General features: G+C 39.7%; 44 protein-coding genes, 2 tRNA genes, 1 pseudogene and 1 other annotated feature (2 of these 48 cut by a window edge). Of the genes and pseudogenes, 8 read left to right on the top strand and 39 right to left on the bottom strand.

Going from position 1 to position 57,671, the window contains the following annotated elements:
• From B2V22_RS00600 to B2V22_RS00495, 22 genes and pseudogenes are all read right to left on the bottom strand, one after another.
• Nucleotides 1-137: the 5' end (the start) of a phosphatidate cytidylyltransferase gene (locus tag B2V22_RS00600; RefSeq protein WP_290489844.1), read on the bottom strand. 661 nt of this gene lie to the left of the window's left edge; the window shows 137 of its 798 coding nt (coding positions 1-137); the start codon lies at nt 135-137; the stop codon falls past the left edge of the window.
• Between the two features lie 14 nt (nt 138-151).
• A complete protein-coding gene (locus B2V22_RS00595; protein ID WP_290489843.1) occupies nt 152-898 on the bottom strand; it encodes an isoprenyl transferase in 747 nt (248 codons plus the stop codon).
• Nucleotides 899-1,150: 252 nt separating this feature from the next.
• Nucleotides 1,151-1,711 (bottom strand): ribosome recycling factor, encoded by a 561-nt coding sequence (gene frr, locus B2V22_RS00590; RefSeq protein WP_290489842.1) that lies wholly within the window; start codon nt 1,709-1,711, stop codon nt 1,151-1,153.
• 13 nt (nt 1,712-1,724) lie between these two features.
• Nucleotides 1,725-2,444 (bottom strand): UMP kinase, encoded by a 720-nt coding sequence (gene pyrH / locus B2V22_RS00585; protein WP_016897476.1) that lies wholly within the window; start codon nt 2,442-2,444, stop codon nt 1,725-1,727.
• A gap of 119 nt (nt 2,445-2,563) precedes the next feature.
• Nucleotides 2,564-3,442 carry a translation elongation factor Ts gene (gene tsf / locus B2V22_RS00580; RefSeq protein WP_290489841.1) on the bottom strand — a complete coding sequence of 293 codons (879 nt, stop codon included), beginning with the start codon at nt 3,440-3,442 and terminating at the stop codon, nt 2,564-2,566.
• 154 nt (nt 3,443-3,596) lie between these two features.
• Nucleotides 3,597-4,355: a 30S ribosomal protein S2 gene (rpsB, locus tag B2V22_RS00575; protein ID WP_039934631.1), complete on the bottom strand. Its 759-nt coding sequence runs from the start codon at nt 4,353-4,355 to the stop codon at nt 3,597-3,599.
• Between the two features lie 198 nt (nt 4,356-4,553).
• Nucleotides 4,554-7,754 (bottom strand): DEAD/DEAH box helicase, encoded by a 3,201-nt coding sequence (locus tag B2V22_RS00570; protein ID WP_290489840.1) that lies wholly within the window; start codon nt 7,752-7,754, stop codon nt 4,554-4,556.
• A gap of 327 nt (nt 7,755-8,081) precedes the next feature.
• The gene (locus B2V22_RS00565) at nt 8,082-8,573 is read right to left on the bottom strand and encodes an AI-2E family transporter (RefSeq protein WP_290489839.1); all 492 of its coding nucleotides are present in this window, start codon (nt 8,571-8,573) and stop codon (nt 8,082-8,084) included.
• Between the two features lie 61 nt (nt 8,574-8,634).
• Nucleotides 8,635-9,300 (bottom strand): lysophospholipid acyltransferase family protein, encoded by a 666-nt coding sequence (locus B2V22_RS00560; protein WP_039934635.1) that lies wholly within the window; start codon nt 9,298-9,300, stop codon nt 8,635-8,637.
• Nucleotides 9,290-11,101, bottom strand: coding sequence for an ABC transporter ATP-binding protein (locus tag B2V22_RS00555; protein WP_290489838.1), 1,812 nt, complete (start codon nt 11,099-11,101; stop codon nt 9,290-9,292). The genes B2V22_RS00560 and B2V22_RS00555 overlap by 11 nt, the downstream gene beginning before the upstream one ends.
• Entirely contained in the window at nt 11,088-12,857 is a 1,770-nt protein-coding gene (locus B2V22_RS00550) for an ABC transporter ATP-binding protein (protein WP_290489837.1), read from the bottom strand. Before B2V22_RS00550 ends, B2V22_RS00555 begins: the two co-directional genes overlap by 14 nt.
• Nucleotides 12,858-13,031: 174 nt before the next feature.
• Entirely contained in the window at nt 13,032-13,262 is a 231-nt protein-coding gene (locus tag B2V22_RS00545) for a YneF family protein (RefSeq protein ID WP_290489836.1), read from the bottom strand.
• A gap of 78 nt (nt 13,263-13,340) precedes the next feature.
• Entirely contained in the window at nt 13,341-14,294 is a 954-nt protein-coding gene (locus B2V22_RS00540) for an RluA family pseudouridine synthase (RefSeq protein ID WP_111856970.1), read from the bottom strand.
• Between the two features lie 11 nt (nt 14,295-14,305).
• Nucleotides 14,306-14,779, bottom strand: a complete 474-nt coding sequence (gene lspA / locus B2V22_RS00535) for a signal peptidase II (RefSeq protein WP_003141047.1) — start codon at nt 14,777-14,779, stop codon at nt 14,306-14,308.
• 58 nt (nt 14,780-14,837) lie between these two features.
• Complete coding sequence (locus B2V22_RS00530) at nt 14,838-15,500, bottom strand: ribonuclease H family protein (protein WP_290489835.1); 663 nt, start codon at nt 15,498-15,500, stop codon at nt 14,838-14,840.
• A 192-nt stretch (nt 15,501-15,692) separates the two neighbouring features.
• Nucleotides 15,693-15,763: transfer RNA gene (locus B2V22_RS00525), tRNA-Gly, on the bottom strand.
• 58 nt (nt 15,764-15,821) lie between these two features.
• A complete protein-coding gene (locus tag B2V22_RS00520; RefSeq protein ID WP_290489834.1) occupies nt 15,822-16,979 on the bottom strand; it encodes a PD-(D/E)XK nuclease family protein in 1,158 nt (385 codons plus the stop codon).
• A 9-nt stretch (nt 16,980-16,988) separates the two neighbouring features.
• Nucleotides 16,989-19,676, bottom strand: coding sequence for a helicase-exonuclease AddAB subunit AddA (addA, locus tag B2V22_RS00515; protein WP_290489833.1), 2,688 nt, complete (start codon nt 19,674-19,676; stop codon nt 16,989-16,991).
• Nucleotides 19,666-23,394, bottom strand: coding sequence for a PD-(D/E)XK nuclease family protein (locus tag B2V22_RS00510; protein ID WP_290489832.1), 3,729 nt, complete (start codon nt 23,392-23,394; stop codon nt 19,666-19,668). Before B2V22_RS00510 ends, addA begins: the two co-directional genes overlap by 11 nt.
• Before the next feature lie 129 nt (nt 23,395-23,523).
• Nucleotides 23,524-24,780, bottom strand: coding sequence for a peptidase T (pepT, locus tag B2V22_RS00505; protein ID WP_290489831.1), 1,257 nt, complete (start codon nt 24,778-24,780; stop codon nt 23,524-23,526).
• A 13-nt stretch (nt 24,781-24,793) separates the two neighbouring features.
• The gene (locus B2V22_RS00500) at nt 24,794-25,609 is read right to left on the bottom strand and encodes a Nif3-like dinuclear metal center hexameric protein (RefSeq protein ID WP_290489830.1); all 816 of its coding nucleotides are present in this window, start codon (nt 25,607-25,609) and stop codon (nt 24,794-24,796) included.
• Nucleotides 25,610-25,621: 12 nt separating this feature from the next.
• Nucleotides 25,622-26,322: pseudogene (locus B2V22_RS00495) on the bottom strand (tRNA (adenine(22)-N(1))-methyltransferase).
• 165 nt (nt 26,323-26,487) lie between these two features.
• On the opposite strand from B2V22_RS00495, the gene B2V22_RS00490 reads away from it, so the two are divergent.
• The 3 genes from B2V22_RS00490 to B2V22_RS00480 all read left to right on the top strand — a co-directional run bounded on the left by B2V22_RS00490 (nt 26,488) and on the right by B2V22_RS00480 (nt 28,327).
• Nucleotides 26,488-26,560: transfer RNA gene (locus tag B2V22_RS00490), tRNA-Thr, on the top strand.
• Between the two features lie 408 nt (nt 26,561-26,968).
• A complete protein-coding gene (locus B2V22_RS00485; RefSeq protein ID WP_290489829.1) occupies nt 26,969-27,520 on the top strand; it encodes a DUF924 family protein in 552 nt (183 codons plus the stop codon).
• 42 nt (nt 27,521-27,562) lie between these two features.
• Entirely contained in the window at nt 27,563-28,327 is a 765-nt protein-coding gene (locus B2V22_RS00480; RefSeq protein ID WP_290489828.1) for a sugar phosphate isomerase/epimerase family protein, read from the top strand.
• Between the two features lie 131 nt (nt 28,328-28,458).
• On the opposite strand, the gene B2V22_RS00475 is transcribed toward B2V22_RS00480, so the two are convergent.
• The 14 genes from B2V22_RS00475 to clpX all read right to left on the bottom strand — a co-directional run bounded on the left by B2V22_RS00475 (nt 28,459) and on the right by clpX (nt 48,176).
• Nucleotides 28,459-29,364, bottom strand: a complete 906-nt coding sequence (locus tag B2V22_RS00475; RefSeq protein WP_290489827.1) for a hypothetical protein — start codon at nt 29,362-29,364, stop codon at nt 28,459-28,461.
• 198 nt (nt 29,365-29,562) lie between these two features.
• Nucleotides 29,563-30,663, bottom strand: a complete 1,101-nt coding sequence (locus B2V22_RS00470) for an FUSC family protein (protein ID WP_290489826.1) — start codon at nt 30,661-30,663, stop codon at nt 29,563-29,565.
• Between the two features lie 101 nt (nt 30,664-30,764).
• Complete coding sequence (locus tag B2V22_RS00465) at nt 30,765-32,306, bottom strand: ATP-binding cassette domain-containing protein (protein ID WP_290489825.1); 1,542 nt, start codon at nt 32,304-32,306, stop codon at nt 30,765-30,767.
• A gap of 437 nt (nt 32,307-32,743) precedes the next feature.
• Nucleotides 32,744-33,940, bottom strand: coding sequence for an acetylornithine transaminase (locus B2V22_RS00460; RefSeq protein WP_290489824.1), 1,197 nt, complete (start codon nt 33,938-33,940; stop codon nt 32,744-32,746).
• 9 nt (nt 33,941-33,949) lie between these two features.
• Nucleotides 33,950-35,221: a bifunctional glutamate N-acetyltransferase/amino-acid acetyltransferase ArgJ gene (gene argJ, locus B2V22_RS00455; protein ID WP_290489823.1), complete on the bottom strand. Its 1,272-nt coding sequence runs from the start codon at nt 35,219-35,221 to the stop codon at nt 33,950-33,952.
• A 25-nt stretch (nt 35,222-35,246) separates the two neighbouring features.
• Complete coding sequence (gene argC / locus B2V22_RS00450) at nt 35,247-36,287, bottom strand: N-acetyl-gamma-glutamyl-phosphate reductase (RefSeq protein WP_290489822.1); 1,041 nt, start codon at nt 36,285-36,287, stop codon at nt 35,247-35,249.
• Entirely contained in the window at nt 36,288-37,313 is a 1,026-nt protein-coding gene (gene argF / locus B2V22_RS00445; RefSeq protein WP_290489821.1) for an ornithine carbamoyltransferase, read from the bottom strand.
• Between the two features lie 15 nt (nt 37,314-37,328).
• Nucleotides 37,329-38,192, bottom strand: coding sequence for an acetylglutamate kinase (gene argB, locus B2V22_RS00440; protein WP_290489820.1), 864 nt, complete (start codon nt 38,190-38,192; stop codon nt 37,329-37,331).
• Between the two features lie 338 nt (nt 38,193-38,530).
• Nucleotides 38,531-38,752: a binding site (T-box leader), on the bottom strand.
• A gap of 106 nt (nt 38,753-38,858) precedes the next feature.
• Nucleotides 38,859-42,038 (bottom strand): carbamoyl-phosphate synthase large subunit, encoded by a 3,180-nt coding sequence (gene carB, locus B2V22_RS00435; RefSeq protein ID WP_290489819.1) that lies wholly within the window; start codon nt 42,036-42,038, stop codon nt 38,859-38,861.
• A 14-nt stretch (nt 42,039-42,052) separates the two neighbouring features.
• Complete coding sequence (locus B2V22_RS00430; RefSeq protein ID WP_290489818.1) at nt 42,053-42,208, bottom strand: hypothetical protein; 156 nt, start codon at nt 42,206-42,208, stop codon at nt 42,053-42,055.
• 862 nt (nt 42,209-43,070) lie between these two features.
• A complete protein-coding gene (rpoD, locus tag B2V22_RS00425) occupies nt 43,071-44,195 on the bottom strand; it encodes an RNA polymerase sigma factor RpoD (RefSeq protein WP_290489817.1) in 1,125 nt (374 codons plus the stop codon).
• Nucleotides 44,196-44,232: 37 nt separating this feature from the next.
• Nucleotides 44,233-46,128: a DNA primase gene (gene dnaG / locus B2V22_RS00420; RefSeq protein ID WP_290489816.1), complete on the bottom strand. Its 1,896-nt coding sequence runs from the start codon at nt 46,126-46,128 to the stop codon at nt 44,233-44,235.
• A 100-nt stretch (nt 46,129-46,228) separates the two neighbouring features.
• Nucleotides 46,229-46,834 (bottom strand): ribosome biogenesis GTP-binding protein YihA/YsxC, encoded by a 606-nt coding sequence (gene yihA, locus B2V22_RS00415; RefSeq protein WP_290489815.1) that lies wholly within the window; start codon nt 46,832-46,834, stop codon nt 46,229-46,231.
• A gap of 85 nt (nt 46,835-46,919) precedes the next feature.
• Nucleotides 46,920-48,176, bottom strand: a complete 1,257-nt coding sequence (clpX, locus tag B2V22_RS00410) for an ATP-dependent Clp protease ATP-binding subunit ClpX (RefSeq protein ID WP_290489814.1) — start codon at nt 48,174-48,176, stop codon at nt 46,920-46,922.
• Between the two features lie 240 nt (nt 48,177-48,416).
• Between clpX and B2V22_RS00405 the strand changes: the two genes are divergently transcribed.
• Both B2V22_RS00405 and B2V22_RS00400 read left to right on the top strand, forming a co-directional pair.
• Nucleotides 48,417-49,616: a NupC/NupG family nucleoside CNT transporter gene (locus tag B2V22_RS00405; RefSeq protein WP_290489813.1), complete on the top strand. Its 1,200-nt coding sequence runs from the start codon at nt 48,417-48,419 to the stop codon at nt 49,614-49,616.
• 138 nt (nt 49,617-49,754) lie between these two features.
• Nucleotides 49,755-50,693: a nucleoside hydrolase gene (locus B2V22_RS00400; RefSeq protein WP_290489812.1), complete on the top strand. Its 939-nt coding sequence runs from the start codon at nt 49,755-49,757 to the stop codon at nt 50,691-50,693.
• A 125-nt stretch (nt 50,694-50,818) separates the two neighbouring features.
• Here B2V22_RS00400 and tig read toward each other — a convergent pair whose 3' ends face one another.
• Nucleotides 50,819-52,099, bottom strand: a complete 1,281-nt coding sequence (tig, locus tag B2V22_RS00395; protein WP_290489811.1) for a trigger factor — start codon at nt 52,097-52,099, stop codon at nt 50,819-50,821.
• A gap of 259 nt (nt 52,100-52,358) precedes the next feature.
• Between tig and recU the strand changes: the two genes are divergently transcribed.
• From recU to B2V22_RS00380, 3 genes are all read left to right on the top strand, one after another.
• On the top strand, nt 52,359-52,973 hold the full coding sequence (gene recU / locus B2V22_RS00390) for a Holliday junction resolvase RecU (RefSeq protein ID WP_290489810.1): 615 nt from the start codon (nt 52,359-52,361) through the stop codon (nt 52,971-52,973).
• A 24-nt stretch (nt 52,974-52,997) separates the two neighbouring features.
• Nucleotides 52,998-55,454: a transglycosylase domain-containing protein gene (locus B2V22_RS00385; protein WP_290489809.1), complete on the top strand. Its 2,457-nt coding sequence runs from the start codon at nt 52,998-53,000 to the stop codon at nt 55,452-55,454.
• A gap of 161 nt (nt 55,455-55,615) precedes the next feature.
• Nucleotides 55,616-56,563: an alpha/beta fold hydrolase gene (locus B2V22_RS00380; protein WP_290489808.1), complete on the top strand. Its 948-nt coding sequence runs from the start codon at nt 55,616-55,618 to the stop codon at nt 56,561-56,563.
• Between the two features lie 78 nt (nt 56,564-56,641).
• Here B2V22_RS00380 and nrdF read toward each other — a convergent pair whose 3' ends face one another.
• Both nrdF and nrdE read right to left on the bottom strand, forming a co-directional pair.
• On the bottom strand, nt 56,642-57,613 hold the full coding sequence (gene nrdF, locus B2V22_RS00375) for a class 1b ribonucleoside-diphosphate reductase subunit beta (RefSeq protein WP_290489807.1): 972 nt from the start codon (nt 57,611-57,613) through the stop codon (nt 56,642-56,644).
• A 32-nt stretch (nt 57,614-57,645) separates the two neighbouring features.
• Nucleotides 57,646-57,671: the end of a class 1b ribonucleoside-diphosphate reductase subunit alpha gene (gene nrdE, locus B2V22_RS00370; RefSeq protein ID WP_290489806.1), read on the bottom strand. The gene runs 2,158 nt beyond the window's last position; the window shows 26 of its 2,184 coding nt (coding positions 2,159-2,184); its start codon lies beyond the right edge, outside the window — the gene reads right to left on this strand; its stop codon occupies nt 57,646-57,648.

The raw sequence follows: 57,671 nt of genomic DNA, 5'->3' as shown, positions 1-57,671 counted from the left end.
TTTGCCATTTGTAAAATTTCATAGTAAGCAACTATTGCTATAATCGCTACCATCAAGTCGAAAGGACGACCACCCATAAATAAAAGTGGGATAAAAATGGCAAGAGCAACAACAGCGCTGATAACTCTTTGTGTCATGAGAACCCCTCTTTCTATTTGGTATCTATCGCTCCGAATCGACGGTTTCTACGTTGAAATTCGCCAACACACTCCTGCATAATAGCTTCATCAAAGTCTGGCCATTTCGTGTCAGTAAACACCATTTCACTATAGGCCAACTGCCACAATAGGTAATTCGATAAACGAACTTCCCCACTTGAACGAATCAATAAGTCTGGGTCAGCATATTCACCTAATTGAGCGGTATACAAGTTATCTGAAATGGTGTCTTCAGAAATATCTTTCACTTTCAATTCGCCATTTGCTACTGATGTGGCAATATTTTGAACGGCTTTGGTGATTTCATCACGTGAGCCATAGTTAAAGGCAATATTCAGAATTAAACCCGTGTTGGCTTTAGTACGATCAATGGCATTTTGAATATATTTCTTTGTCCCAAGTGGTACTTTATCGAAGTTCCCACTCATGCGAACTTGTACATTGTTGTCGATTAAATCAGGTAAGATTTCATCGTTTAATACTTTGGGTAAGCCCATTAAATAATTTACTTCGGTAATTGGTCGCTTCCAATTTTCAGTTGAGAAGGCATATGCTGTCAGTACCTTCACGCCCATTTTATGGGCTGCAATGACCACACGCTTTAGGGCTTTTAGTCCCTCTGAATGTCCGTCTGTTCGTTTTAATCCGCGAGCTTGTGCCCATCTACCGTTCCCGTCCATGATCACCGCGATGTGATTGGGTACTGGTAATTCTGGATTATAGTTTACTTCTGTCACCATATTGAACCTCCATTTGTAATTCTAAACAATTGTATCAAAAATTTGGAGAAAAACCTATACTTATCCCCTAGCTCAGCAGTTCTTTATCTCTTGACCTAGTCCATAAATTTGTTAGCAGTGAGACAAGTTCAATACCATTGAGATTTGGAAAAAGACAACCATCCTCAAAGCATACGGCAAATAAAAGCCAGCAGGTCATCTAATAGGATGCATGCTGGCTTTCTTTGTATGATTATCTGCACAGATACTAGATTAAACGTTCATGATTTCGTCTTCTTTATCAGAGGCGATTTTCTCAACATTTTTAATTGCAGCGTTTGTTAAGTCTTGGATGTCACTTTCGTATGAACGTAAGTCATCTTCAGTGATCTCTTTTGCCTTTTCAGCTTTTTTCGCTTCATCAATCGCGTCACGACGGATGTTACGGATAGCTACTTTAGCGTCTTCCAATTCTTTTCCAACTGTTTTACTTAACTCTTTACGACGTTCTTGTGTTAAAGCTGGGATGATCAAACGAATTACAGAACCATCATTTGTAGGTGGAATACCTAAGTCAGATTGTTGTAATGCACGGTCGATATCATTTAAAGAACTTTTATCGTATGGAGAGATTTGTAACATACGAGGCTCTGGAATAGTGATAGTTGCCAATTGACGTAAGTCAGTTGGTACACCGTAATATTCTACAGTAATGCCTTCTAATAAAGAAGCATTGGCAACTCCAGCACGGATGCGCGCTAGCGTACGTGTAAATGCTTCTTCAGATTTCACCATGCGGTCTTTTGTTTCTTTTAGTAAATTATCAATAGCCATAGAAATTTCTCCCTTACCCTTCTATTGTAGTACCAATTTCTTCACCAAGGATAACACGGCGGATATTGCCTTCTTCATTTAGGTTGAATACAACTAAAGGAATATTGTTGTCCATGCTTAATGATGAAGCTGTTGTGTCCATTACTTGTAGATTATTGCTGATGACTTCTAAATGCGATAATTTTTCGTATTTAACAGCAGCGTCGTTCTTACGAGGATCGTCAGAATACACACCGTCTACCCCGTTTTTAGCCATTAAAATAACATCTGCTTCAATTTCTGCAGCACGTAGAGAGGCCGTTGTATCTGTTGAGAAGTAAGGATTACCAGTACCCCCAGCAAAAATAACGACCCGTCCTTTTTCTAAGTGACGCTCCGCACGGCGGCGGATATATGGTTCCGCGATTTGACGCATGTCAATTGAAGTTTGTACGCGAGTTGGCACCCCAATGTTTTCTAAAACATCTTGTAAACCTAGGGCATTCATGATCGTTGCTAGCATACCCATGTAGTCGGCTTGTGCACGTTCCATACCCATTTCTTCCCCAGTTTTACCACGCCAAATGTTACCGCCACCTACGACGATTGAGATTTGTACACCTAAACGGTGAACTTCTTTGATTTCTTTAGCAATACCCTTCATTGTTTCTGGGTCAATACCGAAACCGTTGTTACCAGATAAAGCCTCACCTGAAAGTTTCAAAACTACACGTTTGTATTTAGGTTCTGTCATTCTATTCTCCTTACTAAAAAGGTTGAGAAAGAAACCTTTCCCAACCTATTTTAAATTCCCTCTTCATTACTTCTCTATTTTAAGCAAATTCAAAAAGTTTATATCGGGATGTTGTTAAATTATTTACCCATTTGAGCAGCAACTTCGCTAGCGAAATCGTCTTGGCGCTTTTCAATACCTTCGCCGACTTCAAAACGGAAGAAAGCTTTGATTTCAGCATTGTTTTCTTTTGCAACTTCTGCAACAGTTTTGCTGTCGTCTAACAAGTATTTTTGATCAACTAAGCAGATTTCTGCGAAGAATTTACGTAAACGACCAGTAATCATTTTTTCAACGATTTCTTTTGGTTTACCTTCGTTTAATGATTGTTCTGTAAGAACTGCTTTTTCGTGTTCGTAAACTTCAGCAGGTACAGATTCTTCGTTTAAGAATTGAGGTTTCATACCACCGATGTGCATAGATACCATGCTAGCAAATTCAGGGTTGTTTCCGTCAATTAATGTAAGAACAGAAATACGTCCACCTTGGTGAGAGTATAGACCAAATTCTTGGTCATCTGTTTTTGTTAAAGTTTCAAAGCGACGTAATGAGATTTTTTCTCCAATTACAGCAGCTTTTTCTTTAATGTATGTATCTAAGTCTTTACCTTCAACAGTCACATCAGTTAAAGCAGCTTCTACAGTAGCAGGTTTTTGCTCTAAGATAGCTAATGCAACAGTTTCTAGTAATTCAACGAATTGATCGTTACGTGCAACGAAGTCAGTTTCAGAGTTAACTTCTACAATTACAGCGTCGTTTCCTTTAGCTACAGCTTTAGTTAAACCTTCAGCAGCAACACGGTCAGCTTTCTTAGCAGCTTTAGCGATACCTTTTTCACGTAGGAAGTCGATAGCTTTGTCCATATCTCCGTCAACTTCAACTAAGGCTTTCTTAGCATCCATCATACCTACACCAGTGCGGTCGCGTAATTCTTTAACTTGTTTTGCAGTAATTGCCATTTAAAATTTTCCTCCTAATTGCATGCATTCTTTAAAAAAAAGGCTATCTTAACTAAGAAGGAAAGCCGAATATAGCTTAGACAAACTTAATCAGATAGCCATCTACTGTTTATATTTTACTACTAATTGAAGTAATCTTCAACTATAGCAAAGCTTACTCAGCAACCTCGTCTAAAACTTCGTCACCTTTGAAGTCTTCAACAGTTACATCTTGTTCAGCTTCTTCTTGAGCGCCTTGTTTAGCTTCAAGAATTGCTTCAGCCATACCACCAGTGATCAATTTGATAGCGCGGATAGCGTCATCGTTTGAAGGGATTACGTAATCTACTTCATCTGGATCACAGTTAGTATCAACCATGGCGATAACAGGGATGTTTAATTTGTGTGCTTCTTGAATCGCAATTTTTTCTTTACGAGGGTCAACAACAAACATAACATCTGGAATACGTGGCATATCTTCGATACCGCCTAAGAATTTTTCTAGACGTTCTTTTTCTTTCAATAAGCCAACAACTTCTTTTTTAGGAAGAACGTCAAAAGTACCGTCTACTTCCATTTCTTTAATGTTTTTTAAGTGTTTGATACGTTTTTGGATAGTTTCCCAGTTAGTTAAAGTACCACCTAACCAACGGTGATTTACGTAGTATTGACCTGCACGAGTCGCTTCGTCAGCGATTGAATCTTGTGCTTGTTTTTTAGTACCCACGAATAACGCGATACCATCGTTACCCACTAAATCACGCATAGCGTTGTAAGCTTGGTCTACTAACTTAACAGTTTTTTGTAAGTCAATGATGTAAATACCATTACGCTCAGTAAAGATGTATTTATCCATTTTAGGGTTCCAACGACGTGTTTGATGTCCAAAGTGAACACCAGCTTCTAATAATTGTTTCATGCTAATAACTGGCATGTTAAATTCCTCCATTTGGTTTTTATTTTTCCGCCCCTATTTCAAAGACTCGCCACTAGCAAATACTAGCACCACGCGATTCCATCCATAAGGTGTGAAATATATATCATTTGACACTCGAATATATTACCATAATCCACCACCCTTTTCAAGCCATTATTTGAAAAAGGGCGAAACAGTCATGGTTGGTATTTATACTTATAAGGCTTGGCTGACACCAAGGATAAATTTCAGATCGTCCAAGCTTAGATTTTGACTGCCCGCTTGGTCACCGTCATCAAATAATTGTTCGAATAGGTAGCGCTTCTCTTCTTGAAGTTCAGCAATACGTTGCTCAATTGTCCCTTCGGTAATAAAGCGAACCACTTCAACATCATTCTTCTGACCAATCCGGTGGGCACGGCCAATAGCTTGCTCCTCCACCGCTGGGTTCCACCATAAATCATATAAGAAGATGGTATCTGCACCAGTCAAGTTGATCCCTACCCCACCAGCACGTAATGATATCAAGAAGACTGATTTATCGCCGGTATTGAATTCGTCTACTTGTTCTTGACGGATTTTTTTATTGGTTTGACCAGTCATCATGTAGTAGTCAATACCCTCTTCAGCAAGGTACTCAGACATCACGTCTAACATGCTCGTAAATTGAGAGAATACCAGTACTTTACGACCTGATTCGATGGCACGTTTCAACATAATCTTGAAGTATTCAAACTTACCAGATTGACCCGTATAGTCATTTTTCACAAGGCGTGGGTGGCAACAAATTTGACGTAAGCGTGTAATACCCGCCAATAATTCCATATGCGTTTGCCCTGCATTCGATGAATCATTATTTAACTGGTCTTGAATTTTCTTCAGGTAAGCTAGGTAAATATTCTTCTGCTCAGGGTCCAACATGCTGAATCTATCGGTAACAGTTTTTGTTGGTAACTGTAGGGCTACGTCATTTTTGGTACGACGTAGAACGAATGGGCTGGCAATACGAGCTACTTCCCCTACTGACAGTTTTTGGAATTCGTGCTTATTCGGCAATAACCCAGGCACAATAATCTGCATCAAAGCCCAGAATTCATTCAAATTATTCTCCATTGGTGTACCCGATAAACCAATCCGCATAGCCGCTACTTGTTTCTTGACTGATCTATATAGAATCGTGTTGTCATTTTTGATAGCTTGGGCTTCATCTAAGACTAAAATGTCCAAATTCACTTTCTGGTAGGCTTCTTGGTCATTTCGATATGATTGGTATGAAGTCAACCAAACATCAATGGTATCGTCGTGGCGAATCGCTTCCCGTTCGTCAATCGTCCCATCTACCACGGCCACATTTAAGGTTGGTGTAAACCGCTTAAACTCATGGGCCCAGTTATATAGAACAGATGCTGGCGCCAAGACCATTGACTTTTCATGTGGGTTGTTTTCGATATAGTCAAGCACAAAGGAAATCGTTTGAACAGTTTTCCCTAGACCCATCTCATCCGCTAATAAGCCACCCAATTGGTATTTAGCTAGTCCTCTAAACCATTTCACTGACGTTTCTTGATAGTCAGATAAGGTTGCTTTCAGGTTAGCTGACGGCGTGTAGTCTTTTTCTTTAGCCCGTACAATATCATCGTAGAATTCTTCAAATACCTCATTTCCGTCCACCAATGTTTGGAATCGTAAGGTTTGGAAAATAGGGACCACGTCACCGTTCTGCCAGTCGTTATTGGCGGCAGAAATTTGTTGAAGCATACGCTTCTGTTCGTCATCCATGGTATTTTGCACGTCTATAATCCGACCATCACGCAAACGAATATAGGCTTCGTTTTCCATAATGGCATTTAAAATACGGTCAACTTCAACAGGCTCAACGTCGGATAATTCAAAATCAACAGATAGGAAACGACTACCATCACTCGGGGTCATTTTAACGGTAGCATTCACTTTGTTGTCGTAAACATTGCGCAAGAACTTGCCATATTTGATGTCCCATTGGTCGATAAACAAGCGTGCGAAGTTTTCGATATTGGTCATAACGTCGGTCAAGTTATCGAAATGTTGGACAAAGGCCCCCTTCTGCGAACTAAAGCCTAAAGCTTTTAAGGTATTTTCAACCGTCACTTCACCAGAGAAGTCACGGACTAAAACCACATCATCATCTGGTAGAACTTGGTTTTCCGCGTCATCAGAAACTAAGTATTTCCCGTATTGGTATTCAGGGGTGACATATAAATCAGATCCCTCAACATCCAAGGTTACATGAACTTGCAAGTCTTCTTGATATAAGTCAAACAATTCTTCTAATTGACCAATTTCGCTATACGCCATCAAAGTCCCACCGAATAAGCTGATAAAATAAATCATTTCTTCAGCTGGCAAGGAAATCTGATATTCGTTTTCTGCAAAGAAGCTCTGTAAAAATCGCAAGTCATCATAGAAATTGCTGTCTTGGGTTGTTTCGTATAAGGTTTCGTCTTGAATGAGTAATCCATATTGGGCCAACCAATTGACTGATTGATCCCAAGTTAATTGGTATAAATCATTGTCTGTTTGCAAGCTAAATACCAAAGCTTTTTCCTTAGAGAATGTTGGTTTAATAGCATTACCATCAAGTTTAAAGCGGATTGAAATCCGGTTATCTGCAAGATAAAGGTCCTTCAAGCGATTTAATTCTTCACTCATCAAATAGAAACGTTGGGTGTTCTTTTTATTTTCTGGTGTATTCATCACTAGTAGCAACCACTTATTACGCAATTGGTAGGCATTCGCTAGTTCGACCATTAGGTCATAAGTGTGTTGACCAAGGGTTGCCGGTGACAACCAAATTTCCTCACGGTCCCGATTAGGTAGAATGTATAAGGTATTTTGGACAACAGCTTGGAAGAATTTATCCATATCTGTTACATAATACAAGTTGTTGACACCCACGCGAATACGCAAGTAGGCGATATCCTCATAGGAAATGATATAAGGTCTCACTTCTTCGAATTGAACTTCTAAAGTCACTTTTACTCTACTAGACCGCGGTAAACGTTTCACAGGACTGGTTACTTGACGGTGGCTTAAATAACCTTCAATGACTTCATTCACTTGTAGTTCCACTTCATCATCTACTTCTGGATAACGTTTCAATTCCTCATTAAATTGGTGAACACGCGTCATGCCCATTTCTCTTAAGAACAGTTCTACTGCAACTGTATGTTCGCAATAGCCTTTTTTCTGGAAAACTTGGCACTGACAAACATCCTCTTCTTTAGCAGTTCCATCTAAGATCACGGTATACGTGTCATCATCGAGTACTTCTGCACGCCAAACAGTATTTTCTTCATCTGGTACTACTTTAAGCACCCGATTTTCCTTTACCAAAGCGCGTCCTTGCTCGATTATCTTACTTGGAATACTCCACTTCATATCATACACCCCAAAATTCTGAATCTGTCGCTCATTAATTAATTTATTATATCAAACTTCTTAAGAAATTCATATGCTAAGCCACAGGATGTGAGTCAGGGTATAAGGCGAGAAGTATTATTATAGTTAGTGAATAAGCGTTCTGCTATGCTTTTTCCTATCATTATCTTCGAGGCATTAGGCACGGAATTAGCTATGCTTTAATTTCGTGTCTGACTATTCATTCTTTTTTCTCCGCTAAGGCATGATAGGAAAATTCTCACATGTTGCTGAACGCCCTTTACAAATTAAAAAGAGACCTGCTTTTATACAGATCTCTCGTTTTGATTATTTGTTGTCATAGATTTCAGCGCGTTCGATTTCTTTTACTTGAAAATAGGCTGATATCAACGGAATGACTATCCCCGCGACCATGACCCCAAATAAGTTAAAGGCGACAGTACACATTAATGTTACGACTATCGGCAACCAAAAAGGTAGTTTTAAATCTTTACCGATGAGTAATGGCTGCAAGATTTCGGTCAATAATTCAACACCCAGGTAAATAGCAAATAGCCACCAACCTACTTGGGTATCCCCCTGCAACCATTCAATCAGTATCCAAGGAATAAAGACAACCCCTGCACCAATGACTGGTAGTAAGGCCACTAGACTAATCCCAATAGCCATTAACCAGGCCAATTGAATGTCTAAGACCCAAAATCCTACACCATAAATGATGACGGTTAAGAGTAATAATTTGGCTTCTGCGCCCACGTACAGTTTAATGTTTTGAATGGTGTGCAAGAAAACTTGTTTCCAAAAGGTGGCTCTTGTCATCTTATCATCCTTTCTTAGAAATCTTCCCGCCTATGTAGAACGCATCCCTTGACCGCTAAACTTATTTCTTAGCTTCTTTAGCTTCGCGTTTAGCGACTACACCGGCTAGATCGTAAGTATAATTTGGATCTAGAATACGGTCATTTTCGATGAAAGCATCTTTTATGGCTTGATTGATTGCCTTGTTGTCTTCATCGCTTAATCGTTTAACATCCGGTAATTGGATTGGTTTACCTACACGCACTTTGGCACGGTTGGTTGTTTTCCAAGTGAATAAATCACGAATACCAATTGGGCCTTGGTAGGTAACAGGCAAAATTTCTGCCTTGCCCATCTTAGCCATTGAAACGGCACCGTCTTTGATTTCATCTGAATAACGAGAGCCAGTTGGGAAAAGCCCAACATATTTCTCGCCTTCTTTGATGGTTCGAACGGCTTGTTTAATGGTTGAGGCGCTAGGATTTTCACGGTCAACTGGAATGATGTTGATGGTTGTGAAGAACCAGGCTAAAAATTTATTGGCTAATAATTCTTTCTTCGCCATAAAGGCTATTTGCTTAGGACGTAATGCCATGGCAATAAAGATTGGATCAAGGATTGAACGGTGAGGGCCAACTACTAGGTAATTGGCTTCTGGATCGAAGGCCTCATCAATATCAATCTTGGTTGGACCATTAATTAACTGGATAAACCAGGATATTAAAGTCAGTAAAATATTATAAATCATCGGTTTCCCCTTCATCTATATCTTGATGTGCATCCGAATAGGTCTGCAACTGATACATATTATAATATGTGCCACCTTGTGCAATCAAGTCGTCATGGTTTCCGTGCTCGATGATGTGGCCATTTTTAAGGACAATAATTTGGTCTGCATCTTTAATTGTTGATAAACGATGGGCGATGATAATGGTTGTCCGACCTAGCCGCATATTAGCTAAACCAGATTGGATTTTCTGCTCTGTTTCGGTATCGATATTGGCTGTCGCTTCGTCTAATACCAAGATTTTAGGTTCTCGTAAGATTGACCGGGCAAATGATAACAATTGTTTTTGCCCTGTCGAGAATGCTGCCCCGCCTTCAATTACTTTGGCGTGATAGCCGTCATCAAGGGACTCGATAAAGTCATCAGCTTTGACGAATTGGGCTGCGGCTTTGACCATATCATCAGAATAGTCTCCGTGCAGTCGGATATTTTCAGCGATATCCCCGTAGAACATGAAAGAGTCTTGTAAGACTAAGCCGATATCTTCTCTCAGTTGCGTTAGCGGGATATCTTTAATAGATTGACCATCAATTAAAATGTCCCCTTGGTTGAATTCATAGAACCGCATCAAGACATTGATAATCGACGATTTACCTGAACCAGTTTGGCCAACAAAGGCCACTGTTTGTCCCGGTTTAATATCGATATTGATATTATGTAAGACTTGTTTTTTCTCGTCATATGAAAATGACAAGTCTTTAATTTGAATATGCCCTTCAGTCACTTTACCATCTGCGCCTGGATTAGAAACTGGCGCCATTTCTGGATTGTCTAGCAAGGCCAATACCCGCGATCCAGATACCATACCATCTTGGAAGATTGATAGGGAATCCATCATTTGGCCCATCGGTTGGAAAAAGGATTTCGCGTAAGAAGTAAAGGCATATACGACCCCGACATTAATGGCTACCCCTTGCAAGTCTTGGAAACCAAAAATAAACAAGACAAGCACCAAGGCGATGGCTTCAAGTAAGTTGATTGCTGGCTGTAATAATAAGGCATTCATTTTGAACATACCTACACGAGCCCTTACATAAGTCTGGTTAACGTCATCGAATTCTTGCATGATACGTTTTTGTTGACCATAGTTTTGAATAATATTCATCCCAGAAATAGACTCGCTTAATTTCGCGTTCAAAGTAGATAAAGCTACCCGCATTCGGCCATAAATAAAAGTCGATTGACGTTGGTAGATATAAATCAAAATAAACATTACCGGTACAAAGCCCATAAATACAAGGGCCAAACCAGCATCTAGGGTAAACATGGCATAAGTAATAGCCACAATATTCAATAAACCGTCGAAGAATGACAGGAATACTTGCCAGAACTCTTTAATGGTTTCGGTATCATTTGTCACCCGTGATACCACTGAACCGTTTGGTGTTTGATCAAAATACCGCATACCCAAGTGCACTACTTTTTGATAAATCGTATTTCGCATATTGGCTACTGTTTTTTCTGCCGTCAATTTGAAGGTAAAGTCTCTAAAGTAATACACCGCTACTTTTAATAGGGTTAAGCCAAAATAAAAGGCTGCGACCTGTATCGTCACTTGTAGGGTTGCTGAATTGGTCCCCAACACTTCATCCAAATACCGTTGGATGATAATGGGTAGATAAGCTGAAATGGCTGCAACGATTGCTGTTGCCACAAGGGATAAGGCAAAGGGTAGCCAATGCGGTTTCCCAAAGCCGATAATGCCTTTGAAGATCCGCACTTGGTCAGCTAATGAAAACTTTGTTGGACTAGATTTCTCCATCAGAATCACCACCTTCACTAATTTTTCTTTGTAATTGTTGTTGGTTATAAGTATGGGCATACCATCCGTCTTCATGGACTAATTCGCTATGTTTACCGCGTTCAATAATCGTCCCTTTGTCCATGACAATGATTTCTTCTGCATGCATCACTGAAGACAGACGCTGAGCCGCAATAATTGTTGTTTTATTGGCTCGTTCTTGACGTAAATTGGTCAAGATATTTTCTTCTGTTTGCGCGTCTACCGCAGATAAGGAGTCGTCCATAATTAAGTATTCTGGGTCAACCGCTAAGGCACGAGCAATAGCAATCCGTTGTTTTTGCCCTCCTGATAAAGACACCCCACGTTCCCCGACTTCCGTTTGGTAGCCTTCAGGGAATTTCATGATGTCTTCGTGGATATCCGCTACTTTGGCATAGTGAATGACTTCTTCTTCAGATAGGTTTGGATTCCCAAAACGAATGTTTTCTAAAATCGTATTTGAAAACAGGAAATTCGTTTGCGGTACATATCCGATTGCTGAAGATAGTGTATTTAGACTGAAATCTTTGATATCTTTGCCGTCATAGGTAATTTGACCTTCGTATTGGTCATAATCACGCATCAACAACTTGAAGATTGTCGTTTTGCTAGACCCAGTACGACCAACTACACCAAGCATATTGCCCTCTTTCAGGTGAAAACGCGTATCCGATAATTTCGTCCGGCCATCATCTGGGTAGGCAAATTTCTGAACGTCAAAATGGATATCCCCTTGAATCGGCGTTGTAATAGCTTGATCAGCTTCAACGATAGCCGGCTGCTCGTTCAATAATTCAGACACCCGGTCCCACGATGCGTTACCACGCTCAAGCGTATTGACTAGGTGACCGACCGCAATTAAAGGCCAAGCCATCATAGACAAGTAAGAAATGTAGGCAATCAAGTCACCGACTGTTATCCGACCGTTTTGGATAAAGTAAGTCCCAAAGAAGATGGTCAATACATAAGTTAAACCAGTGATAATCTCAATCATTGGCGTGTAAGCCGCATCTGCTTGGTAAACTTTACGGTTCATTTCGACAACCTGGTCTGTTTTTTCAACGAAGTCTTGGTAGTAGTCTTCTTCTTCACCGAACGTTTTGATGACTTTCATCCCAGAAACATTTTCTTGGACTTCGTCATTTAAACTTGAAAAAGCTTCAAGCGATTTACGGAACCGCTTGTTAATGATTCGACCCAGAACACGGGCCACCACAATTAGAATAGGGAATGGCAGGATGGTCACTAGGGTTAATTGCCAGTCAATTAAGACAAACATAGAGAACAAGGTCACAACAGAAATGGAGATAGAATCCGTTAAGGTCAGAATTCCCCCACCAGCAACAAATCGCAAGGCCGCTAAGTCGTTTGTGGCATGGGCCATCAAGTCCCCCGTCCGATATTTATGGTAAAAAGTGGCATCCATTTTTGTAAAATGACTAAACAAACGATTACGCATAATCGATTCTAGTAAAGTCGAATTGCCAAAAATAACCGTCCGCCAACCGTAACGAAGTACATACATAATAATAGTCAATAATAAAATAAGGCCTGTTTGAGTGATTAATAATTGCCCAGTTAAAGAGCCTGTTGCTAATTGGTCTACCATATTCCCTACAATTCTAGGGGTCATAGCTGATAAAATAGCACAGGTAACCAATGCCGTTATCCCAAAGGCATAGCTCTTCCACCGCAATTTAAAAAACCAACCCAATTTTTTAAAAATTGAAAACATTTCTTCCCTCCTAAATAAATACTCACCTATTATCTACCAAATCTTGACCAATTGCGAAAATTAATACCCGCATATAGATAAAAAATTTGGTTAGACAACGAAACAGCCTCCGCATACCTTATTAGCTGCGGAGGCTACTGTTGATATTAAGCGCTTGGTGGCGCTTTAATCTCATTATTTCGATTTTTTGCTCGTTTTCCTCATAGATTGTGTGATTTGACGCACACGTTTTTCTGAAGGTTTTTGACCCATTGACATCATCATTGAACGAATCATGTCATCAGAAATTGGTGGATTTTCTTCAAAATAGTTCACCATATATTTACGGGCGATAAAGAATCCCCCAACAGCACCTAAAATAGCTGCGATAATTACGATTAAAATCCAAGCTCCTGTACTTAGCATAGTCTCTACACTCCTCTCATCTGTTTACAAGATAAAATTTTACTAAAGTATCTCCCCTTTTGCAAAGCTTTTCATTAATTATACACCCTTAAATGTCAACTGATGTAATACCTCCTGGAAATGATCAGGAATTGGCGCATCAAAGACCATGTGTTCACCTGTGACTGGATGTTCTAATTCTAAGCGGTGGGCATGTAATAATTGGCCATTATCACTGAAGAACCGCTCCTTATATTGTCTTGCATACAAGGGATCATCCACGATTGGGTGGTTGATAAAGTTAGCATGAACACGAATTTGATGGGTTCTACCTGTTTCCAATTGGAAGTTGACCAAGGTATACCCTACGTACCGGTGTTTTACCGTGAAATGCGTAACTGCGTGACGACCGGCTTCGTTGGTTTCAAATTTCAACCGGTCTTTTTCATGACGGCGGATTGGTGCATCAATGGTCCCGCCCGCTTCAAAGATTTCACCGTAGACTAAACCAGCGTAGATTCGTGTCATTTGGTGGTTGGCCACTTGTTTAGTTAGATTTTCAAGGGCTGCTTGTGATTTAGCGACCACTAGTAATCCGGTGGTGTCCTTGTCTAATCGATGGACGATACCTGGTCTAAAAGACTCGCGACCAACTGCTAGTTGCGACCCATTTTCCTGTACATGGTATAACAAACCATTCACTAAGGTATTAGTTGGGTGATTCACGGAAGGATGCACGACTAGGTTTGCCGGTTTATTTACCACCAAAATGTCGTCATCTTCAAATACGATATCTAAAGCCATCTTTTCGGCTACTGGTTTAAATTCTTCCGCTTCAGCAGGCGCCGGTTTCTCAACTCCGATTAAATCTCCATTAACCAAGGATTGTGACGCTTTAGCCACCTTGCCGTTTACTGTGACCAATTTGTCTTTGATCCATTTTTTGATTGTAGTCCGGCTTTCGTCTGTCAATTGGTTAGTGACGAATTGGTCTAAACGCAAGCCGTCCTCACCCGTATAAGTATAATTAAATACTGTCTTTTCTTCTGTCAAAATGACACTCCTCACTTGTTAGCGGTTCTTTTTTCCAATTGGTCTTCAGGTGTAATAATCATGTAGACAATCATCATAATGACACCAATGGTTAGCCAAACATCCGCTACATTAAATATTGGAAAATCCATAAATTCTAATCGAAACGTGTCGATCACGTATTTTAAATGCAGGCGGTCGATAAAGTTACCCAAGGCTCCTGCAATCATAAAGGAAAGGCCTATAGCCAGTAGCGGCGCGCCTTTAGCTTCCTTGTGGAGCATATAGACGAGGACTGCCACAACAGCAACAGTAATGATATAAAATAGCCACATTTGCCCTGAGAAAATTCCCCAAGCAGCGCCATCATTTTGGATATAAAAGAAGGAAAGAATGCCTGGTATGAAATCTTGCCCTTCATTGACAGCAAAATTGGCCACTGTCCAATACTTCACGATTTGGTCAATACCAACTAAAATTGCAATTAATAGATAATTCAGTAACATAAATCCTCCTGAGCCGCTCGGCCGATATTGTTTAAATATATTTTACCATTATTCTAGCTTATTTATTGGCTGATTTGGCTTGGCGAATCCCGTCTTTAGCTAATTGGTCAGCGTCCTCATTATATTGATTACCTGTGTGGGCTGCGATTTTCACAAATCCGATAGCTAGATTCTTGGCCTGCTCTTGCATATAGTCCTGATATTCCTTGGTATAATCATTTTTGGCCTGCCAAGATTTTAGGGCCCACTCAGCGATCCCCATATAATCATGGTAAATCACAAGATTTTTAACCCCTGATTTTTGTGCAATTTTAACCGCATGCATCGCCGCGATAATTTCACCGGCTACATTCCGCATTTTAGCTAATCCTTCCGTGTTACGACCACCCTTGTAAGTTTTGATCGTATCCTGAAATAAGACTACACCCCCGTAGCCAAAATAACCAGATTTTTTATCGAAAGAACCGTCTACATAAACGGACATGGTATCAGCATCAACCTGGCCGTTTTTACCGTCTTTTGTTAACCAGCGGATTTCTTCCCCTTGACTCGTTTTAGACACCGGTTGTGCCCCATTACCCATAAAGGCTTCTGCCTCTTCTAGGCTAGTAAATGACTTATAGACGGCACCCGAAAAGCCTTTAACTTGTTTCTGACAGTCAGGCCAGGTCTTGTAGATTCCTGGTGTTTTTCCTTTTTTCACTGCATAAAATTTTGCCATAGTTAGTCAACCGCTCGCTTTCTATTCTTGTAAAATGGTGATATTTTGATATCTATCTGAATTGATTATACTGATTTTTAGACTTATTTCCTCAATTTCTCTACTGAAATTTTAGCAAAAAAAAGTGAGACCTAAGCCCCACTTCCCTTCACTGGCTTTTGAGATCCCACCAGCGTTCATTGTTTTATTATAAGCGGGTGACGAGAATCGAACTCGCGACGATAGCTTGGAAGGCTATGGTTTTACCACTAAACTACACCCGCATGCAAAACTAATACAAGAGATAGTATACCACCTTCTGTATTACTTTTGCAAGTGTTTTTAGATAAAAAAAGTTTTTGATACGTCTAAAGATATAATCATTTTCTGTGTAACCGGCCGTCCCCAAATGGTTTCAAGTGCCTGGGCATATAGAGCCATTTGACCTTGGTAACGGTCAATCAAGGTTTGTTCTTGCTGGCTTTCATTTAGATAAGCAATCCGGTCAGTTTTAAAGTCATACAGGAAGATTTCGTCCTGAAATAAAATAAAACCGTCAATTGTCCCGTGGACCAATAAGTCATCATCTGTTGCCATATCCGTAAAGATTTCTGATCCAGCAACCATCAGAGAGAATGTTTCTTCTCTATATACGTGGTCAACTTGTTTCAAAATCAATTGCCCCACTGCCGTATCGAAGAAGGCTACTAGTTTATCCACTTGAATATGGGGCCAAAGTTGTTGGCTTAAAATGCCTACTTGGCATAGGTCATCAAAGAGGGCTTTAAAGGTCGCTTCACTTGGTTTAGCCCTTAAGTTCACCTTTTGCATTAACAAATGGGCCGCTGACCCAATAGCTGTTGGTGTGACAGCTTGTTCTCTGGCCAAGAAACTCGGTTGGTCATAGTCTTCTTCTATATAACGGAAGGTCTTAGTCAATTTATTTTGATTGTTAACTGACCAAGGTTGCAAGTCCTGGTCACTTGGATCTTGAAGCATCCGTTTCAATTCTGATACTGATTGGAAGGATGTTGTCTTGGTCGCCGATTGATAAGCATAATCGAAGTCGGCAGCTGGTAGCTGAATGACTTGTTTATTATCTTGATCATCGGTAGCCATTTTGTCATCTGAAAAAATGGCCGCTAAAAGTTCTGCTTGGTCAACTTGGTTGGATTCATCGACTTTCTGTACCCACTTATTGCGACCCGCAAGTGCATCTTCGCTAGAAACGACTGCAACCCGGAAATTGGTCTTGGTGTTGGCTAGATAGTCTGGAATATGGACTGAATGGTTGACCTTGTCAAAATCGTGGTGGCGCATCAGCGCTGGGCCAATCCAATCGAGTAAACTGTTGGCTTTAATCCGGCCTGAGGGCGATAATTGCTCGTCTTTCATCAAAAGCCCTTGCCACTTGCCAATCGTGGTATCGAAGTTTTTCACCATACCCACTAATACCAGTTGCTGTTCCGCTCGAGTTAAGGCCACGTATAATTTCCGCATTTCTTCAGCCTACATGTCTTTCTTTTCAAAGCGTTTAGCCATCATTTCAAACATATTTGGATAAGTGATGTGGCGTGTTCTATCAGACAATTTCACCCCGATACCGATAGCGTCATTATAAATCACCGGATTCCTTAGATCTTGAGTGTTAAAACGCTTGGAAATGTTATACACGTACACAAGCGGAAACTCTAAACCTTTTGAATGATGAATAGTATAGACATGAACTGCAGATTGAGCTTCGTCCCCGTGTTTAGGTGCTTGCAAGTCGTTGTCTTTTTCTTGAATTTTCTCCACAAAGCGGATAAATTGGAAAATCCCCTTAAAGGCTGATGCCTCATAATCAGAAGCCAATTTATAAAAGCCGTGCAAATTATTTTGGCGGATCTCACCATTCGGCATCCCACCTACATAATCTAAAAATCCGGTATCTATATAAATTTGCCAGATTAAAGTAGCTAAGGGCTTGTCACGGGCAATATCCCGCCAGGCCAAGTGCCAGTTGTTCAAGGTCCGCAACTTTGTTGCCACACGCTCATCTTGCCCTTCATCTAAAGTCAAATAAGCTTTCATGGCGTCATAGTAGGTTGCCTGTTTGTTGGCTATCCGGATTTTCGCTAAGTCTTGTTCATTTAAACCAATGATTGGGGACCGCAAAATGGCCGCCAAGGGAATATCTTGGTAAGGATTATCAATAAATTTCAAGACATTCAACATGACGCGGATCTCCGTCCGTTGAAAATAATTGGCCGAATCATCTAACAACAAAGGGATTTTATACTGGGCAAAGACGTCCTCTAATTCTGAATGATTACGTCTAGTTGCAACTAGAATAACGATATCATCAAAAGTGATTGGTCGATCCGCCTGCAACTTCTTGTCATAGATCATATGCTGGTTATTGATCTTATCCAAAATAGATTGAGCAATCAATTCTGCTTGCATTTTCGTGCCATTAGAGACGTCATTATCTAAGTCGTCTTGGTCAGTTTCGCTACCTTTACTACTATCTTCCTCATCATATAATAGGATTTCTGTCTGCATCCGGTCAGTTTCTGGATAAGCGGTAAAACCTAATTTAAGGGCTGCATCCTCATCATAAGCAATCTGACCCACTTGCGGATCCATGACCTGACGGAAGATAAAGTTGGTAAAATCAAGGACATCTCCTCTTGAACGGAAGTTCTCCGCTAAGACTATCCGTTGCCCTCCATTACCATCAGCGAATTGATTGAACTTATGGATAAATAAGCCAGGTTCTGCAAAGCGGAACCGGTAAATTGACTGCTTCACGTCCCCTACCATAAACATGTTGGGGTCATCCGGATTCCCTGAAACAGCCTGTAGAATCGCTTCCTGTAAGGCGTTGACGTCTTGGTACTCATCCACCATTACTTCAGTGAATTTGTCCCGGTAATAAGCCTTAGCTTCATTCATAGTATTGGCGTTTTCAATCAAATTTTCACCGTCGCGAGATTCGGTATTATCTAGTTGCTTACTTAAAATTTGGTAGGTAAAGAGTTCGATATCCGAAAAATCTAAAATTCGTTGGTCAAATTTATGGGCATTCATACGGTCAGTAAAGATTTTTTCGACATTGATAATGGCTTGCCCAAGTTTTTTAGCATCTTGGATAAATTGCCCTTGATAATGTTCATCAAAGGTAAAGTAAGGCATGATATCCTTATCAAAAACATCCTTAATTGTTGCGTCATGGCGATCCTTTAATTGGGTTCGCAATTCGTTTTGGGCATCGTTACCATCTTCAAAATCTTTTTTACTTTTTCTGACAAGGCTTGGAAAGGGAACTGCAACCACTTGCTGGTAGGCCTCTTTATAAGAAGTTTGTACATTCGTTTTTAACTGGTCTAAATAAGCCAACTTTTCTTTGACAGAAGTAGCCATTTTTTCAAAACCAACCGCTTCTGTAACTGGCAGGTCTTCGATATACAACCGAATAGTATTTTCGAGGGCCTCTATTTCACCCAGTAATGCCGGCACCACATAGTCTTTATAAAAAGCGGATTCTCCATATGGGGTATCTTCATCTGGATATTTAGCCACTAAACCATCTAGCCAGTCATTTGGATGCCTGTGGACTCGAGACTTGTTGTATAAATCAAAAATCAATTGGTCAATCTTGTCGTCTTTACGGTCAGAAGCAACATGATTGGCCATGCGTAAATAATCTGCATCTTCTGTCGCTAGCAAATCCTCTTTTAAGGATGCCCAGACAATTTCAAAATGCATCATATTTTCCGTTTCATCAGTTAATAAACGGTAAACCGGGTCTAAATCAATCAAGAAATAATAGCGCTGGATGACTTGCTTACAAAAAGCATCAATGGTTGAAATATTGGCTTGCGGTAATTTAGCAATTTGCTGCAAGTAATGTTGTCGACTATCAGCATCTGATTCTTCGTTGATCATTTCTTGTAAAGCTGATTCCAAACGCTCTTTCATTTCACTGGCTGCTTTTTCGGTAAAAGTCACGACCAGTAACTCATCAACCCCATAGCCCCGACGTACCTTTTGCAAGATACGTTGGACGAGGACACTGGTTTTACCAGAACCGGCAGAGGCTGAAACCAGCAAGTTATCCCCTTCTAAATGAATGGCTGCCCATTGATCGGCTGTATAACGAGCATTAGCCTCCGTTTGCAGTGGAATGGTCGTTTGTTTCTGTCTATTCTTCATCTGCTGTTTGGTCCTCCTCTGCTTCATTCTCATCAACTTCAGCATCAATTGCCAACGCTTGGAAAAATTCATCCGGCGACATAGATGGATTGGGTCGATATTTATTGGTATAGTCCGTTGCATCAAACATAGATACAGACCGGTAAGGCTCAGTCATAGAGGGAATATAAGGGTCGTCTTCAAGTGGATTTAATGCAATATGACCTGACACAATTTGTTCTGCTGTGGCCACAATCTTCTCTTCCACAAAAGCTAATAATTGATCCAACTCATCTTGAGTCAATACCTTAGCCGCCTTAGCAAAATCGCCATCCTTCTTCCGGCTAACCGCGTAAACACTTGATTTACTGCCCGGTTCAAGTCCTTCACTATGCATTCCTTCCAGTAAATCATAGTCAGCTCGCACATAACCCGACAGTTTCAAATCCGCCAAAATCTGGTCTGCAATATTCTTGTCCGTCAAATCTGTTTGCTTTTCAATTTTTACTTGGGGTTGGAAGATCCTTTGGTAGAAAGCGCCAAGTGGCAGGCTTGTTTGTCCATCTTGATTTAACTGGTCTAAAGCCACTTTTAAATAAGTATACAACTGCAATTGTGCCCCAACATAAATTTGGTCAAATTTCACGTCATGAGCTGACGACTTATAATCAACCACTTGAATAAAGTTTTGTGAAAGGTCATTTTCTTCCTGTGATACCGCATCAATTCGGTCAATTTTTCCTCGTAAACGAACTTCTTGTCCATTTGCTAAAGTGAAATGGGTAATCGTCTCTTCTGCATCGTCCTCATTTTGGGTATAGCCAAACCGTTGTTCCGTTTCAATGGTTTCCACGTTAACCGCTTGTCGCTGTTTAATTATATTTTCAACCAGCAACTGAATGGTCCCTGTCATCGATTCCTGCAAATAACTATTGCGATGGTTGACCTTAAAGACCGTATACTCAGGATAAACATCCGGATCATTTAATTTATCCGTCACATCTCCTAAAATCTCCTTGACCTCTCCGTCAGAGAGATTAGCCAAATCAAAGTTTCTTTGTTTGACCTCTTTGAAAAAATGGTCCAGCATTTCATGAAAGTAGTTACCTGTTTGTAAGGAATCTAATTGGAAGCTAGGTCGCTCTTTTAATTTCAACCCATATTTCAAATAATAAGAAAAGGGGTCTCGGTTATAGAGTTCAAGCTGGGAGACAGATACGGCCAAAATATCACCGTATAAGGACCGAGACAATTCTGGCGTAAGGGGCAATACCGTATTATGATAAGTCAAACTAGACTGCAACCATTTGAAGAAGTTCTTAGCAGATTGGTTGGATACTACTTGTTGGTATACAGGCCGCCATATCTGGCTTAAACTTTGTCGGCCGTGGGCATCTTGGGCCATTGCTTTCAGTAAATAGCGGACCTGTGAGTGGCCATTTCCGAGTTTTAGCAGAGTTTCTTCTGACGCCCGGTCAGATGGTTGGCGTAGGTACTTGGTATTTACTTTAAAAGCATCTGCAATACGGGCAACCATTGGTGATAAGCCTTCAGTATCCGCGTCACCGTTGTTTATTGGGTAAGAAATATATAGATGGTCAGTGGCAGATAGGAAAGCTAAATAGGCTTTATAGGCCTCATTGTTATTTTTACTATCAGCCGATTGTTTTAAGGCTTGTAAGTCATCTAATTGACTGACCACTAATTGCCGGTCCTCATTCGTTAATAAAGATTTTTCTTCATAGACCACCGGCAAAGCATACTTTGATAGACCCATAAGGAATGTGATTTTCTTTGCTTCTACCTTATTTTCATCAAAAGATCCGATTGTAACAGAATCCATTGTTGGTGGCACCATAGCATAGCCAGCATTTTGAAAGGCCAGATCTAGAATCTTGAAGAAATAATCTAGGTCAAAAGATTCCTCTCCAAATAATTGAACATAGTCATCTAGCATATGGATAAAAGTCTGCCAAGCTTGTTCGTGTTGTCGTGCTTCTTGTAACTGACCAGTTTCTAAATAGTTATCCCGCCATGTCATTAAACTGGTTGGAATGCCGCTATTGGCTAGAAATTGATAAAAGAAAGTAATGGCTTCTTCAGTTGTTTGGTCCTTTTCCCAGTTGGTAAATAAGGGCGACAAGGCCCCCACAACAAAGGATTTTATATGGTTAGCCGTTGCTTCAATGGCAATATCTCGTTTAGTACCAATCTTTTCGCCACCTTCGCCCACTAAAATGTAGGACCAAGTCCGGTCTTTAGACCACCAAAACTGCCCTTCATAACCATTGCGTAAAACTACATTTTCAGTTAGATCAATAGCATCACGAAATTGAATTTGTGCTTGCTTATTTGCTGATAAATCGTCTAGTAAATCATCGGTCAAATTAAAAGCTTGCGCCCCGTATTGGTTGATTTCACCTAAGTCGACTGGCATTAATAGTTCACTTCGCAGTAGGTCAAAAACATCCTGATACCGCCAATTCCCTTGGTAAACCCGGTACAAGCTCATCATCAATCGGTACAGGGGATGTAAGGCCATATCCTCTTGGAAATTAGCGAAATAAGGGATTTCATTGGCTTCAAGAGCTGCTTGCAAGGCATGTTGGTATGTCGGTTCATCTCTGGTTAATATTTGAATATCCTTATAGCGGTAATCCGTATTCGGGTCTGCCACTAGCCGGTAAATTTCATTAGCCACTTGGTCAGCTTCCATATGGGTAGAGGGCAGCTCCCAAATCTCCATAACTTGGTTGACAGCGGCTATTGCTTCATCTGTTTGCGTCACTTGGCCACTTTCAACACGGTTGTCCGTTCTTAAGTAGTTGTCTAAGATTTTAAAACCATCTGCATAGCTAGCACCCTCTTCGGCCAAAATTGGACTAGCAAATGGGATACCTTGCTTTTTAGCAAATTGCATCAATTGATTATAGGTTTTCCCTGTTACTGTAAATAACTCATACCAATCAGGCGTCCTAAAGTCATAAGGTTTGTCTAAATTCAAGACAATTTGCACTTGGGGACAATTTTCAAGGAATGAAACAATAGTCTCAAGTTCCTGAGCGTTGAAATAATCAAAGCCGGTGATAATAATTCTTGTTTTAGATAAATCTTGGTCTGAAATTGCTTGTCTCAGCTGGGCAAAAACGTTTTGTTCTTCCATGGTTAAGCCCACTAAATACTTCTCGTACGCTCCGTATATCGTAGCCAATTCTTTCATCTTCTTGACTTGATTTTGAATCAATGGCTGGTCGCTTGAAACATAGCTAGACAATGAATTTAAAAAGACCTCACTAGTAATTTGACCATCCACCAGCTCCTTAAATAAGTCAGCTAAAGCTTCTACAAAACCAATTTGGTTATATTCACCGCGGTAGACCAGTAGATCATCTTTCATATCAGCTAAAACGCGTCCAATTACCATAATATTCCCGATATCAGAAATATCTCCTACTGATTGGCTATCTTGTTTCTGCAGTAAATACCAAGCCAACCGTTTAAACGATTGCACTTGTAGTCGCATCATGCCAGCATGTTTCTCGTCGTTAGTATAGCCGGCATTCAATTGAACTGCTCTCATTTGACGTAGAACAGACATCTCTAAATCAAATTTCATATTATCATCTGTGATGATAAAAACTTGGTTGTCGATATCTGCTCTTAGATAGGCATCAATGTCTTCATATACAGCCTTTAAGTTATTTTGGGTTGGTGTTTTTAAAATAAACTGTAAATTCATAAGCACTCCTTTTGGTTAAAGCAAATGATTTAAATTGCTAAATATATAAAAGGAGAAGTTGGCACCTTGCAGACGCCAACTTCTTTATTTGCGGTAAATATATTTACCTTCTTTTATTTAGTTTGACATTTATAGCTGGTTGTAGTCGCCAGCGCCTTCAATGATGGCAAGAATAACTTCAGTTGCTTTCACCATCGTCTGTAGGCTGACATATTCAAAACGACCGTGCATGTTTTCTCCACCCGCAAATAAGTTTGGTGTTGGTAGTCCCATGTAAGTCAATTTAGACCCATCAGTACCACCACGAACTGCAATAATATCAGGTTGGATACCAACAGCAGCAAATGCATTTTCAGCTAAAGTTACTGGACGCATATCTTTTTCAATAATTTCACCCATGTTGTAATATTGGTCATTTAAAGTCACTGTGGCAATGTCACTACCATAGAAGGCGTTCAACTTAGCCGCAGCTTCTTGGATTAGAGCCTTACGGTTTTCGAACTTTTGACGGTCATGGTCCCGGATAATGTAAGTTGCTTTAGCAGCTTCTACATTCCCTTCCATACCCATTAAATGGAAGAAACCTTCACGCCCTTCTGTATTTTCAGGACGTTCATTTTCTGGTAATTGGTTATGGATATCAATAGCCACTTGTAAGGCATTGATCATTAGATCTTTTGCTGAACCTGGGTGAATGTTTTTACCTGCTACTTCAACCACGGCAGAAGCAGCATTGAATGTTTCAAATTCCAATTCACCTAGTGGGCCACCATCCATAGTGTAGGCAAAGTCGGCCGCAAAACGGTCAACATCAAAACGGTCAGCCCCAACACCAATTTCCTCATCCGGACCAAAGGCTACCTTCACTTCACCGTGCTTAATTTCAGGATTGTCGATTAAGTATTTACCGGCAGTCACGATTTCAGCAATACCCGCCTTGTCATCTGCGCCGAGTAAAGTTGTTCCATCAGTTGTAATCAAAGTTTGACCGACATATTTGTTTAATGAATCAAACTCAGCGGGATTCAATTCGTACCCAGAGTCACCTAAAGGAATTACTGAACCATCATAGTTTTCAATGATTTGTGGGCTGATGTTTTCAGCATTAAAATCAGCCGTATCCACATGGGCAAAGAATCCGATTGTTGGGTAGTCTTTGCTGTCATCTGTTGCAGGAATTGTCGCTGTAACGAAAGAGTCTTTTTCATTGTAGAAAACATCTGAAAAACCTAACGTCGTTAATTCTTTGGCTAATTTTTTAGCAAAAGCTACTTGGTTTGGTGATGACGGTACTTGGTCCGCATTCGCCTCGTTTGAACGTGTATTTTCTTTTGCATAAGTTATAAAACGGTTTAATAATTCTTGGTCTTTAATTTGGTAAGTCATTTAGTCTTTCCTCCTATATAAATGTAAATGGATCGGTGTTTAATTGGCTAATAACTACATCAACCTGCCAATTATTTTCATCATTCCATTGTATAAACTTGTCTGTCATCTTGGATTTCACGATTGATTCAAAATGGTGGCCTGGGTCAATCACATTTAAGCCTGCTGCAATCATGTCGTGGCCGGTATGGTAGTAAACATCGCCGGTGATAAAGGTGTCCGCCCCCTTAGCTAGTGCGTCTTCAAAGTAAGATCCCCCATCACCACCCAGGACAGCCACCCGTTTAACTGGTCTATTGCCATCAGCAACGACCATTCTTAAGCCATTAACGCCCGTTTTTGTTTTCACAAATTCACCAAAAACTTCAAGGGTCATCGGTTCGGCTAAATCACCAATGCGTCCAATACCAATCGCTTGGCCAGTCGTTTCATCCGTCGTATGCGCTCGCAATAATTCTACATTTTGGATCTCATATAAATCAGATAACCAGTCATTCATCCCCTCTGGCGCAGCGTCCAAATTGGTATGTGCTGCATATACCCCAATACCTGAACGAATAATTTCCGCATACATCGCTTGTTGTGGATCATCTTCTGTTAGGCGTTTCACCGGTTTAAAAATGGGTGGATGATGGGCAAAAATAAAATCCGCCCCAATTGCCTTAGCTTCTTCAACCACTTCAGGGCGAATATCTAAGGTCACTAAAATCTTGTGAATCTCTTGATCGAGACGGCCAAAATGTAAGCCAGTTGGGTCTCCTTCAACGGCATAAGATTCTGGTGCAAAAGTTTGGAATTGCTGGATAAATTCTTTAATTGTGAGTGACAAATCAATGCCTCCTTAAGCTAATTGTGCTTGTATCGCTGCCTTCAATTCTTTATAGCGGGCGATCTTGTTTTCATCGCGATTATTGGCTTGTTCAAGTTGGTCTAATACATAGTTTGTCCGTTTCAATTCTAATTGCCATTTTTCATGGAAAATGGCTGCATATTTTTCTTTGTTGAATAAGCCAAATAAAATATCATCATTCGTTAATTCCTGTTGTAGATTGTCACGATAATCCGCCACAATCACTTCATAGAACTTGCCATTTTCAGCAATCATCGCTTCATCAACGATCTCATAAGAATGCTTATTTAACCATTGACGGACCTTGTCTTCTGCCACATTTGGTTGCAGAATAAGACGTGGATTCGTCGCTAATTTACCGTCAATTAACCCTTGGGCTAGAATATCCACGATCAATGCGCCACCCATACCGCAAATGGTATNNCAATTTGATCTGCTGGTTCAATAACAGCTAACCCGTCGCCAAGTCGCGCTTCAACCATATGCCCTAATTCCTGACGGGCAATTTCTTGTTGGGCAGACTGGAAAGGGCCTGCCACAACCTCACCCGCAATCGCACTAGTGATTTTATCTTGACTAGCCAAATTGGTTGGTAAATAGGCGTGGTCTGACCCGATATCTGCCAGTCGCGCGCCATCTTTCACAAAAGATGCGACCGATGCTAGTCGGTCTGATAAGTGATTTACATTCATAATTTATCTTCTCCACTCGTTTTCGATACAGAACAATTATAACAAAGATTCAGGTATTTTTTGGAAATTTCCCCCTGTAAAATGACAAGATATTTTTTACTTTACAAAAAAAAATATTAGGCATACAATATTTTATGTTTTAGAAAAGGAAATTTAGTACTTTTCGCCGAATTAGCTCAGTTGGTAGAGCATCTCATTCGTAATGAGGGGGTCACAAGTTCGATTCTTGCATTCGGCATAATTATATTGATAAATAAGTAAAATTAAATATAGTGTTGCTAGGACGTCTATTCAGTTCCTGGCAACACTAATTTTTTTCGCTCTCTACTTAACCATTTGCACCTATTAGAAAATATCAATTAGTACTAAATGAACATTCCTCTTATCTGTTAAGTCATTGTACTTCTCCTTATCAAAATCACCGAAGACCTTGTGAATCTCGCCTTGTTATTTATTCCCTAATTTACCTTACCAACTAGGCCTTCATTGTAATTAATATTGTCAATTTAGAAATTTTTCCTTCTATATAGAATGTGTTTTCTGTGATTCGTTATACTTTTTATTATATACTATTATTGAATGTTCACTAGCTTTGTGATATTTCAAAATCACAAAGCACTGCTCATTATATAAACGGGGGGTATTTATGGCTATTGTAGAATTTCAACAGGTGCTCGCTTTCTGGTTTGCACCTGAAAATGCTGACTTGTTGTTTGCTAAAGATGACAATTTTGATGCCGCTATCCGCTACCAATTTCTGGATACTTGGACAGCGGCTGCTAATAATGAACTTTGGCAGTGGCGTGATGATCCATATGGACGCTTGGCTGAAATTATCGTCCTAGACCAATTTTTCCGCAATCTCTGGCGTGGATCTGCCAAGTCATTTTACCAAGACAATATGGCCCTTGCCCTATCGCAAGGATTGTACCACCATCCAAAATTTAATGACTTATTTAATGAGCAGGAAAAAATCTTCGCGGTTATGCCATTTATGCATTCTGAATCTAAAATTGTCCACAAATGGGCGCTAACCATTTTTCAAGAAATTGGCAACGAGCATAATTTACACTACGAGAAACTTCACAAGCATATTATCGACAAGTTCGGTCGATATCCGCACCGCAATCAGGTGCTAGGTCGCAAGACTACCGCTGAAGAAGCTGAATTTCTGACCCAAGAAAATTCTTCGTTTTAAACAATTATCTAAGCAAAAGCAAATTACATAGGAGGGTTTTACATGATTGGATTATGTTCAGTCACATTTAGAGACGATTCCGTCGAATTCAACATCGATTTAGCCAAAAAAGCCGGCATTCAAGCTATTGAATGGGGTAGCGATAACCACCTGCCTGAAGACAATATCGAGCAAGCCGAGAAAGTCGCTCAACTAATGCATGAAGCTGGTTTAACCACTTCATCCTACGGGTCTTACTACAAACTTGGGTTATTCGATGATTTCCAACCCTTCATCCAAATCGCACAAATAGTTGATGCGTCAATCATTCGCGTTTGGGCCGGGGAAGAAGGATCTGCGGACGTAGCTATTGATGACCGTCAAGACATGATTGAAGATGCAAACCGTATCGGCAAAATGGCAGCCGAAGCCAATCTGTCTATCGCCTTGGAATACCACATGGACACCCTAACCGATACACCATCATCTGCCCAACAACTCATGCAAGAGGTTACTGCGCATAATGTCTACTTATATTGGCAACCAGCAGAGTCACTAACGGTTGAAGAACGGATCGAAAGCTTACCGAATTTAGCACCATGGATTACCAATGTCCATGTCTTTCACTGGCAAGACTTCTACAACCGCTATCCATTAGCTGACGGTCAAGATGAATGGTTACAGTACATCCAAACCATTGAAAAAGAATCTCCAAACAAACACCACTATTTAATTGAATTTGTACCTGGAGAAGACCAAAAACAAGGGTTCTTAGACAGTGTAGCCACATTGAAAGCTTGGTTAGACCAATTGAATATTGAATACTGATTCATCGCCAATCATAAACAAACAAAGACGCAAGCCTATGTCGGCCCTCTTGCCAGCAAGTTATTGCGTCTTTTTCCTATAGCCATTTATTCAAATTTTCGACCATATTGATTTGATGTTATTAGATAGACTTACTTAATATAGGTCGCAAAGTCAGTGAGTTCGAAAGGATTGGTATTCCCGTCAATAGTAATAACTTTATCCCCTTTTTGGAAACTTAGGTAATTGGTTTCTGGATTGGATACTGAGAATCGACCCATCCCATAGTCTTCTGGCGCGGTTAATAAGTTTTCTTCTAAGTATTGAACCACAGTTGATGCCAGTGTTACCCCATCATCGCTGCCGTTGTTCTGTGCTTGGGTAGAAAAGTCCCAGCGACCTTCGTTCCATGAAGTATGGATTTGACCTGCACCAGCGTCCATATAGCCGGTGATGCCGTAACCCAATTCTACTGTTTCGCCGCCGATTGCTGCATAGTTATTTTGCGAAATCTGTTCTGCTGCAGCTTCAGCACTGTCATAGTTATCGATTGTAATGGAAGCTATTTTGGCATCATCAAATACCCCGTTTGCTAAGCGTTTGTCCCCGTATGGCACTTGTTCTTCAGTGCCATAGAAGTCCATTTTAATCCCCTGACCCGTTTCACTTGTGTAAGCTGTTGGGAATACCGTTATCCCTTCTGGTAGTGGGATATCAGTAGGAATATAGTCAACATAGTCACTAGCCACGTCGGCTTGAATGGCTTCAATGATAGCCGACACGCTATTATCATCCGGCGTCTGACTGATGTCTGATGATGCTCCTTCTAAACTAGTATCTTCAGATGATTCCTCTGTTGATGACTCGGATTCATTTTCCGCTTCGTCACTAGACTCACTAGATGTACTTTGTGTTGATTGGCTACTTGTTTCTGATGAGACACTTTCTGACTGGCTAAATGTCTCTGTATCGCTAGATGCGGTATCTTGTCCGAACATGCCACATCCTGATAAGGCGATGACTGAGACAAATAACAGCACGCTTTTAGAAAATTTCATAAGAGTGAACCTCTTTCCTTCTATCTTCCTACCTACAGTTATTTCTGTATATATATTTTAAGTCAAGATTTCCTCATAATCCAAGGATGACCTATAATCCACTAATTTAAATTGAATAAAGTACAAAAATCAATAATTTTAGATACAAAAAATACCCTGAATATTATCTGAAAAAAGGATACTATTCAGGGTAGATGGCTATTCAAATAGGTGACAATCGTGGTTATTAATCTCTTCGGCCATTTTCTCTTTATAATCATAGGTCCTATCTTGAATCATAGACTGGCTATAAAACTTATAAAGGTGGTATTGCAAGTAAGCGGCCAATGAACCAATCAAGGTCCCAATGACAATACCTTCAAATCGGTAGCTGAGATAGTCAAAGCCAAGATTTGGATTCTGAAAGGTTAATTGAATCAAAACCATATTGGTCACGAAGAAAATCCCCATTGAATAATTGCGCGGGATAAAGTACTCAGCCAATACGTATAAAATAACTACTGCACCGATCCGTACAATATGCGGGATTGGGATAATAATGATTAAAGCAGCTGTTGCCAGACCGGCAATGGTCCCAAAAACCCTTTGGAAACTTCTATTTAAAATAATTTCCAGGGTGTTCCCTTGAAGGATGGCTGAACAGGACACGATAATCCATGAATAAGGACTCAGATCGAGCACAATATTCATATAAGACGCGAAGAATAAGACGGCTGCATAATAGAAAGAATCAACCACCATCCGTGGATCTTGTCGAATAGCCTCTTTTAAATGGAAGGTGAAGGTAAAGGTTTGTTTAGGTAAATGCAGATATTTCACTAATATATAGGCCATGATTAGGGAAACCACAATCCCGTAGTTAAATTCAAGCAATTGCACAGGCATTTGATTGAGTGGTATATCTCGTGTAGCCGCTGCTGCCATCACTAGAATAACGAAGATGTCTCCTGGCTTATCGATCCGGTAAATTCGGTAGATCAATCTAGCAAAAAAGGCTACCAACCCAATAGCTATAGGGGCAATTAAAGGGATTTGTCCGATGATTAAGCCGACTGTATAAGCCACCATCAAGGTCATGGCCACAAAAACCATCCGTTTAATGGTCCGGCTAGCTTCAAAAGATTGAAAATGTAAAAAAGTAAATAGGCCTAAGCTAGATGTGGCATTAATCCCAGGCATACCCAATAAATAGCCGGTTAAATTGACAATCAAGGTACAAAAACCAGCGACTAATACCCGTTCTAAATGATCATTTGGCGAGGGTTTTAATAATAATGTTTGTTTAATAAATGAATGCATGTAGTCTCCTCCAAAAAATACCGGACCTGCCTTTTTTATATCAGCCAGCATCCGGTTGCACTTCCATTATACCATGAAAGCTTTCACTACTTTTTCATTTTTTACCATTGATTGACATGGTCAACGATTTTAAACCCGTCAGAACTTAATTCATACACTGTGTCACACACTGATTTTAAAAACTGTCGGTCGTGGGAAATGGTGATGATAGCGCCGGGATAATCATTGAAAACAGTACGGATTTCTTGTTGAGAAGAAGCTGAGAAATTCCTAGTCGGTTCATCTAAGAGTAAGACATTATAGCCTTTGAGGTCCAAACTAGCTAAGATGAGTTTTCCCTTTTGCCCACCGGATAAGTAAGCTATTGGTTGGTCCATTTCTTCAGGTAAAAAGCGGAGACTACCCAAATAAGTCATGATTTGCGTTCTTTCTTCCTTGTCCCCAGTGGTAGTCATAAATTCGATAGGGGTTTGGTCATCAGGAATTTCCTCGCTGTATTGTTGGGGCATGTAGCCCGCTTGAAGGCCTTTAGCATCTTTTAAATCATGCCAAAGTTGACGAAGAAAAGTCGTTTTGCCAATACCATTAGGGCCAATAATGCCGATCTTATCTTGGCCTTTAGCAGTCAATTGCAGATTGTCGGCTAAAATGCGGTCATCAATGGTTACTTGACCGTCGTCTATGTGCACGACCACTTGGCTCTTGCCTAAAGGGTTCACGTTTGAAAATTCAATATGAATGGGCGCTTCTTTAATCGGATGGTCCACAAATTTGGCCCGTTCGCGTTCAAATCTCTTGTCCATAGATTGGACAGCTTTCATCTTTTTGGCAAGAAGTCGTCCTGCACCAGAATCCTTGGTATTGTTCAATTGGTGGTCTACTGAATCGTGCACGCGGTTAAACTTCGCCATCCGTTTTTGGTCTTCTTCCCGCTGCTTGTTGGCTAAATTCTCCTGATTGGACATCTCTTGGTCACGGTGGGTCAGGTAATTTTCGTAGCTGTCCTTTACAAAGGTTGACCGGGCAGTTGACTTGTTGGTCAATCTTTCTACATGCAGGATATGGGAGGCGGTTCGTTTAAGCAACAACTCGTCATGGGAAATATAAATCATAGCCAAGTCACTCTGCTGAATAAATTTTTCAAGCCAGAGACTGGTTTCGACATCTAGGTCATTGGACGGTTCATCCATTAACAACAAATCCGGCTCATCCATCAACAAGTCAAGCAACTGTAACTTGATCCGCTCACCCCCAGACAGGTCCCCCACTAACTGCTGGTCATAAATCCGGTCCACATCAAAATCTAGCTGGTTACCCAGTTGATAGAGCAATTGATAATCCACATCTGCGTAATCCCGACCCCTGAAAAAATAATTTTCCAATGACTTTGCTAGGTCCTCATTTGCCATCGCTTGGGGTAAATAAGCCAACCGGGTAAAATGATTGGTCATTTGCCCGGTAATTTCAAGATAAGATTGGATGCTTTCATCCCCGACAATATATTTTAGAATCGACGATTTCCCGTTGCCCTCTTCGCCAATAATTGCGACCTTATCACCAGGGTTTACCACAAATGATAAGTCGTCAATCATGGTGAATAGAGTGCTAGTTTGCGTCATGGTTAAGTGTGTAATTAGTAACATGTATGTACCTCCTTTATTATTTTGGACACAAAAAATGCCCTACTAGCTTGTTCTGTAGTAGGACAAATATTGAACATAAATACTTGAAGAATGACGATGCCAACCCAATCCAGGTCTATTGTATACCCTAGATATAGGCCCGCTTGCATGTTCCAATAAACTTTCTCCAATGTTAAAAATGCACACAAAAAAGAAAGGTCCTAGTATCCGTCCAAAGTTTTTTATCCTACCAAAATAGCCCAGGTTAAACAAACACTAACGTGAGTGTTTTTTCTCGCTCACTATTTTAAATAAAGTAGGATTATAACTTCATTGGACTGGATACCTGACCTTTCTTTGAAATTGTTATGTTATAAAAGCAATTTACCAGGATATTGAGGGTATGTCAACCTATAAGATATCATTTAGAAGGAGATTCTTATAGACAACTGCTAGCCTTAACTCTCAAGAGCCGTTTTCAACTTAGCTAAAGCTTGATCTACCACATCTTTTGTGACATTTAATGGGGGCAGTAAACGGATGACGTTGTCCTTAGCTGAAGTCACTAGCAGACCTTGGTTTGCTGCTGCCGGAATCACTTGGGCTACTGGCTTAGTGACTTTCAAGCCAATCAAAAACCCTTGACCACGAACTTCTTCAATTATAGGTGACTGCCAGGATTGCACTTGATCCTTGATATAAGCAGATATCACCTTCACATTTTTCAAAAGTTGTTGGTTGTCAATGGCTGACAAGATGTAGTTACCCGCTGCTGTAGCTAATGGATTGCCACCAAATGTAGTGCCGTGGTCACCTGGTTTAAAGTGGTCGGCCACTTGGTCCTTTGCCACTACAGCGCCAATTGGTAAGCCCCCACCTAACCCTTTTGCTAGGGTGATGATATCTGGATTTAAAGTCGTTTGTTGAAAGGCGAACATAGTTCCTGTCCGGCCAATTCCTGTTTGAATCTCATCTACAATCACGAGGACATTCTCTTGTTTTTGCAGTGTGTTGATGGCAGACACGAATTCTGGCGTAATGGCATTGACCCCACCCTCTCCTTGGATGACCTCAAGGAAAATGGCGCAAGTATTCTTGTTAACAGCCTTTTTTAAGGCGTCAACGTCATTAAAATCCACATATTTAAAGCCCACTGGCAGTGGTTTAAAGGCGGTGTGCATGTCTTCTTGGCCGGTCGCTGTTAAGCTGGCTAAGGTCCGGCCATGGAAAGATTGGTTCATGGAAATAATTTCAAAGGCATCCGGGCCCTTGCTTTCAGTCCCACATTTACGGGCCAGTTTAATAGCTGCTTCATTGGCTTCAGTCCCAGAATTGGCGAAGAAAGTCTTGTCCAGATTTGAAGATTGTCTTAATTTTTCGGCTAGTTTTACCCCATTTTCATTCCAGAAAAGGTTAGACACATGAATCAAATTGCCTGCCTGCTTAGAAATGTATTCGACAAATCCTTGATCGGCGTGACCTAATACATTACAGGCAATCCCAGAAATGAAATCGATGTACTTTTTCCCATCAAGGTCTTCCACATAGGGACCTTGGCCTTTCACCAAAACTGTTTCTTGGCGGTTAAAGGTGTGCATGGTGACTTCTTGTCCTAATGCAATCAATTCTTGTGTATTGAGATTTTTTGTCGTCATATGCTCCTCCTAACTCCGGTAGTCGGCGTTAATTTTGATGTAATCTTCAGTCATATCACAAGTCCAAACGGCTACCTGGCTCTTACCGATGCCTAAATCAATGGCAATTGTGATGTCTGTCTCAGATAGGATTTCATAGGCTAAATCTTCATCAAATACTAGCCCCTGACCATTCTTGCAGGTTAAAATCTCTCCCTTTTCAGAAATGAAACTGATCTGAATTTTCGCTGGATCTAGGTAATCAGGTTGGGCTTGTCCAATGGCTGAAAGTACCCGGCCCCAGTTGGCATCTTGCCCGAAAATAGCTGTTTTCACAAGGGATGATGTCGCTACCTGTTTAGCAATGCCTTCAGCGTCTGCTTGATCTGCCGCACCTTTCACAGCTACGGTGACAAATTTCGTTGCCCCTTCCCCGTCGGCCACAATTTCTTGAGCCATCATTTGACAGATTTCCGTTAATTTCTCCTGAAAAATGAGTATGTGCTGTTTAGTTGGCTTAACTGAGACTTTGTTGGTAGATGCTAGAAGGACGGTATCGTTGGGACTAGTATCCCCATCAACTGAAATCTTGTTGAAAGATTGGTTGACAGACTCTTTCAGTAATTGCTGTAAGGTCTCTTGGCCGAGATCCAAATCAGTAACCACATACGACAACAAGGTGCCCATATTCGGGTGTATCATACCTGACCCCTTGGCAATGGCTGCTAGGTGAACGGGCTTCCCTTCGATTTCAAAGGCAATAGCAGCTTGCTTAATTTTGGTGTCCGTAGTCATAATGGCTTCAGCAGCTTGAATCGAATCACCGTCTGTCAGATTATGAGTTAATGTGTCTACTTGGTCTTCGAATTTACTCAGATCCATTGGTACACCAATAACACCGGTAGAACAAATCAGGACTTCATCTGGTTGAATTGTTAGCTTGCTAGCTAATGTGTTGGCCATGATTTGAACATCGGTATCCCCTTTTGGTCCGTTAAAAGTGTTGGCATTTCCCGAATTAATCATAATGGCTTTAAAGGTGGCCTGTTCATTCAGTCGTTTTTTATCATATTTGATATGATGAGATTGGATGGCATTTTTAGTAAACACCCCTGCCATAGTGGCCCCTTTTGGAAAATAAATCAGGGCTAAATCTTTGTTGCGGTGTTTGAAACCAGAATGGACACCAGATACCCAGACATTTTCAATGGCGCAAAGGCCTCCAGAAATGACCTGACTAGTTAAGGCGTGTGGTTCAGCATTTTCTTTACTTATTGTGGTTGCTAATTGACTTTTTGACATGTAATCGAACTCCTTTCATTAATGGTTATGGGAAAATTGGGGGTTGGGTAAGCCCAGTCGTTTGGTCTAAGGCAAACATTAAGTTCATATTTTGGATGGCTTGGCCAGCTGCCCCTTTTACTAGGTTGTCGATGACGGCAAAAATGACTAACCGGTTGGTTCTTTGGTCAACTTTTACTTGGATTTGGGCAAAATTGCTAGCCCGTACCGCTTTAATCTGTGGCAATTGGTCTTGACCTAAAATTTGAATAAAATACTTGTCTTGGTAATAATCTTGGTAGATTTGACGGACTTCGTCTTCAGTAACGTCAGCTGTTAAGTCCAGGTAAATAGTGGCATGAATACCCCGTTCTGTTGGCAACAAATGCGGAGTGAATTGTATTGTAACTGGGTTTTTGGCGATATTATTTAAAGTCTGTTCGATTTCAGGTATATGGCGGTGTGCCATAGGATTGTAAGCATAAAAGTTATTACCTAACTCAGTCAGTAAGTTGGCTACCTTGGCAGACCGGCCTGCCCCAGAGACACCTGTTTTGGCATCAATAATTACTGAATCAGTTCGAATGAATTCTTGGTCGATTACTGGCAATAAGCCGAGCAAACTGCAGGTCACAAAACAGCCAGGATTAGCGATTAAATCTGCCTTTTGGATGTCGTCTGCGTAAAGTTCAGGTAAACCATAAACCGCTTGTGCCAAAATTCCTGGTTCAGTTTGCGGTAAGCCATAATATTCTTGGTAGTCTTGGCTATCTTTTAGTCTAAAGTCCGCTCCCAAATCGATCATCTTAACGTCATGTCCTTGCGCTGCTTTAGCGATTTTCATGGATACCCCGTGTGGCAGACATAAGAAAAGGACATCCACTTGGTCGAAAATTTGGTTTGGATCATAAGCCACAAAGGATTGGTCAATTAAGCCTTTGAAATGAGGATAATAATCCTGAACCTTAGTCCCCACTTCATTTCTTGAAGTTAAAATGGTTAATTCAATATCTGGACGGGTCACCAACAAGCGGATTAATTCCTCGCCTGTATAGCCAGTAGCCCCGATAATCCCTACTTTAATCACCTAATCGCCTCCTTTGTCTTTATTGTTTGGCCAGAATAAGTTGCCGTTTGTAGCTGCCATGATGGCTTTAATTGAGTGCAATCGATTTTCTGCTTGCAAGAATTGCTTGGCGTAATCGGCCTGGAAGACTTCATCTGTCACTTCCATTTCTTGGTAGCCGTATTGGTCTAAAACTTGCTGGCCGTAAGCGGTTTCTGCGTCATGGAAGGCAGGTAGGCAATGCAAGAAAATGAAATTCGCTGTTTCAACTTGGTCTATCAATGATTTGTTGACTTGGAATGGCATTAATTGCTTGATCCGGTCTTCAAAGGTCGCCTCCTCGCCCATTGACACCCAGACATCTGTGTATATAATGTTGGCCGTTTTCACGGCTTGAACTGGGTCATTTGTTACGGTAATTTTGGTATTTGTTGTTTTGGCAATATCTTGAGCGATTTCAAGAATATCTTGTTCAGGTTGTAATTGCGGGCTAGTCGCAATGGTAATATCAACGCCCAACTTGGCACCTGCAATCATTAAAGAGTTGGCCATATTGTTACGACCATCACCTAGATAGACTAAGTGGTGCCCTTTTAAAGAACCCAAAATCTCTTTAATAGTCATAAAGTCTGCAATCATTTGGGTTGGATGCCAGGTATCGGTCAAGCCGTTCCAAACTGGTACGCCAGCATGGGCGCCTAATAATTCGACTGCATCCTGGTCAAAACCTCGATATTCGATGCCGTCAAACATGGCGCCAAGGACTTTTGCGGTGTCGATAACAGATTCTTTCTTACCGAGTTGGATATCGTTGGCTCCAAGATATTCAGGGTGACCACCTAGATCGTTGACAGCTACGGTGAAGGCTGCACGGGTCCGAGTGGAAGATTTTTCAAATAATAGGGCAATATTTTGGCCTTTTAAATATTCATGTGGAATATTGCCTTTTTTTAATTTTTTCAAATGTAAGGCGAAGTCAATTAGGAATTCAATTTCTTCACTGGTATAATCCAGTAATTTTAAAAAGTTTTCATTTTGTAAGTTCATGTATAAACCACCTTTTTATGCTGTAATCATGGTGCCGATACCATTTTTGGTAAATAATTCTAAGATAATAGCGTGGGGAATAGTGCCGTCGATAATCTGGCAAGAATGGACGCCCGATTGGATGGCGTCTAGGCAATTTTCCACTTTAGGGATCATGCCACCAGTAATGACCTTGTTTTCAATGGCTTCTTGGATATGGTCAGCGGACATAACTGAATATAAAGTTGTTGGGTCAGCCGGATCTTCATAGATGCCATTGATATCGGTTAGATAAATCATTTTTTCAGCCGCTAAAGCTGAGGCAATGGCAGCGGCCGCTTCATCCGAATTGATGTTCAAGCTTTCACCTTTGGGTCCATAAGCGATGGGTGAAATCACTGGCAGCAAATTATCATCTAACATTTGGCGTAGGTAGCCGGTGTTGACATTGGTTACCTGGCCAACCAAACCAAGCGACTCATCCTTCTTCACAGCTTCCATAATTTTATTGTCTTTACCGGAAACAGAAACTGAGGAAACACCCTCTTCATTCAACATAGTTGTTAAATTAGGTGAGATCGATCCAGTTAATACCATCTCTACTGTCCGCATTACGTCACTTGAAGTCACCCGCAAACCATTAATAAACTGTGGCTCAACCCTTTGCAGCTCAAGCATCCGGTTAATTTCTGGCCCACCACCATGTACGATAATCGGCTTCATTCCAACGTACGACAGCCAAGCGATATCTGAAATCACCCGCTGACGCATTTGCTCAGAAATCATGGCATGACCGCCATATTTAATCACCACAATTTTTTGGTGAAAATCCTTAATATAAGCCAATGAGTCTATTAAAATATTTGCCTTCTCAATATCTTGCTTACTAATTTCTATCACTTTTCTCCTCCATTCATCAAAAAACACCCCTACATCTGCATTTCGCAAACATAGAGGCGTTAAACCGCGGTACCACTCTACTTAGACACTTTCCTAATTCATTGAACACAAATTTCTTGCATACAAGTCCTTGGAAAATGACTATCTCTCATCCTAACGTGGACACTACGTCCTTGTTCAGTATTTTAACCTAACAAGAAATCTATAAAGCGCGGTTCAATTGGTTGATATCAGTAGTCTCACACCATCACTACTTCGCTTGCCATATGCCCCAATTTACTTTCTTTATCTCCGATTCATTTATATATAAAAAAGCCCCGTTCCATGTTCAAATAGAACATAGAGACGAGGCTTATCCGTGGTACCACTCTAGTTAACTCAAATTGATAAACAATTGAATTCACTCGATTTTGTTAACGCTGCATCAGCGAAACTGGCTACTTGCTTTCACCAATTTATCTATGAAGTGCGGTTCAGTAATGTCGTCATATTAGGCTTCCACTCTATCCTAACTCGCTGTGAATCCAATCACCACTTACTCTCTTCATACTTGATCTTTAATATTTCTGTTATTTTATTAGGAAATAATGATAAAGTCAAATATTTTATCAGAATATTTTTAAGTTAGTGATATGTTTTTTGCATCACTGTCTTGCACAAAATTCATTAAACCTTAGCAGAAACCGCTTTTTCGTCTAAAACTTTCGTGTAGGCTTTAAAGGTATCTAGGTGGGTAAACAATGACACCAATTGGCTAATGGCAGTCAATCTAGTCGCCAATCCTGTTTCATACCCTGGCACATTACCTGTTGTATCCACCACTAATTGCACATCGTTTTCAGTGATGTATTGGTTTAACTCATCTGTATTTGAGAAGACTGTAAAGTTATCTGATTCAAACATTTCATCTGCGTCATTGATGTAAACTGCTAATGGGTAACCTGCCTGATGCAACTTGGTCAAGTCCGCTTCGATTTCTCCTAAATCTGCTTTAAACAAGTTGAAGACAATCGCACCCTGTTCAGTCGCTTGAATGTTGGCTCCTTCAAAGGCTCTTTGTAGGGCAATGGCGTATGTCTTACCTGACCCCATCACTTCACCAGTTGATTTCATTTCTGGACTAACCGCTGGATCAACACCATTCAATTTAGTGAATGAGAAGACTGGTGCTTTCACGTGGACTTGGTCGTCAGTATAGTCGAATACCCCGCTAGTAAAGCCTTGTGCTTGTAGGCTGATCCCCATGATCACGTTTGTGGCAATTTGCGCGATTTCGATATTCGTTACTTTTGATAAGAATGGCACTGTACGGCTGGCTCTAGGGTTCACTTCGATAATAAAGACTTTGTCATTTTCCACGATGAACTGGATATTCACCATCCCGATTGTGCCTAAGCCATTTCCAATTTTGATAGTTTCATCAATAATTTGGTCGATGACAGTTTGTGATAATCTTTGTGTCGGGAAAACAGCCATCGAGTCACCTGAATGGACACCCGCTGCTTCGATATGTTCCATGATACCTGGGATAATGACATCCGTACCGTCGCAAATGGCATCCACTTCAACTTCAATCCCTTGAACGTAGTGGTCAATCAAGATCGGCGCTTCTTGTTTTAATTTATTGCTTTCAACCAAGGCGTCATTCATGTAAGTGGTTAAGTTTTCTTCGTTATAAACCACTTCCATCCCTCTACCCCCTAGGACAAATGATGGTCTAACAAGTACTGGGTAGCCACCAATTTTTTCTGGAATAGCTAGGGCTTCTTCTAAGGTTAAGGCTGTAGCGCCTTCTGGTTGGGCAATATTTAATTGGGTTAACGCTTGTTCGAATAATTTTCTATCTTCTGCTCGGTTCATGTCTTCAACCGACGTTCCAAGAATTTGGATACCAGCTTCTTTCAAGTCATTGGCCAAGTTGATGGCTGTTTGACCACCAAATTGAATCATGACACCGATTGGTTGCTCCCGTTCAATAATAGCCATCACATTTTCAAAAGTAACTGGTTCAAAGAATAACTTGTCAGAGATTGAGAAGTCAGTTGATACTGTTTCAGGGTTTGAGTTGATAATCAAGGCTTCGTAACCAGCTTTTTGCAAGGCTTTCACACAGTGAACGGTTGCGTAGTCAAATTCAATCCCCTGACCGATTCTGATTGGGCCAGAACCTAATACTAAAACAGATTCTTTATCAGTATCTGTATGAACTTTGTTTTCACCAGCATAAGAAGTGAAGTAGTAGCCTGCTTCACCATAGTCACCCATACCCCAGATGGTCACAGGGACAAAATTAGGTACAAGCGCATGTTCATCTCTAAAGGATTTCACTTCATTTACGGATACTTTGGCAAGTTGTGCAATTGTTTCATCATCAAAGCCGTTTAATTTCGCTTCTGCCACCACATCTCTATCTAGCGGTTGATCTTTAAGCGCTAATTCAATATCCACGATATGTTTAATGGCTTGTAGGAATAATGGGCGGATTTTCGTATGGTCTTCAGCTTCTTCTACAGTCATGCCGCGACGAATCGCTTCTGCCAGGTAGAAGATACGGTCATCTTTCACTTCGACAATTTCTTTTAAGATTTTCTCGTCTGACGCTTTAGCTACATCCACATCGAATAAGTGTGAGTGGCCGTTATCAAGCGATTGGATTGATTTCAACAAGGCTTCTTCAATCGATAGACCTAGTGACATCACCTCACCAGTTGCCTTCATTTGCGTCGTGAGGCTTCTATCTGCATTTTTGAACTTGTCGCTTGACCAACGTGGCACTTTTGCAACAGTGTAAGTAATATTTTTTGGATCATATTCGGAAAAAGTTGTTTCAGTGTAAGGGTTATATAATTCTTCAAAGCGATATCCTACTGCGATTTTAGCTGCCACTCTGGCAATGGGGAATCCTGTCGCTTTTGAAGCTAGGGCTGATGAACGAGACACACGAGGGTTTACCTCAATGACGTAGTATTCTTGTGTATCAGGTTTTAAGGCAAGTTGTACATTACAACCACCTTCAATTTCTAAGGCTTGAATAATTTTAATGGCTACATCTGCTAGCAAGTCATTTTGTGCTTGATCAAGTGATTGATTAGGGGCAAACACAATTGAATCACCCGTATGTACACCAACTGGGTCGAAGTTTTCCATCGAGGTGATGACTTTTGCAACACCCGCACCATCTCTCATGACTTCGTATTCGATTTCTTGGTAACCGGCAATTGATTTCTCAATTAAACATTGGGTTACTGGCGATAAAATCAAACCGTTCTTAACGATTCTTTCTAGTGATGCTTGGTCTTCACAGATACCACCACCAGAACCACCCATAGTGAAGGCTGGTCTTACAATAATTGGGTAACCAATCTCATTGGCAAAATCAACCGCTTCATCAACAGTGTGAACAATTGTTGAATCTGGAACAGGTTGGCCGATTGAAGTCATCAAGTTTTTAAATAACTCACGGTCTTCTGCTTGATCAATGGCTTTAAGGTTGGTACCAATTAACTCAATATCTAATTCTTCTAAAATACCTGAAGCATCTAAAGTTAAAGCCATGTTTAATCCTGTTTGACCACCAAGTGATGGTAAAATAGCATCTGGTTTTTCATCGTATAAAATCTTAGAAACCATTTCTTCAGTGATTGGCTCAATATAAATCTTATCGGCCATCTTGCGATCAGTCATTATTGTCGCTGGATTCGAATTAATTAGGACAACTTCGTAGCCTTCCTCTTTTAATGCGAAACAAGCTTGAGTACCCGCATAGTCAAATTCGGCTGCTTGTCCGATAACAATGGGACCAGATCCGATAACTAGAATTTTGTGAATATCTGTTCTCTTTGGCATAATTTTCCCCTTTTCTAATGACCTATCGATTGCACACCAAATCCACCAATTTCTTTAAACGCCCTGAATTCAAGCAAAGTACCTGAAATCTTTGGGATTTTATTAAAAACATCGGTTCCGATTGGCTTTATTAAAATTAAAATACTTTCCCTTTCAATTTTCACAGACAAAGATTTGACCCTTGATCATTCTTGGAGCCAACTTGTCGTCTGCTTGTTTAATTGCGAAGTATTTTTTCCTTTGACGTACTTTACGGCATGTTGAAATGAAGGTCAAACAAAAAATGAAAACAGCATCATTTTTTTCTCACATTTTAACCATATTTTTATTAAAAAACCACTTCTTTCTATATAAGCGGCTAAAAAAATAAACGGTACATGAATACATAAAAAAAACAAAAAGATACAATATTTGTCTTTATTTTTCTTGATTTATTATCACTATTTCAAATATTTAGGTTTTTTAACCGCTGATTTGGCAGTTAAATTTTAATGATTGGCTAAACTTTCCTAAACTGAAGCAAACAAGGATTCAAGAGAAAGGTATGGAATCATGTCTTACTTATTTTTCTATGGAAAAGCTAAAGATGCAATGACCTACATCAAGACACACTAGGTGGTAAAATACTAGCTACAGTTGAATATGGCGCTAGGATAAATCCTGAAAATACCGGTCAATCACCAGAAGTTTATCACCAATATTTGATGCACGGTGCTCTAGACATTGACGGCAAGAGATTATTATTCTCAGACGAATTTCCTAGTGAAGTTCAACCCGACTACAATAATGTCTCTGTTGCTATTATGTCTAGTGAGCGATCTTGACCAGTTTAAGGCTATTTTATTAACTTAGTCAGTAAGCCTTGGAGGTCATTTTCCCATCTCAAGCAACAGATTGGTCCCCTGGTTATGGCATGTTTAGAGATAAGTGCGATGTCAAATGGTAATTGAATTAGGAGTCTTAATGGTCAATACAAATTAAAAATTTTCAAAAAAAAAAGCAGCCCTTCGGCTGCTTTTTTGGTTAAGAATCTTATTCTAAGAAGTCTTTTAATTGTTTTGAACGAGATGGGTGGCGTAATTTTCTTAATGCTTTCGCCTCAATTTGACGGATACGCTCACGGGTAACGCCAAATTGTTGACCAACTTGTTCTAATGTTTTCGATTGACCATCTTCTAAACCGAAACGTAAACGTAAAACATTTTCTTCACGGTCTGTTAAAGTATCTAATACCTCGTTTAATTGTTCTTTTAACAATTCTGCAGAAGTGTAGTCAGCCGGGCTAGTTGCATCGTGGTCTTCAATGAAATCACCTAAGTGAGAGTCATCTTCCTCACCAATAGGTGTCTCCAATGATACTGGCTCTTGAGCAATTTTTAGAATATCACGTACTTTTTCAGTTGGTAAATCCATTTCAGCCCCAATTTCTTCTGGGGTTGGTTCGCGTCCTAAATCTTGTAATAATTGACGTTGGATACGTACTAATTTATTAATAGTTTCAACCATATGTACCGGAATACGGATAGTACGTGCTTGGTCAGCGATGGCACGGGTAATAGCTTGACGAATCCACCAAGTAGCGTAAGTAGAGAATTTAAACCCTTTATGGTAGTCAAATTTCTCAACAGCTTTCATTAGACCCATGTTACCTTCTTGAATTAAATCTAAGAATGACATACCACGACCTACATAACGTTTAGCAATAGATACAACCAAACGTAAGTTGGCTTCAGCTAATTCTTGCTTAGCAACTGGGTCACCTTGTTCAATACGTTGTGCTAAAGCAACCTCTTCGTCTGCAGTTAATAATTCTACGCGTCCGATCTCTTTTAAGTACATTCTAACAGGGTCATTAATTTTAACGTCAGAAGCTACAGAAGTAGGATCTACATCCTCTTTCTTCACTTTTTCTGCTTCTTTGTCGGCCTCTTTATCCATTTGACGCATTGTTGGTTCGCCATTTTCATCAACAACGGCAATACCTTGATCTTCGAACTTTTCGATCAAGCTATCCATACCTTTATCATCTAAGGCAAAAGGTTGTGCGATTTTATCGCTTAAATCTGTATATTGAATTGTACCAAGAATTTTTTTCTCAGCAATTAATTGTTTTGTAGCTTGGTTAAGTGTTACGCCGTCCACTTTTTTCTTTGCCATTCAATTCGCTCCTTACATAAATTAAAATTGGAATTGTTTAATTACCACGACTTTTTATTTGCTTTAACAAATCTATTTTTTGTTTGATCAAAATGCCAATCTGTGCAAAGTCGTCTACCGATTTTGCATAAGCAATTTCGTCGTCTAAAGATTGCATTTTTTGTTCAATGTTACCTTTAATTTGGATGTTATAAATGAGATCTTCAACTTCGCCCTCACCTATATCTGGTGCCACTTCCATATTCATCACTTCAGCGACAAGACGCTGTTCTTCAGCACCTGACAAGGCTTGTAAGAAATTTCCAGGGTCAACCTCACCGTCCATGTTTTGATTATTTTCTCGATAGTCAGACAATAACATAAAGACCGTTTCAACTTCACTAGACTGGAAATGAAAATCCCTATTCGCTATGAGTAACCATGTTTCACTATTATAGAGTAAACGGTATAGTAATAGCAATTCACTTTTTTCAAGTTGAGACTTTTTCTTGCTTGTTGCAGCAGGAATACCTGGCTGAAAGGTGTTATTTGTTGGAAAAGACTGATGGTTGCCTTGATCATCAGCTTGATAGGATTGGTGTGACTGATTTTTAAGACTATAGCTCTCTAACTGTTGTAATAAGGTATCTTTAGAAACTCCTGTATCTTCAGCTATTTCTCCTACATAGATATCCCGATCGATAGCTTGTTGAATTTTAGCAATAGCTTCTAGCATCACATTAATGAATTGGATCTTGCCGTTATCAGTCTCAAGAGAAAATTCCTGCCGGTAATAATTTCTCATGAAATGAATCGGACTCAACCTTTTGTTCAAGACAAAATTGACATACCGCTCGCCACCATACCTTTGAATAAATTCATCAGGATCTAAGTTTTGCTCAAAGGCTAGCACATTTAGCTTCAAACGACTACTTTGATCTTGTATCAAGTTAATTGCTCGAAGGGTCGCCTTTTGACCGGGTTTATCTCCATCATAGGCAATTAAGACCTGTTTACTTGTTCGCTCAATAGCCTTAATTTGGTTGTTGGTTAAACTAGTTCCCATAGATGCAACCCCATTGCCTACACCTTCATTGTGTGAGGCTATGACGTCCATAAAACCTTCAAATAAAACGAGCTCTTTGGCTCTTCGGGCTTCATTCTGAGCTAAATCCAAGTTAAACAGGAAAGTATTTTTCTCGAATATTTCTGTCTCAGGACTATTCAAATACTTGGCTGCATCAGGATGACTTTCATAATGGTTAGAGCCAGGCAAGATCCTCCCTGAAAAACCAACAGTCTTCCCTTGGGGATTTCGTAGTGGGAACATCACACGACCAGCAAATCTATCTTTTAACCGGTCTTGGTCGCCTACAAATATACCAGAAAGTTGCAACTCTTCAATGGTAAATTCTTTGTTTAACAGATGTTGTGCAGCTAAGCGCCCATCTTCAGGTGCGATACCAATTTGGTAGGTATCAAGCGTTTCTTTGCTTAAACCTCGATCATATAGATAGGTTAGTCCTTGGTGACCGTTTTCCGTATTCATCAATAAATAATGGTAAAATTGCCTTAAATCTTCATGAAGTTGGATGAGTCGATTTTGCGCACTTGAATAATTGGCTGTTTGTTTGCCATCGTCTAAGGCTGACCAATCGAAAGATACCGAAACATTCCCAGCTTCAGCTACCTTTTGGACAGCTTGGGGGAAGGAATAACCTTCAATTTCTTCCATAAAACGAAAAACATTACCCCCCCGACCACATGAGAAACAGTGAAAAATCTGTTTTTCTTCATTTACTGTGAACGAAGGCGTACGTTCTTCATGAAATGGACAATACCCAAAATAGTTACGTCCCCTCTTTTGCAAGTCAACAAATTGACTGGTTACATCAAGGATATTTACATTGTTCTTAACTTCATTAATGATTTCCTCTGGGATAAAATTCGCCAATTGATCACCTACTTTTGCCGGCAAAAACTCACAATAAATATAGCGGAAACCAAATCAAAATGCAATCGATATGGCTATATTCTTTACGAATATCTGCACCCTATTCTTCCACCTCAAATTCACCATCTAAAACAGCTTGAATAACTTCCCAAGCTTCATCGCGGCCATCCTTTGTTTCAGCAGAGAAAGGTAAGATCTGATCGATCGATTCTAATTCTAATGTTTTATAAATATCACTTAAGTGTTTATTCCATTGACTCTTTTTAATTTTGTCCGTTTTTGTTGCTATGACAAAATAAGGTACGCCATGGTAATCCATAAACTCTTTCATTTGAATATCATCTTTTGTTGGTTTATGACGGAAGTCAACAATCAATAGAGCCAATGCTAGATTTTCACGGGTCGCAAAATAGGTTTCTAACATCTCGCCCCATTTAGCTTTTTCCGTCTTGCTAACTCTGGCATAGCCGTAACCTGGCACATCCACAAAGTAGAATAAATCTTCAATTTGATAATAGTTTAATTGTTGCGTTTTACCTGGTTTACTAGAAGTTCTAGCCAATTTTTTACGATTGATCAGTGTGTTGATGAAAGAACTTTTCCCAACATTTGACCGACCTGCTAGCGCGATTTCCGGAATAATGGGTGCTGGATACTGTTCTGGCCTTACGGCAGATATCAGAAATTCAACGTTATGTACGTCCATGAAAAATCCCCTTTCTGACGCAAAAAGGAAAGACTCATTCTAGTCTTTCCCATTGTATTTAATACACTGCTACTATTGGCAATAATTAAGCGATCTTTTTGCCTTCTAAGTCAAATAAATCTGGTTCGATGTCGTCATTAATTACTGATTCAGTAATCATAACTTTCGAAACGTCTTCTCGTGATGGAATTTCAAACATGATTTCTAACATAGCTTCTTCAATAATCGAGCGTAACCCACGAGCCCCTGTCTTACGGTCTAAAGCTTTTTGTGCGATGGCATCTAAAGCTTCATCTGTAAAGGTTAATTCCACATTATCCATCTTCAATAATTGTTGATACTGTTTCACTAAGGCATTTTTAGGTTGCGTTAGAATATGGACTAAATCATCTTTTGTTAACTTGTTCAAGTTCGCCATAATTGGTAATCGTCCAATAAACTCTGGAATCAACCCAAAAGTTTGTAAGTCTTGTGGAATGGCTTGTTGCATAATTGCATCGTTGTCATTCAAGATATGGTTATTTGAAGAATTACCAAAACCAATAACTTTTTCACCAAGACGTTCTTTAATAATTGGTTCGATACCATCGAAGGCACCACCTACGATAAAGAGAATATTTGTTGTATCCACTTGAATTAATTCTTGATGTGGATGTTTACGACCACCTTGTGGTGGAATATTCGCTTCAGTTCCCTCTAAAATTTTCAGTAAGGCTTGTTGCACCCCTTCACCAGAAACATCACGGGTAATTGATACGTTTTCTGATTTACGGGCAATCTTATCGATTTCATCCACATAAATAATCCCTTTTTGGGCGCGTTCTACGTCAAAATCTGCTGATTGCATCAATTTAACTAAAATATTTTCAACATCTTCCCCAACATAACCCGCTTCCGTTAGTGTCGTTGCATCTGCAATCGCAAATGGGACATCAAGAATACGTGCTAAAGTTTGAGCTAAGTATGTTTTACCTGAACCTGTTGGGCCCATTAGTAGGATATTACTCTTTTGTAGAGATACCCCATCATCATTTATTTCGTTATTAGAAGAAATACGTTTGTAGTGGTTATATACTGCTACTGATAAAGTTTTTTTAGCTTGATCTTGACCAATAACATAATCATCTAAGATGGAACGAATTTCAGTTGGTTTTGGTGGTTCAACCATTGTATAAGATTCTTGTCGTTCTTGGTTGACTTCTTCATCTATGATTTCTTGACATAGTGCTACACATTCATTACAGATATAGACGCCAGGTCCAGCGATGATTTTGTCTACCTCATCTTGTGATTTTCCACAAAAAGAACAGTGAATCGTTGTTTGTTCATCATCATTATACATGCTATCCGTTCTCCTTTCTCTTTTACATCACCTTATTGTGCCAAATTCTTGACTTCAAGTCAATTTAAAAGTCTTCAATTTAGTGGTTTCTTCTGCTTTATTATATTGTACTTGGGATTTTAGAATTACAATCGGTTTATCATTCGGAAATCCTCAGAATATTACTAGTATTTTATTGACCAATATTTTATAATGATTAATAGTGCAAAATTTGAATACAGATAAGAAAAGGAGATAACTATGAGTATTATTCGCGGAATTATCGGTTTAATTGTTATCGGATTTATTGCTTTACTTCTTAGTAAAGACCGTAAGAACGCCCGCATTAAGCAAGTAGGCATTTTATTAGTTATTATGTTTGTTTTAGCCTTTGTTGGTTTAAGAACAAGCTTTGGGATTGCAATTTTGGAAGGTGTATCAGGTTTATTTAACTGGTTAATTTTACAAGCTAACGGCGGTACCGAATTTGTCTTTGGAGAAGGCGCTACAAACTACGGGATTTTCTTCCTAAATGTTTTAATGCCAATTGTTTTTATTTCTGGATTGATTGGTATCCTTCAATACATTAACGTTTTACCTTTTGTCGCTAAATATGTCGGTAAAATCCTTAATAAAATTACTGGTATGGGAGAAAATGAATCATATATTGCTATCATCATGGCTATGCTTGGTCAATCAAACGGTTTGATTACCCTTAAACGTTATATTGATAAATTTTCACCTGAACAAATCTTTACATTTGTTTTAATGGGGCTTTCTTGTGTATCTGCTACAACGATTGCTTCTTATATGCAAATGGTTGACGGTAAATTTGTAGTGGTTGCTATTCTATTGAATGTTTTCGCTGCGTTTATTATCGTCTCCCTGATGACACCTTATAACCCTCAAACATATCAAGTAGATTTTAATCCTATCGAAGAAGCTAAAGAAAACGAAGGTATTGATGATGAGAACTTCTTCTCTGTATTAAGTGACTATATTTCTAGTGGGTTCCAAATTGCCCTAGCAATTGCTGGTTCTCTGATTGGTTTTACAGCTTTAATTACATTCCTTAATTCATTAGCTACCTTGGTATTTGGTATTGATTTCTTTACTATTTTAGGCTACGTTTTTTCTCCACTTGCATACATTATGGGTGTTCCAAGCGCGGATATCGTAAGTGCTGGTTCAATCATGGCTTCTAAATTATTAACCAATGAATTTGTGGCCTTACGAGAGGTTCAAGCGGTTGCAGGACAAGTTACTGATAAAACAATGGCAATGATGTCAACTTATGTTATCTCATTTTCAAATATCGCAACTGTCGGCATGATTATTGCTTCTATAAAAATTATGTCAGCTAAACAAGCAAAAGTTGTCGCAAACAATACATGGCGTTTAATCATTGCTTCTGTATTGGTATCTATGATTTCATCTACAATTGTTGGCTTCTTCTTCTAATATAGAAACCTAACTCAATAGTAAATTTAAATAAACTTGTCTAAGGCATTGTCTTTCTTCTATCAATTTGAAAGACAATGCCTTATACTTTACATAGGATAAGATATTGAAATATCAAACTTTATTGGGGGTTTAAATATGAAACTAATCTTAGATTTTGATACTGGTATTGATGATGCAATGGCTATTGCACTTGCCCTGGGCGAAGAAGACGCAGAAGTAATCGGTATTACATCTGTATTTGGAAATGCTGAGGTAGACAAATGTGTGCATAATGCCTCAGCAGTATTAAAATTATTAGACCGCGAAGACATTCCAGTTTTCCGAGGCGCTTCTCACAAAATTGGGGCAAATGAAGATTATATCCAAGAAAAAGCATCTGGTATCTTCCATGGGTTAAATGGTCTAGGAAATGTCGAATTACCTGCTGGTAACAATATTTCTGACCAAGACGCTATTGACTTCATTATTGAGTCTGCCAACAAATACGGTGAAGAATTAGTCTTAGTGACAACAGGTCCTTTAACGAATGCAGCCTTAGCCATTCAAAAAAACTTACCCGCTATGCAAAAAATCAAAGGGATTGTTTCTATGGGTGGTGCTTTAACAGTTCCTGGTAACGTAAGCCCATTTGCTGAAGCTAACTTCTGGAAGGACTCAGAAGCGAATAACATCGTCTTTGATTCTGGTTTACCAATTAAAGTCATTGGTTTAGACGTGACTTTACGTACCCTAATCACAGATACTGATATCGCCCCTTGGTTAGAAATGTCTGAAGCGGCCAAAGTATTCCACGAGATTGTGACTTATTACTTTAAGGCTTACGCAAATTCATACGACGACCTAACAGGTTGTGCCCTACACGATCCACTAGCAGTTTCTGTTGCCCTTAAGAGTGACTGGGTAACGGGTGAAACATTCCGCATCAAGAGTTTATATGGCGAACAAGAAGGTCGTTTAGTCCAAGATCAAGTTGCCTTAAACCGCAAGGAAGAACCGAATGTATTTGTTGCTTTAGGCGTTGACGCTGAAGGCTATAGCAAACACTTCCTAGACACAATCGCAAAAGCATTCTAATAGTTATTTCAATACGAGAAACCGAGCTTAGGCTCGGTTTTTTTGTGGTCATTATCTAATTCTCTTGCTTAAAAAAAGCCAAGGAGTCACCCCCTTGGCTTTACATTTGAAAACTATAATAATGCTTATGCTTCTTCAACAGTATCAGTGATTAATGCCATTGCTTTTTTCAATGCAATATCATTTTTCAACATATCTTCTGTTACAACGTTTTTAACTTCTTCAACAGTCATGCCGTAAGTTTCAGCTAATGTAGCGATTTCTTTCTCTACATCTTCAACTTCAGCAGTGATGTTTTCATCTTTAACGATTTGCTCAAGAATCAAGTTAGTTTTCACACGAGTGTCAGCATCTTGTTCGAATTGAGTGTGCAAGTCTGCTTCAGTTGTACCTGTTAATTGGAAGTACATTTCTTTAGAAATACCTGAACGTTGCATTTCGTTTAAGTAGTGGTCCATTTGACGGTGAACTTCTTCATGTACCATTTCGTGTGGTAAATCAGTAATTTCAGCGTTTTCTACTGCTAAACGTAAAGCTTCTTCTTCACGAGCTTCTTTAGCTGCAGCTTCTTTTTGTTCCGCTAGTTCTTTACGGTATTTTTCTTTTAATTCATCTAAAGTTTCAACTTCTTCGTCAACGTCTTTAGCAAATTCGTCATCTAATTCTGGTACTTCTTTTGTTTTCACTTCGTGTACTTTAACTTTGAATGTAGCATCTTTACCAGCCAATTCATCTGCATGGTAATCTTCAGGGAAAGTAAGGTTAACTTCTACTTCGTCGCCTTCTTTTACACCAACTAATTGGTCTTCAAAACCAGGGATGAATGAATTAGAACCTAATTCTAATGAATGGTTTTCACCTTTACCACCTGCGAATGCTTCACCATCTTGGAAACCTTCGTAGTCAATGACAACAGTGTCACCAATTTCAGCAGCGCCTTCTTTTAAAGCTAATTCGCTTAAGTTAGCTTGTGCTGCAGATAAACGGTCGTTGATTTCTTCTTCAGTTACTTCAATTTCTTGTTTAGCAACAGTTAGGTTTTTGTATTGACCTAATTTAACTTCTGGTTTAGTTGCAACGTATGCAATTAATTCCCAGTCAGCATTTGTTTCAGCAGATTTGATATCGAAACGAGGTTGAGTAACAATTTCTAAACCTGATTCTTCAACAGCTTTTGTATAAGCTTCTGGTAAAACGATGTTCACAGCATCTTCAATTAAAGATTGCTCACCAAACATTTTTACAAACATTTGATAGTTTACTTTCCCTTTACGGAAACCTGGGATAGATACATCTTTTTTAATACGGTTAAAAGCTTGTTTCTTAGCTTTCTCTGCATCTTCTTTTGCTACGGTAAAGTGTAAAATACCTTCGTTTGTTGATGTTTGTTCATAATTTACTGACATTTAAATTCCCCTAACTCTAGTTGTATTTACTAATTGATCACGCATTTGTGCATAATCTTAACATCATAAAATACTACACTAAAACTGGCGAATTGTCTAGTTAATGAGCCAAAATGCCATTAATGTTATACTATAAGGGTGGATATTTCTTGTTTTTATATTAAAATCCGTGTTAAAACTATGGTATAAGTCCTAAATAGGATAGAATAGAATAAATATGGTGTCAATTTTTTTGTGCCATATTCTGAAGGAGGTCATCATGAGGTATCCCAACGGTAAAGTCTACCAACCTAAGATAAATCGTTCACTATCCGCTTCTTCTAATGGGAAAGCAAACTTTGCCAAGCGTGGTATGAAGCTGGAGGAAATGATTAATCAAGCCAACCAGTGGTATTTATTGCGTGACAAAGCTGTTATTCACAAAAAGCCAACACCAATCCAAGTTGTTTCAGTCGACTATCCGAAAAGAAGTCGCGCTGTGATAACTGAAGCCTACTATCGTACAGCTTCCACAACAGATTATAATGGGATCTATAATGGGCACTATCTAGATTTTGAGGCTAAACAAACCAACCTTAAAACTAAGTTCCCGCTTCATAATATTCATCAACATCAAATAGATCATATGACAAATTGTGCCAATCATGGCGGGATTTGTTTTGTCCTTTTTCTATTTAAAGAACGTGATGAAGCCTATGTATACCCTATAAGAGCGCTACTGGAAGACTGGGCTGCCTTTTTAGCCAATGACATTACTGCAATCCCATTAAAGAGAATTCAATCTAAAGGTGTCCAGGCAAACATGGGGTATCAGCCCCGAATTGACTATTTAGCAGCTGTGGATGAAATGATTGCAGCCAATTATCAAAATTAAATAAACATACTAGGAGTGATAAGCATGAGTCAAGATCAAAACTCAAGACGACGAAGCCAAAATAATCGCAAGTCGTCTAAAAAAATTCAAGGTAAGCGAGGTAAGTCTAGTCGCTCTGGCATGGCCCTTTGGAAAAAGATCCTACTAGGTATTGTTGGCGTCGGTGTAGTAGTTGGGGTAGCCCTTTCAATCATTGCCTATTCCTGGATTTCTGATAGTCCTACACTCACCGAAGAAGATTTGTACGGTACCATCGCATCTAGTGTATATGACAATGAAGGTAACGTTGTCTATGAAACTAGTCAAAACGATCGAATAATCGTTGACGAAAGTGATATTTCACAAACAACCTTTGACGCCGTCACCTCGATTGAGGACCAACGCTTTATGGAGCATAACGGTTTTGACCCGATTCGTATTGCAGGGTCTTTCTTAGCCAACCTAAAAGCTGGTGGCATTACCCAAGGTGGTTCAACCCTAACCCAGCAATTAGTGAAGCTAACCTCTTTTTCAACTAATGAGGAAGACCAAACTTATAAACGTAAAGTACAAGAGATTTGGCTAGCGATTCAATTAGAACAAGACTACACAAAACAAGAAATCTTTGAGTTTTATATTAATAAAGTCTATATGGCTAACGGCGTTTACGGTATGGGGACTGCTGCTGAAGTTTACTATGGTAAATCTTTAAGTGAGCTGTCAATAGCACAAACTGCCCTATTAGCTGGTATGCCACAAGCACCTAACGCTTACGATCCGTATTCAGATCCTGAAGCTGCTGAAGAAAGAAGAAACTTAGTACTTGCAGAGATGTTGGATAATGAAAAAATTACTCAAGAGGAATACGACGAGGCAGTAGCCACACCAATTGACGATGGTTTACAAGATATTGACACTGAGTCAACTGAACAATCTGAAACGGCGATTATGCTAGACTCTTATATTCAAGAGGTTGCCGCTGAAGTTGAAGAAGCCGGATATGACATGTATTCAGACGGGTTACAAATCTATACGCATTTAGATATGGATGCCATGACTGAAATCTACAATACAATCGAGGATGAAGATGGTTATTACTTCACAAATGACAACATGCAAGCTGCAGCGTCATTAGTGGATACAGAAACGGGTAATATCCTAGCCTTATACGGTGGACGTAACCAAGAAGGACAATTGTCTTATAACCGAGCAACACAATTAGAACGAAGTGTTGGTTCTTCTATTAAGCCATTTGCGGACTATGCGACGGCTATTGAATATTTAAACTACTCAACCGAATCATCTATTGAAGATGAAGAACATACTTATTCAGATGGCACAGAGATTAATAACTACGATAACCTTTACCAAGGCACTATTACACTTCGTCAAGCTTTAATCGGTTCTCGTAACATTCCAGCCTTAAAACTATTACAAGAGGTTGGTACCGAACAAGTTAATGAATTCTTACAAGGAATGGGTATTGTCTTAAATGGCGGAAATGGTGTTTATGAATCTAACGCTATTGGTGGTGAAATCACCCCGTTACAATTAAGTGCAGCCTTTGCGACACTGGGTAATTACGGTGAATACAATCAACCACGTGCGGTTGATTACTTTACAACTATCGATGGTGAAGAAGTCACGATTGATTCAACAAGCACCCAAGCAATGGAAGATTCAACTGCCTATATGGTAACCGATATGCTGAAAGATAACTTTACGGATACTTCTTATGGTTTATCTACTAATTACCATACTTCTGGCTTAGCGGAAGCAGGTAAATCAGGTACGACAAACTATACCGAAGAGGAAGCTGCTGAACTTGGCGTTGATTCAAGTGCAGTACCTGATACTTGGATGTCAGGTTATACCACCGATTACGCCCTATCTATTTGGACTGGTTACGATAATCCATTCTCGACAGATGAAGTTGGTTATATCGATGGTTCTGATAAATATATCGTAAGTTACCTATACCAAGACATTATGGGATACCTATCCACTACTTCAGAAAATGCGGATTGGGTACAGCCTGATTCAGTACATGAAGTGAAATTAGTCAAAGGTGCAATACCAGATGAATTTCCTACAAATGCGACACCATCATCACAAGTATTAACTGGTTTAGCTAACGATGACTTGTATTCAGATTACCAAGCTTGGTTAGCATCTGGAAATGCGATTGTAGAATCATCGTCATCATCTTCTAGCCGTGCATCATCAAGTAGCTCAAGTGCTATTTCTAGTTCAAGTTCTTCATCGTCAAGCTCAAGTGCTTCATCAGCTGACGAATCGAGTGAAGAATCAAGCTCGTCTGAGAGCGAGTCTTCTGAGTCTAGTGTGACTGAAAGTTCTGAAGCTGAAACGCCTTCGAGTGAAGTGGAATCTTCAAGTGTTTCATCATCCACTACGCAACCAAGTGCTTCATCATCATCTAGACCAGCAGACACTGGCGACGACGAGGATGTTGAGGACGAGGAAGCAGACGAAGCTGCTTAAGACCGGAATCACCAATTGAATCAATAACATAACAATATTTTAAAAGGCCTGTGACGTTTTGTCGCAGGCCTTTTTTATTCCATGCAATTATATATCCCTATTAATTGTGCTTTAGAATTGGAGGCACTATAATAGACTTAATCGAAAAAAGAGGTGAAATTATGTTTGCATTAGACTACTATAACACTGTAACTATTCCATCCGCTTCACCTGACCGCCCTTACATCCCTGTTTACGCTTGGCAAAACGCCGATCATCCAAAAGCTATTATCCACATTGTCCATGGGATGTCAGAATTTGGTGGTCGCTATAAAAAAGTGGCTGAGTCATTTGTGGACCAAAACTTTTTAGTCATCGCCCATGACCATATTGGCCATGGAGGACTAGCTAAAGAACACAACCGTTTAGGCTATTTTGGCACAACGGATGCTGATAAAGTCATGGTTGAAGACTTACATCGAGTTGTTCAAGCAACCAAGAAACATTATCCCGACTTACCCTATTATGTGTTAGGTCATTCAATGGGGGCATACATAACCCGTTTATATCTTGGTCAATATAGTGAGGAAATAGACGGCGTATTATTGAGTGGGACGAACACCCATAGTCCTATTTTCGCGACAGGTGCAGCTTTAGCGCCTATTTTAAACACCCTACATCCAGATGCCTACAATTACTATATCCATCAAAAACTATTCGGTACTGGTTTAACTGATGACCCTGCTGCTGCTAATGCTTTCCCAGCATATTGGTATCCGCCTAAAAATGGTGAAGAAAGGGATTGGCCGCTAGTTGGCTTCGTTTTCACCAATAACGGTTTTGCAGAGTTGGTAAAAATTGCCCATAAGGCAACTTTACCTAGTTGGACTCGTAACATCCGGAAGGACTTACCAATTGCCATTATTGCTGGTCGTAACGATCCACTGATTAATGGTGGTAAAGAAACTCACAAACTGGCTAAAGAATTCACCCGTTCTGGTTTTGTTGATGTCACAATCATGATGTTTGAAAATCGCGGTCATGAATGTTTAATGTACGGCAATACTAGACCTGTTTACCAAATAATCAATAATTGGTTTAAGAAACAACTAAAAACCATTCATGATTAAGTTTATACAAATAAACATGCAAAAATCGCGCCTGTCATTTTCGACAAGCGCGATTTTTTATGTAGCAATATTTTAACTTTAAGTCCATTTTTCGTAGTCTTCGTCTGCCATGGCTTCAACTTGCCCTAGTAAGTAACCATTACCTACTTGTGAGAAGAAGTCGTGGTTTGAAGTACCGGTAGAAATACCATTCATAACGATAGGGTCTACATCATCAGCAGTATCTGGGAACAATGGGTCAAATCCTAAGTTTTGTAATGCTTTATTGGCATTGTAACGTAGGAAGATTTTCACATCTTCAGTCCAGCCTAAGTCGTCATAGATGTACTCGCTGTATTTCGCTTCGTTTTCATATAATTCAAACAATAAGCTGAACGCCCAGTTTTGCATGTCTTCTTGCTCTTCTTTCGATAATTGATTGAAAGCAATTTGGAATTTATAACCAATGTAAGTACCGTGGACACTTTCGTCACGTAAAATCAATTTAATAATTTCAGCAACGTTTGGCAATTTACCGTTTCCTAAGTACCATAGTGGTGCATAGAATCCTGAGTAGAATAAAAATGATTCTAGGAATACTGAAGCCACTTTTCTTTGTAAGTCAGTGCCGTTTTGGTAAATACCGTTAATACGGTTCGCTTTGTATTGGATAAATTCATTTTCCCGTGTCCAGGCAAAGATTTTATCAATTTCTTTAGGTGTGTTTAAAGTTGAGAAAATAGATGAATACGATTTAGCATGTACACTTTCCATGAATTGGATGTTGTTGTAAACCGCTTCTTCATGTTGGGTACGGATAGAAGCTTTAAGTGATTCCATACCATCTTCAGATTGCAAAGTATCTAGTAGTGTTAAACCACCAAATACTTTTCCAATCATGTCTTGTTCTCTAGCTGATAATGTACGCCATGTATCTAAATCGTTTGATAATGGAATACGTGTATCTAACCAAAATTGTTCTGTTAACTTTTCCCAAGTCAACTTGTCAATCATATCCTCTATATCATTCCAGTTAATAGCAATATAAGGATTTTCATTAAAATTCGTCATATATATTCCTTCCCTATTCCAAGTGCAATCAATTAAACAGTACAGCTTTCACAGTAGT

The sequence above is a fragment of the Aerococcus sp. UBA6277 genome (assembly GCF_002440555.1).
Classification (GTDB): Bacteria; Bacillota; Bacilli; order Lactobacillales; family Aerococcaceae; genus Aerococcus.
Note: the sequence above shows the minus strand (reverse complement) of the source record. Positions and strands in the feature narration are given on the sequence as shown.

Coding starts and splice junctions, on each gene's coding strand:
- tig (WP_290489811.1), bottom strand. CDS start 52,099: ATGTCAGTAAATTATGAACAAACATCAACAAACGAAGGTATTTTACAC.
- pepT (WP_290489831.1), bottom strand. CDS start 24,780: ATGACTTACCAAATTAAAGACCAAGAATTATTAAACCGTTTTATAACT.
- addA (WP_290489833.1), bottom strand. CDS start 19,676: ATGAAGAATAGACAGAAACAAACGACCATTCCACTGCAAACGGAGGCT.
- B2V22_RS00485 (WP_290489829.1), top strand. CDS start 26,969: ATGGCTATTGTAGAATTTCAACAGGTGCTCGCTTTCTGGTTTGCACCT.
- B2V22_RS00385 (WP_290489809.1), top strand. CDS start 52,998: ATGAGTCAAGATCAAAACTCAAGACGACGAAGCCAAAATAATCGCAAG.
- B2V22_RS00405 (WP_290489813.1), top strand. CDS start 48,417: ATGAGTATTATTCGCGGAATTATCGGTTTAATTGTTATCGGATTTATT.
- B2V22_RS00465 (WP_290489825.1), bottom strand. CDS start 32,306: ATGTTACTAATTACACACTTAACCATGACGCAAACTAGCACTCTATTC.
- rpsB (WP_039934631.1), bottom strand. CDS start 4,355: ATGCCAGTTATTAGCATGAAACAATTATTAGAAGCTGGTGTTCACTTT.
- nrdF (WP_290489807.1), bottom strand. CDS start 57,613: ATGACGAATTTTAATGAAAATCCTTATATTGCTATTAACTGGAATGAT.
- B2V22_RS00475 (WP_290489827.1), bottom strand. CDS start 29,364: ATGAAATTTTCTAAAAGCGTGCTGTTATTTGTCTCAGTCATCGCCTTA.
- pyrH (WP_016897476.1), bottom strand. CDS start 2,444: ATGACAGAACCTAAATACAAACGTGTAGTTTTGAAACTTTCAGGTGAG.
- B2V22_RS00595 (WP_290489843.1), bottom strand. CDS start 898: ATGGTGACAGAAGTAAACTATAATCCAGAATTACCAGTACCCAATCAC.
- B2V22_RS00380 (WP_290489808.1), top strand. CDS start 55,616: ATGTTTGCATTAGACTACTATAACACTGTAACTATTCCATCCGCTTCA.
- argJ (WP_290489823.1), bottom strand. CDS start 35,221: ATGTCAAAAAGTCAATTAGCAACCACAATAAGTAAAGAAAATGCTGAA.
- B2V22_RS00400 (WP_290489812.1), top strand. CDS start 49,755: ATGAAACTAATCTTAGATTTTGATACTGGTATTGATGATGCAATGGCT.
- clpX (WP_290489814.1), bottom strand. CDS start 48,176: ATGTATAATGATGATGAACAAACAACGATTCACTGTTCTTTTTGTGGA.
- B2V22_RS00545 (WP_290489836.1), bottom strand. CDS start 13,262: ATGCTAAGTACAGGAGCTTGGATTTTAATCGTAATTATCGCAGCTATT.
- carB (WP_290489819.1), bottom strand. CDS start 42,038: ATGCCAAAGAGAACAGATATTCACAAAATTCTAGTTATCGGATCTGGT.
- recU (WP_290489810.1), top strand. CDS start 52,359: ATGAGGTATCCCAACGGTAAAGTCTACCAACCTAAGATAAATCGTTCA.
- yihA (WP_290489815.1), bottom strand. CDS start 46,834: ATGGACGTACATAACGTTGAATTTCTGATATCTGCCGTAAGGCCAGAA.
- B2V22_RS00555 (WP_290489838.1), bottom strand. CDS start 11,101: ATGGAGAAATCTAGTCCAACAAAGTTTTCATTAGCTGACCAAGTGCGG.
- B2V22_RS00480 (WP_290489828.1), top strand. CDS start 27,563: ATGATTGGATTATGTTCAGTCACATTTAGAGACGATTCCGTCGAATTC.
- B2V22_RS00550 (WP_290489837.1), bottom strand. CDS start 12,857: ATGTTTTCAATTTTTAAAAAATTGGGTTGGTTTTTTAAATTGCGGTGG.
- B2V22_RS00560 (WP_039934635.1), bottom strand. CDS start 9,300: ATGATTTATAATATTTTACTGACTTTAATATCCTGGTTTATCCAGTTA.
- argF (WP_290489821.1), bottom strand. CDS start 37,313: ATGAACTTACAAAATGAAAACTTTTTAAAATTACTGGATTATACCAGT.
- frr (WP_290489842.1), bottom strand. CDS start 1,711: ATGGCTATTGATAATTTACTAAAAGAAACAAAAGACCGCATGGTGAAA.
- B2V22_RS00460 (WP_290489824.1), bottom strand. CDS start 33,940: ATGACGACAAAAAATCTCAATACACAAGAATTGATTGCATTAGGACAA.
- B2V22_RS00565 (WP_290489839.1), bottom strand. CDS start 8,573: ATGACAAGAGCCACCTTTTGGAAACAAGTTTTCTTGCACACCATTCAA.
- lspA (WP_003141047.1), bottom strand. CDS start 14,779: ATGTTACTGAATTATCTATTAATTGCAATTTTAGTTGGTATTGACCAA.
- B2V22_RS00530 (WP_290489835.1), bottom strand. CDS start 15,500: ATGGCAAAATTTTATGCAGTGAAAAAAGGAAAAACACCAGGAATCTAC.
- B2V22_RS00520 (WP_290489834.1), bottom strand. CDS start 16,979: ATGCGGAAATTATACGTGGCCTTAACTCGAGCGGAACAGCAACTGGTA.
- B2V22_RS00510 (WP_290489832.1), bottom strand. CDS start 23,394: ATGAATTTACAGTTTATTTTAAAAACACCAACCCAAAATAACTTAAAG.
- rpoD (WP_290489817.1), bottom strand. CDS start 44,195: ATGGCAAAGAAAAAAGTGGACGGCGTAACACTTAACCAAGCTACAAAA.
- tsf (WP_290489841.1), bottom strand. CDS start 3,442: ATGGCAATTACTGCAAAACAAGTTAAAGAATTACGCGACCGCACTGGT.
- B2V22_RS00470 (WP_290489826.1), bottom strand. CDS start 30,663: ATGCATTCATTTATTAAACAAACATTATTATTAAAACCCTCGCCAAAT.
- B2V22_RS00570 (WP_290489840.1), bottom strand. CDS start 7,754: ATGAAGTGGAGTATTCCAAGTAAGATAATCGAGCAAGGACGCGCTTTG.